This is a genomic window from Bacteroidota bacterium, assembly GCA_038746285.1.
GTDB lineage: Bacteria > Bacteroidota > Rhodothermia > Rhodothermales > JANQRZ01 > JANQRZ01.
This window is the reverse complement of sequence record JBCDKT010000024.1, coordinates 1-56,937: the sequence shown is the minus strand read 5'-3', so window position 1 is coordinate 56,937 and position 56,937 is coordinate 1. Positions and strand designations below refer to the sequence as shown.

Sequence of the window (56,937 nt, the reverse complement as noted above, 5' to 3'; positions counted from 1 at the left end):
CGGCCAGACGTGGGAGAACCGCGGCCTCACCGAGAGCGAGCGCCTCTCGACGATCTGGATCCACCCCGACGACTCGGACGTGGTGCTCGTCGCGGCGCAGGGCCCGCTGTGGAGCCCCGGCGGCGAGCGCGGCCTCTACCGTACGGAGGACGGCGGCGAGACGTGGACGCAGGTGCTGGGCGGCGGCGACTGGACCGGCGCGACCGACCTCGTCGTCGACCCGCGCGATCCCGACGTGATGTACGCCGCCACGTGGGACCGGCACCGGACGGTCGCGGCCTACATGGGCGGCGGCCCGGGGACGGGCCTCCACAAGAGCACCGACGGCGGTCGCACGTGGACCGAACTGACGCAGGGATTGCCGAAGAGCAACATGGGCTAGATCGGCCTCGCCGTCTCGCCCCAGAACCCGGACGTGGTCTACGCCGCCATCGAGACGGACCAGCGCACGGGCGGCGTGTGGATGAGCGCGGACCGCGGCGCGAGTTGGAAGAAGATGTCCGACGCCGTCGCGGGCGGGACCGGCCCGCACTACTACCAGGAGCTCTACGCCTCGCCGCACCACGAGGGCCGCCTCTACCTGATGGACGTGCGCGTGCAGCAGTCGAACGACCACGGCGAGACGTTCTTCGTCCAGAACACCGCCGGCAAGCACGTCGACAACCACGCCCTCGCCTTCCACCCGACCGACCCCGACTACCTGCTCGCAGGCACCGACGGCGGCCTGTACGAGTCGTTCGACGGGGCCGAGAGCTGGCGCTACATCGACAACCTGCCGGTGACGCAGTACTACAAGGTCGCCGTCGACGACGCGGTGCCGTTCTACAACGTCTACGGGGGCACGCAGGACAACGGCTCGCACGGCGGGCCCTCGGCGACGGACACGCGCGAGGGCGCGGGCAACGGCGACTGGTTCCTCACGCTCGGCGGCGACGGGCACCAGTCGGCGACGGAGCCGGGCAACCCGAGCATCACCTACGCGCAGTCGCAGCAGGGCAACCTGCACCGCATCGACCGCGTGACCGGCGAGCCGACGTTCATCCAGCCCCAGCCAGGCGCGGGCGAGGGGCCGGAGCGCTACAACTGGGACGCGCCGATCCTCGTCAGCCCGCACGACCCGGCGACGCTCTACTTCGCCTCGCAGCGCGTCTGGATGTCGACCGACCGAGGCGACAGTTGGACGGCTCTCTCGGGCGACCTGACGCGCGACCAGGAGCGCTTCGAGCTTCCGATCATGGGCCGCACCCAGTCCATCGATAACGCGTGGGACGTCTACGCGATGTCGGTCTACAACACGATCACCTCGGTCGATGTCTCGGCGCAGGACCCGAACCTGATCTACGCCGGGACGGACGACGGGCTGATCCAGATCACCGAGAACGGTGGCGGCTCGTGGCGCGAAGTCGAGGTCGGCTCGATCCGGGGCGTGCCGGAGACGGCATTCGTCAACCACGTCTACGCTGACCTCCACGACGCCAACACCGTCTACGCTGCGCTCGACAACCACAAGGTCGGCGACTTCGCGCCCTACCTCGTCAAGAGCACCGACCGCGGCCGGACGTGGGCGATGGCGACTGACGGCATCCCCGAGCGCACGCTCGTGTGGCGGCTCGTCCAGGACCACGTCCAGCCGAACCTGCTCTTCGCGGCGACGGAGTTCGGCGTCTACTTCTCGCCCGACCGCGGCGGCCAGTGGATCGAACTCGGCGGCGACATGCCGACGATCGGGGTGCGCGACCTCGTGATCCAGCGCCGCGAGCACGACCTCGTCGCAGGGACGTTCGGGCGCGGCTTCCTCGTGCTGGACGACTACAGCCCGCTGCGCGAGGTGACCGACCGCGTGCTGGCGGGCGAGGGCCACCTGTTCGGCCTGCGCGACGCCAAGCGCTTCCGCTACCGCCGGGCGACGAATGGCTCGGTCGGCAACGACGAGTACCGCGCGCCCAACCCCGAGTACGGGGCCGTCTTCACGTACTACCTCCGCGACGGCTACCAGAGCCTCGAAGCCCAGCGCCAGGAGGTCGAGGGCGAGATCGAGGACGGTGACGACATCCCCTTCCCCGGCTGGGACGCCCTCGACGCCGAACGTAGTGAAGAGGCCGACCGCGTCGAGCTACACGTCCGCGACGCCCAGGGCGACGTGGTCGCACGCGTCGAAGGCCGCACGTCGAAGGGCCTGCACCGCGTGGCGTGGGACCTCGAACGCGACGCGCTCGGACCGGTTACGCCGGGCGAGGAGAATCGCGTGAACGGCTTCGAGGTCGAGCCGGGCACCTACTCGGCCACGCTCGTGCGCATCGCCGACGGGGACGCGCGCACGCTCTCCGGGCCGGTCTCGTTCGACGTGGTGCCGCTGCGCGACGGTGCCCTCCGCTCGGCCCCGGTTGCCGACCTAGCCGCGTTCCGCGAGCGCATGGAGCGCCTGATGACCGAGATGACGCTGTTCTCGAACGCCGTGGAGCGCGCCGAGGACCGCACCGAGGCGCTCGAAGCCGCCCACGACCGCGCGCGCCGCCCCGACGACGCCCTCGCCGCGCGCATCGATGCCGTGCAGACGCAGCTTTACGACCTCGACGTGGCGCTCTACGGCTCGCCCACCAAGCGGTCGCTCCGCGAGCGCACCCCGCCGTCGATGCGGTCGCGCATGTTCGTCGGGTACCGCGGCCTGAGCACGCAGTACGGCCCGACGCCGCTGCACCGCGCGTCGGTCGACATCGCCGAGCGCGAGTTGCGGCAGGCGCGCGAAGAGCTCGACGCCATCACAGCCGAGATCGCCCAGATCGCCGACGGGCTACCGGCCACCGGTGCCCCGGTCGTGGACCTGGGCGAGTAGCGCCCGTACCCTGCGTCACGCTCGCAGCGCCCGACCTCCACGTGTGGGTCAGGCGCTGGTGCGATGTGGCGGGCCGCTGGGTTATCTCTTCGACTCTAGCTCCTTTAGAAAGTCCGCGAGCGAGATAGCTCCGCCCTCGGCTTTTGCCTCGTCCGCTGCTCGCGCGTCGGGCGGCATCTTCGAGCGCTTCGAGGTCGTCGAGAGAAGCGAGGGTCGCGATAGGCCGCCTGTTCCGCTCCACGACGATGCGGTCCTCCTTTGCAGTCGCATGGTTGTGGAACGTACCCGCTGCGTTCTTAGCCTCGGTGTCACGCCCCACGTGATGCCTGGTTCGGTGCGCCGCTGTGAAATCGAAAGCTTCCTCTTGGCAACCTACCTTGTCGTGGGGACTATTCAGTCCTTAAAATCAACTACAACCATCATGGGCCACAGTCTAAGGAGTTGAAGTGGTCTCTCAGCGAGGTATCTATAATACGAAATATGCCAGGCCCCTCTCTTTCATTGAACTCTCTACAGCTCTCATACGGAGTGATAAGATCACCTAGAGCCGAGAAACTACACGTACCTTCCCCAATAGTTCGAACCCAGATCTGACTTTCATGCTCTTCTACGGTTCGTGTTACCCTTCCAGGATGGAATATGTGGGAGTTGATAGGACCTAAGGGATCGAGCGTGTAATTTCTTGCCATGTAAGAAGGCGTATTAGAATCGAGACCTGGCGGAATAATATGCATAACCTTATCATCAAACCTGACTTGTGTGACGTACTGCCACCACTCGGGAGGAGCTAGATTAGATATACTGCAGTTGCGCACCCTGAGGTTTGCACCTGTGAGTGGTTGGACTGGAGCCATAAACATTCTCTTCGATAGCATCTCCTTGTACACGTTTTTCTTCGTACAGCAAGGATTAGAGGTTTGACAGATTGGGATGGACCCGGGGTCTCCAGGCGCGAGTTGATACCAATGGTAGTCGCTACCAAAGTCGCGGGCGGGATTGCCCGAAAACAGATACCCATGATCCTCTAAATCAAATCCTTCTATATATGCCCGCACGCTTTCGCAGAGCCTTTCGCTCGGCAGCGATTCGGTACCGAGCCTCTGCGCATTCCGATTTCCGGGGACAGCTACGGTAGCGGGAGGGTCGAACATTACGCGACCTTCGGTTGATGGAGGTACATATACACGTACATTTATATGGGAGTATCTGCTCGGACGGTAGCTGACATAGTACCCGTCGGGGTGGGCGAGCCATGCACCATACGGGACGTCCGGCGCGTCCGGATCCGGCGGGGCATCGCCAGGCTGGACGGCGAGTTGCTCAAAGGCCTCGAAGTCAATTCTATTGGAGGGTAGGTCGAGTGCCGTAGTAGACGCGAGTTGGCGAATGCGAGCCTCTGCGCGAAAGACTTGCTGGAGCGGTTCTGAGAGGGGAGCAAGCTGGCGGTCTACACTCTCGCGGAAGGCGTCGAGGCGCTCGCTGCCGACGAGGCTGAGCGGACCACCGTTCAGCTTGACAAGTTCGCCCGGGGGTAGCAGTCTGCTTGCCGTCTGCTGCATAGTCAGAGGCATATCGTCGTACTCCTTCTGAGCAATGATGGCCCACAAAAGGACCTGCACATCCCGCTGTGAAACCTCACCGTGCCACTGCGCAGCATTGCGCAGGATTGTTTCGATCACGCTCGCCTTCGGACCGGTGAGGGCAGCAGGTAGGTAGCCTCGTCCCCTGCTCTGCCCGTGCGCTCCGGCCTTCAGGCAGTAGCTCCGCGCGTTGTACTCATAAATACCGGAGACCAGGAAGAAGACACCATTTGCGTCTCGGGGCTGTCCTAGGAGCGGGATAGGGTCGCCGGGTATGTCGTTGTCCAACTTGATATCGCCAGAGTATGCCATATCTAGATTGGTCGTGAGCGGCTGTTGGTCAATGTTGGTTACGTAAGTCGAGGCCCACTGAACCACATTGTTTGGTGTGAAGCCACTGATCAGACGCTGCACATCGGGGAGTTCAATCCCGGAGCGGACAGTTTCTGACACATCACCTAGGGAATTAGCCAAGCCTTGGATTTGCCGTTCGGCATCTTCGAGGTTGGTGACGGCGAGGCGTGCTCCCTGAATGATAGCCGGTATCTTAGTGAAGCCTACGTCCCGGAGTTCGGTCGGCGCAGTAATGACATTCGTACCTGATCGAAGGAGGTCGGGTACGGCGGAAACGAGGTCGGGGATTGCTTGGATACCCCACGCTGTCATGTCGCGGAGGAAGAGAGCGTCTCCAGGGGACGAGAACGAGAAGCCGTTCTGGTTGAAGTGGTCGACTGTGTAGCGCAACTGCTGGACAGACGCTGCAACCTCAGCAGACCTCCTGAACAATGTGTCGTAATCTTCAACGCCGATTTGGACGTAGGAAACGCCGTTTGTGAGCGCGTTGTAGCGCGGGGACACTTCGTAGACCTCTAGGTTGTCGCCGAGGTCACGAAGCCGAATGATTTTCGTGTTATCCGGGTTGGATGTCGGGAAGGAAGGGACTTGTACACCTGCGCAACCAAAGAGAGCAATGCTCAACAGAAAGGAGGCAGATAGAGCGATAACGGTCTTCCGCCAAGGGAAGGTGGTGTAGACATTCACAGGGGCCGAGGTTGCGGAGGACGATTGTATCGAGATCAACCACATACCTCCCTCGACTTCTTCTTCCGATAAGCTGGACATGGCACGACGGTTGAAAGACTATATAGCGACCTCAGGAGTGTGAGTGACGACTAACATACGGCGCGCTCGCTTGCGAAACGTACCAATTCGACGGTCGGCGAGCGCAGGCGCTCCACAAGAGGCTACGTGCGCTCCTCACCGGGCATAGCGCCGCGTGGGGTCACGGACGGAAAGACGATGCTATCGTATCATAGCACCGTGCTACCACAATGCGACGATGAGTGACTTCGAGTTCGGTCCCACGAGCGACGACCTATTCCGCGCGATCCTGACGGTGGAGACGGTCGCCGAGTGCGAGGACTTCTTCCGCGACCTCTGCACGCTCAGCGAACTCCACGCGCTGACCGAGCGATGGCAGGTCGTGCGCAAGCTCAAGGAGGGCCTCCCCTACCGCACGATCGCCGAGCAGACCGGCGTCAGCACGGCGACCGTCACGCGCGTCGCGCACTGGCTCCAGCACGGACGCGGCGGCTACGACCGCGCCCTGGAGCGGCTGGGCGAGGGCTGAGGCAGATCGACGGTCCGGCACCACTTTCGATGACTTCCAGCCCCCATCCAGCAGTCACCCCGGACTCCGATCCGGGGCCCACCATCCAGCACGCCTGTGGGTCCCCGCCGGAGCCTGTCCTGAGCGCAGTCGAACGGGCGGGGATGACGTGCATAATGGATCGGAGCTTGAGATCGCACGCGCCAGCGAAAGCTGTCGTGTCCTGCCTGTAAGCCCCTGCTCGACAGGCCTGCCTCTCGGCTTGGGGGTGCCTCGCATCTGGGGTGGGGGCGCGGGGAGGCGTCCGGGGCTGCCGAGGGCGGCGCGCTCGGCGAGCACGCCCTACCTGATAGCCGCAGGGCATCGACCGGCTTCGTGGAGGCTTGACGGACCGGCGGGTTGACGGGAACCTATCGCCTCCGTACGTTTTAACGTGCTAAAACAACATAACACGTTTTGACCCTCCGCCTCGCCGTCCAGAAGTCCGGCCGTCTCGCCGACCAGACCCTCGACTTCCTCCGCGCCTGCGGCCTCTCGTTCCAGACGAGCGCCCACGGCCTCACCGCCACCGGCACGGGCTTCCCGCTCGACCTCCTCTTCCTGCGCAGCAAGGACATCCCCGAGGTCGTCGCCGACGGCGGGGCCGACCTCGGGCTCTGCGGCGAGGACGTGCTCTCGGAGCGCGGGTGCGGGGCGCTGACCGTAATCGAGCGCCTCGGCTTCGGGCGGTGCCGTCTGAGCCTGGCCGCACCGGCTGAGATCGACCTCGGCGGGGCGCGCATCGCGACCTCGTACCCCCGCACGCTCGGGCGCTGGCTGGAAGCACGGGATGTCGAGGCGAAAATCGTCGACCTCAGTGGGTCGGTCGAGATCGCCCCGTCGCTCGGGATTGCGGACGCGGTCTGCGACCTCGTGGCGACCGGCTCGACGCTCGCGCAGAACGGGCTGACGGAGTTCGAGACCGTGCTCCGCTCCGAGGCCGTACTCTTCGGCCGCCCCCTGGACGGGGACGGGCAGGACCTCCTCGACCGGCTTCTCGTCCGCATCCGCTCCCGCCTCGCTGCCGAGCGCACGCGCTACGTCGTGATGAACGCCCCGCGCGAGGCGGTCGAGCGCATCCGCGCCCTCCTCCCCGGCCTCAAGACGCCGACGATCTCGCCGCTGACAAGCGAAGGCTGGGTCAGCATCGCGACGGTCGTCGGCCTCGACGTGTTCTGGGAGACCATGCACGCGCTGAGAGAGGCCGGGGCCGTCGGTATCCTCGTCATGCCCATCGAACAACTGGTCCAATGACCGCGACAAACCGCCTCCAAGTCTACCACCTGACCGACCTCTCGGACGCCGACACTGAGCGGCTGTGCGCCCGGCCGGCCGCGCTCGACGGACGCGTGCTCGATGTTGTGACCGCTATCGAAACGGCCGTGCGCGAGCGCGGCGACGAGGCGCTGCGCGTCTTCAACACGCAGTTCGACACGGCGGTGGACGACCTGCTCGTGCCCGAGGCGAGGCTCGCCGAAGCGTGGGACGCCGCCGCGCCCGAGTTCCGGGCGGCGGTCGAGACGGCCGCGGCGAACCTCCGGGCGTTCCACGCACCCCAGGGCAGCGCAGGCTACGCGGTCGAGACGATGCCGGGCGTGCGGTGCTGGCGCGAGACGCGGCCCATCGAGCGGGTCGGGCTGTACGTGCCGGGCGGGACGGCTCCGCTCGTCAGCACGCTCCTGATGACGGCGATCCCAGCACAAATCGCAGGGTGTGCCCGCATTGTCGTCGCCACGCCGCCGCCGGCCGCCGAGCCGATCCTCGCAGTGGCGGGCTACCTCGGGCTGACGGAGGTCGTGCAGGTCGGCGGCGCGCAGGGCGTGTTTGCGCTCGCGCTCGGGACGGAGAGCGTGCTGCGCGTGGACAAAATCTTCGGGCCGGGCAACGCCTACGTCACCGCCGCCAAGTGGCGGGCGAGCCGGTTCTGCGCCGTCGACATGGTCGCCGGGCCGAGCGAGGTCCTTGTCATCGCAGGCGCGGAGGCAAACCCGGCCTTCGTCGCCGCCGACCTGCTGAGCCAGGCCGAGCACGGCACCGACAGCCAGGTCGTCCTCGTCGCCACCGACGCGGCGCTCGTTGAGGCCGTCGAGCGCGAAGTCGAGGCGCAGCTTGAGACCCTCCCCCGCCGCGAGACGGCCGAAGCCGCCCTCGCCCACAGCTTCGCCGTCGTCACCGGCTCGGTCGAAGCCGCCGTCCGGTTCTCGAACCGGTACGCGCCGGAGCACCTCATCCTCCACCTCGACGACTGGGAGGCGACGGCCCGGGCGATCACGAACGCGGGCTCGGTCTTCTGCGGCCCGCTCACGCCGGAGAGCGTGGGCGACTACGCCTCGGGCACGAACCACACGCTCCCGACGGCCGGCCTCGCCCGGAGCACGAGCGGGCTGAGCGTCGAGGCGTTCCAGCGCACGGTCACGTTCCAGACGCTCGACCGCGCCGGGCTGGGTGCCCTTGCCCCCGCCGTCACAACGCTGGCCCGCGCCGAGGAACTAGAGGCCCACGCCCGCGCCGTCACTGTCCGCCTCGACTCATGAGCCGCCGCATCGCCTTTATCGACCGCGACGGGACCCTCGTCTGGGAGCCGGGGCCGGACCACCCGACGCCCTACCAGGTCGGCGGCCTGGGCGACCTCCGTCTACTCCCGCGCACGATCTCCGGTCTGCGCCGCCTCACGGACGCCGGCTTCGAGCTCGTCATGGTGACGAATCAGGATGGCCTCGGGACGGATGCCAACCCGACCGCGACGTTCGAGGCCGTCAACGCCAAGCTGTTCGAGATTCTGGCGAGCGAGGGGGTCGCCTTCGGGGAGACGCTCGTGTGCTCGCACCACCCGGAGGACGGCTGCGCCTGCCGCAAGCCGCGCACCGGCCTCGTCGAAGGCATCGCCTACAACGCCGAGTCGATCATGGTCGGGGACCGCGAGAGCGACGTGCAGTTCGCCGACGCGCTCGGGCTGCGGGGGTACCGCGTGACCGATTACCCCGACTGGCTCGCCCTCGCCGAGGCCGTCGTGGCCGACGTGCTCGGGCGCTCGGCGTCGGTAGAGCGGGCGACGGCCGAGACGCGCATCCGGCTCTCGCTCCGGCTCGACGGCACCGGGCAGTACGAGGGCGCGGTCCCGAACGGGTTCCTGAACCACATGCTGCACCTCCTCGCCAAGCACAGCCTGACAGACCTCACGGTCGAGGCCGAGGGTGACGACGTGGACGACCACCATCTCGTCGAGGACGTCGGCCTCGTCCTCGGGCAGGCGCTCCGCGACGCGCTCGGCGAGCGGCGCGGCATCCGGCGCTACGGCGACGCCCTCGTGCCGATGGACGAGGTCCTCTGCGCCGCCGCGGTCGACCTCGGCGGGCGCTTCGCGTTCGAGACCGACTACGCGCCCGAGCGCGAGATGGTGGGCGCACTCAGCACCGAGATGGTGCCGCACTTCTTCCAGAGCCTCGCCGTCGAGGCCAAGCTCGCCCTCCACCTCCGGCTGCTGGCACCGGGACGGAACGAGCACCACCGCATCGAAGCCATGACGAAAGCCTTCGCCCGCGCCCTCCGCGCCGCCGCTGAGACCGACCCGCGCGCCGCGTCGTCCATCCCCTCGACGAAAGGCAGCCTGTGACCGCGCTCATCGACTACGGGGCGGGCAACACGCGCTCGGTCGGGAACGCGCTCGACCGGCTCGGCGCGGCGTGGACGCTGACCTCTAGCCCGGCAGAACTGGACCGGGCCGAGCGGGTGATCCTGCCGGGCGTCGGGGCGGCGGCGAGCGCGATGGCGGCACTCCGCGACCGGGGGCTCGTCGACTGGCTGCGGGCGACCGAGCAGCCGCTCCTCGGCGTGTGCCTCGGGCTGCAACTCCTCTACGAGCGCTCCGAGGAGCGCGACGCGTCCGGCAACGACACCGAGTGCCTCGGCCTGCTGCCGGGGACGGTCCGCCGCTTCCCCGACGCGGGCGTGCCCGTCCCGCACATGGGCTGGAATACGCTCCGCCTCACCGCCCCGACGCCGCTCCTCGACGACCTGGTGGACGGCGCGCACCTCTATTTTGTCCACGCCTTCGCCGCGCCCGTCGGCCCCGAGACGCGGGCGACGTGCCACTACGCCGGCGTCGAGTTCAGCGCCGTCGTCGAGCGCGGGCGCGTCGCTGCGACGCAGTTTCACCCGGAGAAGTCGGCCGACGCCGGGGCCGCGATCCTCCGCAACTTCCTCGCCCGCTGACCTATGGCTGCCCGCTTCCAACTCTGGCCTGCCCTCGACCTCCTCGGCGGCCGCGCCGTCCGCCTCCGGCGCGGCGACTACGACGACGTGACGACCTACGACGCCACGCCCGCCTCGGTCCTGGGCGCCGTCGCGCCGTTCGCCGACGGACTGCACCTCGTGGACCTCGACGGCGCGCGCGACGGAAAGCCGACGGCCTCGCCGTTTCTGGATGCGGTGCTGAGCGAGAGCACGATCCCGGTCGAGGTCGGCGGCGGGCTGCGCACCGTCGAGGCGGTCGGCGACGTGCTCGGGCGCGGCGCAGCGCGGGCCATCCTCGGCTCCCGCGTAGCCGCCGACCCGGACTTCGCCCGGCAGTGCATCGAAGCCTTCGGGGCCGGCCGCATCGTCGTCGGCCTCGACGTACGCGACGGGCGGCCTGCCACGCACGGCTGGAAGCGTACCGCCGACGTCGAAGCGGAGATCCTGCTGGAGAGCCTCGCCTACGTCGGCGTCCAGACCGTCATCGTGACGGACATCCAGACCGACGGCATGATGACTGGTCCGAACGCCGCGCTCATCGAACGCCTCGCAGCCGCGTTCCCGGCCTTCTCGGTCATCGCCTCGGGCGGGATTGCCACGGTCGCTCATCTCGAAGCGCTCCGGGACGCCGGAGCCGCCGGGGCCGTTTTTGGGCGGGCCTGGATCGAGGGCGCGCTCGCCCCGGCCGACCTCGCCGCGTTCCGCGCCGGAGGCGTAGCCTGATGCTCGCCCGCCGCCTCATTCCCTGCCTCGACATCCGCGACGGCCGGACCGTCAAAGGGGTCAACTTCGTCGGCCTCCGCGACGCGGGCGACCCGGTCGAACTCGCCGTCCGCTACGCCGCCGAGGGGGCCGACGAAGTGGTTTTCCTCGACATCACGGCGACGGTCGAGAAGCGGCAGACCGTGACCGACCTCGCGCTCCGCGTCGGGCGGGCGCTCGACATCCCGTTCACCGTCGGCGGCGGGATTGCGAGCGTCGAGGACGCGGCGTCGGTGCTCGGAGCCGGGGCCGACAAGGTGGCAGTCAACTCGTCGGCCGTGGCGCGGCCCGCGCTCGTCCGCGAACTGGCCGAGGCGTTCGGGAGCCAGGCCGTCGTGCTGTCGGTCGATGCCAAGCGGACCGGGCACACGGCCTCGGGCTGGACGGTCATGACGCGCGGCGGGCGCACCGACACGGGCCGCGACGCGCTCGCCTGGCTCGCCGAGGCGCAGGACGCGGGCGCGGGCGAAATCCTCCTCACCTCCGTCGACGCCGACGGGACGCAGGCCGGGTTCGACACCGCGCTTCTCGCCGCCGCGCGGCCCCGCGTCCGCGTCCCCCTCATCGCCTCCGGCGGGGCCGGATCGCCGGAGCACTTCGCCGAGGTCTTCGCCGCCGGCCTCGCCGACGCCGCCCTCGCCGCCTCGCTCTTCCACTACGGCACGCTCGCCCTCCCCGACCTCAAAGCCTACCTCGCCGCGCGCGCCATCCCCGTCCGCCCATGCTGACCGCCGCCGACCTCGACCGCCTTGACTTCGCCAAAGGTGACGGCCTCGTCCCCGCGATCGTGCAGGACGCCGCCACGCGGCGCGTGCTGATGCTGGGCTACATGGACCGCACCGCCGCCCAGCAGACGCTCGCGACCGGCCTCGTGACCTTTTGGAGCCGAAGCCGGGAGACGCTCTGGACCAAAGGTGAGACCTCAGGCCACACGCTCCGCCTCCGCAGCCTCCACCTCGACTGCGACAGCGACGCCCTCCTCGCGCTCGCCGAGCCCGCCGGCCCGACCTGCCACACCGGTGCCGTCTCGTGCTTCGACGCCGACCCCGGCCTCGGCCTCCTCGGCGACCTGGAGCGCACGATTGCCGACCGCTTTGCTTCTGGCAGTCCCGGCTCGTACGTTCGGAGCCTCGCCAGCGCCGGCCTCGACCGCTGCGCGCAGAAGGTCGGCGAGGAAGCCGTCGAGGTCGTCATCGCGGCCAAGAACGCGGACGACGACGCGCTCGCCGGCGAGGCCGCCGACCTCGTCTTCCACCTCCTCGTGCTGCTCCGGCAGCGCGGGCTCGGGCTGGGCGACGTGACGGCGGTGCTCGCAAAGCGGCGACGGCCCGACCTCGACCCCGATTCCAGCGATCCGTGACTGACTCTCCGAACCCCGGCCCGTCCGCCGCCGACGTGGCCCGCCTGATCGACGAGGGCTTCGAGGCGTACCACAACCGGTTCCAGGCCCTCACCCGGCGCGCCACCGGCTGCTTCGCGCGCCAGGCCTGGGCCGAGAGCGCGCAGGACGACCGCGAGCGCCTCGCGCTCTACGAGAAGACCGTCCAGCAGACGCTCCGCCGCGTCCGCGGTGTCCTCGGGGCCGAGACCGAGAGCCGCGAGCGCTGGGCCGAGGCGCGGGCCGCCTACGCCGAGCGCCGCCGCGGCGAGCGCAACGCCGAACTGGCCGAGACCTACTACAACTCGATCACCCGCCGCGTCTTCGCAACCGTCGGCGTGGACCCGCTGATCGAGTTCGTGGCCGACGGGCTGACAGTGCCGGAGTCGATGGAGGCCTCGCCGTGCTCCAGCCGCGTCCCGCTCGGGCCGACCACCGCCGGCACGGTCGAGTCGGTGCTCCGGGGCTACGCCCTCGGCGTCCCGTTCGAGGACATCGGGCGCGACGCCCGCCGCGTCGCTGAGCGCATCGAGGCGCGCCTCTCGGAGACCGGAGCCGGCGGCATCGACCGCGTCGAGATGCTGGAGGCCGTGTTCTACCGCAACAAGGCGGCCTACCTCATCGGGCGGATCGTCGCGGCGACGGCCGAGGGCGAGGCGGTCGTCCCGCTCGTCCTGCCGGTGCTCCACGGCGACGGCGAGGGCGTCCGCGTGGACACGGCGCTGCTGACCTCGAACGCCGTCTCGCTCGTCTTCTCGTTCACCCGGTCCTACTTCCACGTCGTCTCCCCGCAGCCGTGGGCGCTCGTCCGCTTTCTCCAGACGATCATGCCGAGGAAGCGGACGGCCGAGCTCTACATCTCGCTCGGCTACACCAAGCACGGCAAGACCGAACTCTACCGCGCCCTCTGCGCCCACCTCGCGGAGACCGACGACTGCTTCGAGACCGCGCGCGGCACGCCGGGGATGGTGATGCGCGTCTTCACGCTCCCCGGCTTCGACGTCGTCTTCAAGATCATCAAGGACCGCTTCGACCCGCCGAAGCAGACCACGCGCGCCGAGGTCATGCGGCAGTACCGGTTCGTGATGCTCCACGACCGCGTCGGCCGCCTAGCCGACGTGCAGGCCTACGAGCACCTCGAGTTCCCCCGCGACCGCTTCGACCCCGACCTCCTCGACGAGCTGCTGGCCGTCGCCGGGCAGACGGTCCACGTCCGGGGCGACGACGTGGTGATCGAGCACCTCTACACCGAGCGCCGCGTGACGCCGCTCAACCTCTACCTCCGCGAGGTCGACGAGGCGGCGCAGCACTCGGCCGTCGTCGACTGCGGGTACGCGATCAAGGACCTCGCGGCGGCCAACATCTTCCCCGGCGACATGCTCGTCAAGAACTTCGGCGTGACGCGGCAGCGGCGGGTGATCTTCTACGACTACGACGAACTCGGGCTGCTCTCTGAGTTCGCCTTCCGCGCCCTCCCCGAAGCCCGCGACGAGGTCGAGCGGATGAGCGCCGAGGCCTGGTTCCACGTCGCGCCGGGCGACGTTTTCCCCGAGGAGATCGGGACCTTCCTCGGGCTACCGGCCCGGCTGCGCCCGCTCTTCCTCCAGCACCACGGGGACCTCCTCGACCCCGCGTTCTGGCACGCGATGCAGGCGTGGCAGCGCGACGACGAGCCTGTCGACATCTTCCCCTACCCCCCGAGCCAGCGCTTCCCGCAGCGCTAGACCAGAAGCGGACCGGCAGCGCGAACGACTTCGGCGGCACGCAGCCCGAACGGGCGCCCGGCCTCGCGGGCGTCGAGCGTGAGCGCAGCGGCAAGCGCCGTCTCGGGGTCGGCCCCCGGCGTCTCGCGGGCGAACTGGAACGGGAGCTGGGTCCGGTAGGCCGCACATGCCTCGACCTTCGCGCCGAGCGTCGCCTCGATGTCGAGAGCCGCAGGCGCACAACCATCGGGCACGCACTCGTCCGCCGGGGCGTCCGGGTGGCGGAGTGCGTAGGGCAGGTCGCGGTACCACGCCACCTGGATTCGGTGTTCGACGGCGAGACCGGCGACAGCGCGGACGACGTGCCGGTGGTCCGCGTGCCCGCCGATCCCCTGCGGCGCGAACACGAGGTCGGGCCGCGCACGGTCGAGCGCGCCGGCGAGGGCGTGGCGGACGGTGTCGGTGTACGGCTCGTCCGAGGTGTGGACGCCAGCGAAGAGCGTCCGGGCATCGGCATAGCCGCGGTGTGGCGCTTCGGGAAGGTCGAGGTGCACCGGCTCGGCTCCGAGTCGGGCGCAGCACGCGATGTCCTCGTCGCGTCGGACCGCCATGTAGTCCACCGAGGCGTCGATCCCCTTGTCGGTCTGGCAGGCAAGCGCGAAGCCGGTCGGGTCGGGGACCGACCGGGTGAAGACGGTGGCGACGACGACGCGCCAGCCGCGCTGGGCGAGGTGCACCGCCGTACCCCCGACGGAGAACGCGGCGTCGTCGAGGTGGGGCGAGACGAAGAGGGCCGTCGGCATCGGAGACGCTGCCGCTAGAGGAGCTGCGGGACCTCGCGGAACCGGCACGGGTCGGGGTCGGAGCCGTCGTAGTGCCAGTCGTCGCTCGGCACCGTCCCGAGGAGCGAGCGGTAGACGCCAGCGATCTGCTCGGCGCGGGCCTGCCAGCTGTAGAGCGTCCGCGCCTCGTCCAGCGCGGTCTCGGCGAGGCGGTGGCGAAGGGCGTGGTCGTCGAGGATGCGCTCGATGGCAGCGGCGAGGTCACCCGGCTGCTTGGGCGGAGTGAGGAGCGCGTCGCGCCCGTCGGCGAGGCAGTCGACGACGCCCACGACCTCGCACGAGACGATCGGCAGCCCGCTCGCCATCGCCTCCAGGATCGTGTTCGAGAAGCCCTCCATCCAGGTCGGCGAGACGAACACGTCGCCTTCGTGGTAGCGGGCGGGGACATCTTCGTACGGCGCGAGGCCCGCGATCTCGACCCGGCCCCCGATCCCGAGCGCGTCGACGCGCTGCTCGACGGCCTCCACGTCCGGCCCGATCCCGGAAACGACGAGCCGGAGCGGGCGGTCCAGGAGCGCAACGGCGTCGAGGAGGTCGAGCGCACCCTTGCGGCGGTCGACGCGGCCGTGGTAGAGCAGCACCGGCGGGTTGGCTACGTCGCCGACAGCGCGGTCGGGGCGCGGCTGGAAGCGCTCGACGTTGACCGCGCCCGGGACGATCGTGAACCGGTCGAGCGGGGTCCCGAGGCGCTCGTGGACCTCCTCGGCGAACGAGCGCGAGCCGATCAGGAGCGCGCCGGCGTGGCCGAGGACGGCCTCCATCGCCTGGCGGTGCGTCCCGCAGCAGCTCCCCACCCAGTGCCCGTCGCCGCCCTGGATCGAGACGACGTTCGGGATCCCGAGCCGGCGGCTCGCTTCGAGGGCGGCGAGGCCCGTCGGGTAGCAGTACTGCGCGTGGACCACGTCGAACGGAGCCTCGGCGTGCTTCGCCTCAATGACGCTCACCATCTCCTCGATGTCCGCCTCGTAGTCGCCCGAGGTCTGCTCGCCGACCGACTCCAGGCCGACGATGTCCACGCCCTCGACCGGCATCGGCGGGCCGTCGCCGTAGACCGTCGCCGCCTCGCCGCCGTAGTACTGCGAGACCATGACCACGTCGTGGCCCTGGCGGACGAGCTGGCGGAGGAGGTTGAGGGCGTAGACGCTCATCCCCGAGATTGTCGGGAAGAAGCGGCGGGAGATGAAGCAGATGCGCATGAAGGTCAGTTCGTGGTTGGCGTGTTTTGCTGAGATGTTCGGCAGAGCGGACGCCTCGGCGAGGCGTCCCTACCCCGCTGTCTCTGGTTGGGCGCGGTCGCCGAGCGCGCCGCTGTGTTCGGCCTCTTTCAGGTAGCGGATGGACTCAGGAATGGCCTCGTGGGCGCGGGGGCTCTCGCGGCTCAGCTCGACGGTGACGAGGCGCTCGAACCCGACCTCGATGAGCGCGGCGAGGACGGCGGGCACGTCCATGTCGCCCGTCCCGAACGGTTTGTGGAGGTGGACGCCGCGGTCCATGTCTTCGACAGCGACCGTCCCGAGTTGGCTGGCCCGAGCGCGGACGGTGTCGGCGGGGTCGGCCTCATTTGTGACGATCAGGTGTCCGGTGTCGAGGGCGAGCCGCAGGCCGGGCGCGGCGCGGCGGAGCTGGTCGTAGCCCGCGAGCGTGTCGACGAGGTGGCCCGGCTCGGGCTCGAACGAGGCGTCGACCCCGCGCTCGGCGGCGCGCTCTGCGACGGCTGCGACCCCTTCTTCGAGCCAGCCCCACGCCCTGTCCTCGTCCATCCCATCGGGAAGCGGGCCGGACCAGAACGAGACCGTCTCGCCGCCGCACGCGGCGCACACGTCGAGCGCCCGGGTCAGAAAGTCGAGGCGGCGCGTGCGGCCCGCCGGGTCGGGGTCGAGCAGCGTCGGGCGGTGCTTGTGGCGGAAGTCGAGGAGGAACCGCGCCCCGGTCTCGACGACGAGGCCGAGGCCGAGCTCGCGGAGCCGCCGGTCGAGGTGCGCCGCCCGGCGGTCGAGGTCGGGCGCGAACGGGTCGAGGTGGTGGTGGTCGAGCGTGAGGGCGACGCCGTTGTAGCCGCACTCGGCGATGAGCGCGAGCGCGTCGTCCAGCCGGTGGTTGGCCGCGCCGTTCGTGTTGTAGGCGTAGCGGAGCATCACGCAGCCTCCGCCCCAGCGCCTTCGGCGCGAAGGCCGACGACGTGCTCGGCCGGCTCGCGGTACATCGCGTAGATCGGCCCGGCGGCCTCTTCCATCAGGTCGAGGTGGACCCATGCGGAGCCGCCGAGCGCAGCCTCGCCTTCGGGCGCAAGCGGAACTGGTTGCGCCTCGGCCGGCGGCCGCCCGATCCCGACGAGGTCGGGATGGACGACCGCGTCGCCGGCCTCGATTCGTCCGAGCAGGCGGCGCACGTTGCGCGGCCCGATCCGGCCGTAGGTCACCGTCTCGACCTCCAGCCCCGGCACGATCGTCTTGACGACCGACACGTCGGCGTCCGGCGGCGAGAGTGCGACGGAATAGGCTTCGAGTCCAGCGTCGGCGCAGCGGCGGGCGACGTCGGCGGCGAGGGCCTCGGGCGTCTCCAGGCTGCGGTCGGTCGGGAGGTCGGCGAAGGCGAGGCGCTCGGCCTCGCGGAACCAGCGGTTCTCGAGCCGGCGAAGCTGCTCACGCCCGTCCAGCCCGGCCCACTCGGCGACGGCGTCGGTGGCGCGGCCTTCTTCGCCCTCGACGCCCATCTCGCGTACGCGGCGGAGGTAGGCGTCGGGAACGCGGCCTTCGAGGTCGGCCACCGGGCCGTGGGCGAAGCGCTTGCGGACGCGGCTCGCGCCGTACTCGAGGACGGCTTTTTGGAGCGCCCGCTCGCGGTCGGGGTGGGCACCCTCGCCGCAGCCCGTCAGCACGAGCGGGTGCGGCATCGCGCCCAGGTCGCGCTCGCGCCCGACGACGTAGATCACGGGGATCCCGAGCGGCGTTCCGGCGAGCTTCGCCATGAGTGTGATCCCGGCGTCCTCGATCTGCTCGATCCACCGCCGCGTCTCCGGGTCGGGCACGCCGCCGAGGTCGAGCACGAGGCCGCGGTCGAAGGCGCGGTAGCCGGTCGAGGAGGCGTCGCGCTGGACGAGTTCGAGGAGACCGTGCGCGAGGGCGCGCGCCGGCGTGTCGCCCGCGCCGAGGCCGTTCGTGATCGGGGTGTAGAGCGGGGTGTAGTCCGGCGGGAGGTTATAGGTGTGCGCCGCCGCCTCATCGAGAAGCATCCAGGCTGATTCCTCGTCGGCACTCGTGCCTGGGACGAACCGCGTCGCCTCGACCCAGAGCCGCTCGGTGTCCTCGGTGTAGTCCGTCCCGACCGGGAGGCGGAGCCGGAGCGGGTCGACGGCGCGCGCGCCGGCCTCCGCGAGGTCGCGGTAGCTCCCGCGCTGCGTCGCCATCTCCCGGAGCCGGTGGACGAAGACGCCCTCGGCCAACTCGCCCCACGCGCCGATGCGGGCGCGGTCGTCGGTGGTACCGTAGCCGATCCCGCTCGTGAACTCGCCGTCGAGCCAGGTCGCGACGGTCCAGACGGGGATGCCGGTTACGTCGAGCGGCGTGAGGGCGAACTCGTAGACCTCGTCGAGGTTGAGGGCGGCGCGGTAGCGGGCGACGGTGGGCGGGTCGGGCGGCACCCTAAAGTCAGGCGCGGGCGGGAAGTCAGACATGGGCGGGGTCGAAGTGGTCGTCGGGGACGAAGGTGTGGGTGTCGGCGGCGAACCAGTCGGCCGACGGGCGGCGGGCGGCTTGCGCGTCGAGCATGGCGAGCGCGAGCGGCAGCCCGCCCTCGGGGACGACCTCCCACGGCGTAACGACCATCTCGACATCGAGACCAGCGAAGAGGTCGCGGTAGCGCCGCATGTCGTCGTGCGTGAGGGGGATGTGGGCGTCGTAGGCCTTGTGAGTCGAGACGGCGAGCGGGCGACCGACGGGCGCGGCGTCGAGCTTGTACTTCAGCGCGTCGCCGCAGAAGAGCATCCGGCGGTCGGCGAGGTAGAGCACGGAGTGACCGGGCGTGTGGCCGCCGGTGTGGAGGAGCGCGGCTCCGTCGCCGAGGTCGGCGCGGTCGTCGAAGGGCCAGGCGACGGGGAGCGCCTGCGCCGTCGGAAGCTGCTCGGTGTGGCAGACGACTTCGGGCCGGAACCGCTCGGCGAGGCGCCAGAGCGCGCCCTGGACGTGGGCGTGCGAGTACGCCAGCCACCGCACCCCGCCGAGCGATTCGACCTGGTCGAGCGCCGCGTCCGAGTACCACCCGCAGCCCTCGAAGACGATGTTGCCCTCCTCGCGGACGACGAGAAACCCGCACGAGCCGATCCCGATGCCGGGGGTCGCGGTGAACATCCAGAGGTCGGGCAGCACCTCGCACCACGTCACCTCGACGCGGCGGTCGACCTCGTCGGCGGTCCAGAAACTCCACCCGTCGGCCGGCAGCGGGTGGCGGTAGTCGGTGCAGACGGGACAGTCGGGCGGCACGTCGAAGTAGCGCTGCCAGAAGCCGCAGTTCGTGCAGCAGAACGCGGGGAGGTCCAGGGTCGAGCCGGGCATAGCTAGGCGGTGACAGGTTCGGGGTCGACGCGGACGGGGCGGCTCTGGACGGCGGCGTCGAGGAGGCGCATCGTGTGGAGGTCGCGCTCGGGGCCGTACGGGAACGGCTCGCCCGACCGCACGGCATGTACGAACGCAGCAGCCTGTGCCTCGAACGGCGAGCGCTCGGCGTCGAACGGGACGGCCTCCTCCCGGCCGTCGGCGTGCGTGAGCGTGAGCGTCCCGCCGGGCGTCTGCCCCATGGTGTTGACGGCAAGCGCCCGCGCCTCCGTCCCGATCACTTCGAGCCGGCGGCGTGGGAACGCGTCGGGGCAGTTGTAGGCGACCGTGTGGCTGAGGAGCGCGCCCGACGCCGTCCGCCCGACGAGCACCGCGCCGTCGTCGACCGGGTAGTCGAACACCCGCTCCTGCGTGAGCGCGGCGACCTCGACAATCGGCTCGCCGAGGAGAAGCTGGGTGAGGTCGAGCCCGTGCGGGGCGAGGTCGATGAGGGCGCCGCCGCCGGCCCGCTCGGGGTCGACGCGCCAGTTGTCGCGGTAGAGCGCGTCGGGGGCCCAGTCGGCCGGGGTCCAGCAGGCGTAGTGGATGCGGACGCAGGTGACCGTCCCGAGCGCGCCGTGCGCGACGAGCCGGCGGAGCGCGACGTGCGCCGGGTGGAACCGCTGGTCGAACGCAGTCGCGTACGGCACCCCGGCCCGGTGAACCGCCTCGATCATGGTTTCGGCTTCGACCGCTGTCCGCGCCATCGGCTTCTCGCAGAGGACGGGCAATCCCGCCTCGGCAACGGCGGCGACGTGCGCAGCGTGGAGGTGATTCGGCGTGGCCACGTAGACGGCGTCGAGGCCGGGGTGACGGAGGAAGGCGTCGAGGTCGGCGTAGTGCGCGGCACCGGGCGCGGTCGCGGCGAGGGCCTCGGCGTCGGGGTCGCAGAGCGCGGCGACGGTGCCGGTGGCGGCGAGGGCTGGGGCGACGTAGTCCCGCACCACCCAGCCGCAGCCGACGATGCCCCACGCGAATGGTTGGTCAGCACTGCTCATCGCAGTCCCTCCGGCGGCCACAGCCCGGCCGCGTGCAGCACCTCGCGCTGGAAGTCCTGCTCGAACCCGGCATGGACGATGTTGCGCTGCCCCGCCTCGGTATCTGTCCCCAGCGCGTCGGCGAGCCGGAACCGCGCCGAGCGGGCGTGCCTCTCCATTTCGAGCACGCGGTCGAGCACGTCGGCGGCGTGGAAGGTGCGCGCGGCGGGCGTGTCGAACTGCGCCTCGCGCGTGGCAGCAAGCGCCGCCTTCGTCTCCTCACGCAGGTCACCGGGCAGCGCCACGAGGGCACGCTCGAACGCGGCCGCTGTCATCCGGTCCGCCGCGTCGCCCAGGAGCTGGTCCCCCGCAAAGCCGGCGTCGGGCAGGGTGACGTTGAAGAGGTGGTGGGCGAGGCCGGTCAAGAACGAACGCGCCGGGTCGGCCCCGAAGGTCGGGGCGAGGAGGACGGAGAGAAGCGCGACGCTCGCGCAGTGGTCGGCGTGGCTCTCGGCCGGGTCGAGCACGAGGCGCGGGACGCCGGGGTGCGTCGCCCCGGCGCGCGGCTGTCGGACGAGCACCTCGACGAAGCCTGGCTCGTCGCCGAGCGGGACAACGCGGGCCGGGTCCTGCGCGAGCGCCTCGCGCAGCCGGTCGCGCAGGGCACCGTCGAGCGGTCCAGCTACGTCGTCGAAGGCTTGGACGAGCGCGGCTGCGGCCTCGGCGTCGGTCAGCCCGTGGTCGCGCATCACGGCGCGGTCGATCCCGGCAAGGCGGACGGCGGCGAGCGCCTGCGCCGTCTCGCCGAGCGCAACCGCACCCAACGCATCGCCGCGCACGAGCCGCGTCCACGACCGGGCGAACAGCCACTCGGCCAGCGACCGCGGCGAGCGCGCGTCGCGCATCCGCTTGAGGTCCACGACCTCGCGGGCGAGGCCGGCGAGCGCGCCGACCCCCGCGAGATTTTCGGTTGCTGCGGCGGTCACGACGCCGAGGGCTCGACTGTCGGCACGGCGGCGAGGGCGGCCCCATCGCCTTCGGACGGCGCGCGGCGCGCGGCGCGGGCTTCGAGCCAGCCGAGGAGCGCCGCCTGCTGCTCGTGGAGCGCGTGCTCGGGCTCGCGCCCGTCGGCCGTCATCGGGCCCTTGAAGAACGTCCCCATCCACTCCATCACGCCGCCCTCGCCGTCGCGCTGAGCCGCGTCGAGGAGGCGGGCGATCTCGATCACGAGCGGGGCTGCGAGGATCGAGTCCTTGCAGAGGAAGTTGATCTTGAGTTGCATCTGCTCGCCGAGGAAGCCGACGAGGTCGACGTTGTCCCACGCCTCTTTGGCGTCGCCGCGCGGGCGGTAGTAGTTGATCTTGACGACGTGGTCCTCGACCTCGTAGCCGAGGATCTGGTCGAGGACGGAGCCTTTGGTCCCGATCTTCGAGGCGAGCGAGTCGGCCTCGCGGAGCGCCTCGCCGTCGCGGTTGCCGAGGATGTTAGTCGAGAACCAGCCCTCGACGCCGAGCGCGCGGGCGCGGAGGCCGGGGGCGACGAGCGTCTTGACGAACGTCTGCCCGGTCTTGCCGTCCTTGCCGGCGAGCGGGACGCCGTGGCGCTCCGCGAGTTCGATGAGCGCGGGCACATCAGCGCCGGTCGAGGGCGTGAAGTTGCCGTAGGGGACGCCTTCGAGGATCGCGGCGTAGGCGTAGAGCATCGCCGGCGGGATCCGGTCGTCGCCCGCCTCGACGGCCGCCTCGAACGCGTCGGCCGACTGGAAGAGGGCCGCGTCGCGCTCGGGCGTGGCCTCGGTCGAGGCGAGATTGATCATCACGACGCCGTCGAGGCCTTCGTCGTCGCGGAAGCGGCGGAGGTCGGCGCGGACGGCGTCGACGGCCACGGACGGGCTGTCGCAGTTTGCGACGTGGGCACCGGTGACGCCGCGGCAGAAGCGCTCGTCGCCGACAGCCGGCCACGGCGTGACAGCCGCGAGGGCGTCTTCGGCGGCACCGTACTGCTGAAGCGAGAGCACGTCGTGCCCACGCGCCGCAGCCGCTAGGTCGTCGCCGCTCACGTCCCACCCACCGATGACGAGGTCACCGTAGGGTGCGAGGTCGCAGATGAGGTCGGTGTCGAGCGAGGCGAGCGGGAGGCCGTGAGGTTCGGTGCGTCCCTGCCGGAGCAGTTCGACGCCGGCTGCGGCGGTCGTGCTGACGGCTCCGCCGACACCGACGATAGCGAGGCCGAGGCGGCGGGAGGGAGACGATGAGGGATCGGGGGGAAAAGGGCGTACGTCCAGAGAAGGAGGGCATTGCGGGAGGCGGGGAGAGAGAGTTGGAGATGCGCGAGGCCAGCTACAGGGCCTTTCCGCCCGTGTTCCCTTTCGGCGCATCACATAGGTTAGACCTACGCAATAACATCGGGTATCCATCCTCTAACCCGACGGCGTCCTACTCTCCGGTGCCCGACGTATGGTCCATCATGCAGCCGCAGCGTGCGTCTTGCTGCACCTTGCTCGAAACGCTACAGCACGACCTCGACCTCCTCGCCGAAGGTGTCGCTGGCCGCCGCGCGGTACTCGGGGACGGACTCGGCCAGGAGCAGCTCGAACCAGAACCGGGTGCCGCGCCCGGCGGTGCTCTCGACGTGGATCTGCTCGCCGTGGGCCTGGAGGATCTGCTTGGTGATGGCCAGGCCGAGGCCGGTCCCGCCCTGCGCCCGGCTGCGGGCGTTGTCGACGCGGTAGAACCGCTCGAAGATGCGTTCGAGGTGATCCTCGGCGATGCCGCGCCCGGTGTCGACGACCTCGATGCGGACCTTGTCCAGGTGGCGGCGCATCCGGCACTTCACGGTGCCGGCGTCGGAGTACGAGATCGCGTTGTCGATGAGGTTGGTGAGTACCTGCCGGATGCGGCTGCGGTCGGCCCAGACCTCGACGGGCTGGTTTTGGTAGACGAGGGCGAGCCCTTTGTCCTCGGCCTTCGGCTCTAGCATCTCGGCCACCTCCCCGAGGAGCCCCTGGAGGTCGAAGACCTCGGGCCGGATGAGGTCTTCGCGGTACTCCAGCTTGGCGATCTCGATGAGGTCGCCGAAGAGGTTGTTGAGCCGCTGGAGGTTCAGCAGCCCCTTGGCGACATACTTCTGCCGCTGCGCGTCCGAGAGCCCCGCCGCGTCAAGCGCTTCGAGGTAGCCGCCGACGGCGAAGATAGGGTTCTTGACCTCGTGGCTGACGTTGCCGATGAACTCGTTCTGGACGCGCGCCACACGCTGGAGCTCGTAGATGTCCTCGCGGAAGCGCTCGGCCATGGAGTTCAGGCTGCTGGCGAGGTCCTGCACCTCGGCCGCCCGCGTGCGCACCACGATCTCGCGGTCGAGGTCGCCCTCGTTGACGCGGCGGGCGCTCTTCGAGATCGCCTTGAGCGGGCGCGTCACCTGGAGCGCCGCGATCCACGCCCCGATGAGCGCCAGCACGAGCGCGAGCGCCATCCCGATGATGAGCGTCGCCTGCATCTTCTGGACGAGGGTCAGCAGCGGCGGGGCCGGCTGCCCGATGCGGACAACGTAGTCCGAGACGGGGCTGTAGTGGGCCACGTAGAGCACGGGCCCGAGGCTGCCCGTCCGCTCGTCGTAGCCGAAGCCGGTGCGGACAGCCTGCTCGACCTCAGGCTGGTCGAGAAACGTCCGGTCGGTGAGGATGCGCCCGTCGACCATCTCCCACACGAGGGAGTCCTTCTTGGCGACCCCGATCCGGTAGGGCGTCGCGGTGCTCGTTCGCTGGATTGTCTCGAAGAGCACCTCCGGGTCCTCGACCGTTTCTAGCTGGGCTGAGAGGTAGCGGGCCTGGACGCGGAGCGTCTCGCGCGCGGCGTCCTCCACCTGGCCGCGCAGCACGAGGAAGGCGTAGAGCCCCACGATCGCCACCGCCGCCCCGACGAAGAGGGCGAACGTCAGCATCATCCACGTCTGCGTCGAGGCGCGGCGCGGGAGGAGCAGGCTCTGGAGGTCTTTGAGACGGCTCATGGGTCAGAGGGCAGACGGCAGAAGGCAGCGTAGCAGGTCTGCCGTCTGTACGCTGCTCGCCGCCTTCTGGATCACGCTTCTTCCTCCTCCGGTTCTTCCTCGACGAAGCGGTAGCCGACCCCGCGCACGGTCTGGATGTGCTTGGCGAAGTCGCTGAGCTTCTCGCGGAGGTTCTTGATGTGGGCGTCGACGGTGCGCTCGGTGACCATCATCGCGTCCTTCCAGATCGTCTCCAGGAGCTGCTGCCGGGTGAACGCCTTGCGCGGGTGCCGGACGAGGTAGCGCAGCAGCTCGAACTCCGTCAGTGTCAGGCCGAGGTCCTCGCCGCCGAGCGTGGCGCGGTACTCGTCCTCGTAGATCATCAGGTCGTTGACGGTGAGGATATGGCTCTCCTCAGTACCCGTCCGGCGGAGGACGGCGCGGGCGTTGGCGAGGACTACCGACGGGCTGACGGGCTTGGTGAGGTAGGCGTCGCCCCCGGCCATAAGCCCTTCGATCTGGTCAGACTCCTCGACCTTCGCAGTGAGGAAGAGGATCGGGATCATCTCGGTCTCGACGCGGCCCCGCAGCCGCCGCGCCACCTCGAACCCGTCGAGGCCGGGCAGCATCACGTCGAGCACGACGAGGTCGACGCTCTGGGTCGCCTGTTCGAGGGCCGCTTCGCCGTCGTACGCCGTGAGCACGTTGAAGCCTTCCTGGCGCAGAAAGTGACTGATGATCTCGACGACGTCTTCCTCGTCGTCCACGACGAGGATGGTCATTTCGGAGGGCGTGAGCGTGGCCATGGCAGCAAGAGATGGGTGTAAGACGGGCGAATAGAGAAATGATACGCTCTAGCAGACTTCCCGTTCGGCCTAAATTCACGAGACACTGCCGGGCGAACGGCACCGCTACCGGATCACGCGCAACTCGACCCGCTCAGCGGCCCCGCGGTCCTGCCCGAGCGCGTCGGCCGCCGCCTCGGAGAGTTCGACGAGGAACCCCTCGCTGACCGGCCCCCGGTCGTTGACGCGGACGAGGACGGCGCGCTCACGGGCGGGCAGCAGGACGTGGACGACGGTCCCGAACGGGAGCGTCCGGTGGCTCGCCGTGAGCGCCTCCGGGTCGTAAGCCTCGCCGCTGATGGTCTCGCGGCCCCGGTAGGAGTCGGGGTAGACGAGCGCGAGGCCGGCCTCGTCGGGCGGCGGGATCGGAGCCGGGGCGCGGTAGTAGCGCTCGGCGGACGAGTCGGGCAGCGCCAGGACAGACCCGGCCGGGAGCGGGGCCGTGGTGAGGGTGTTGAGCGCGAGCAGGTCCGCGACTGTCGTGCCGTAGCGGGCCGCGACGGCGTAGAGCGTTTCGCCTCGGCGGGTGACGTGGACCCGGTCGTCGGGGACGGTGCTCTCGGTTAGGTCGTAGGGCGTGCTCGGCAGCGGGGCCGCCGCGGCGGGCGGCGGGGCCGCCTCGCCGGAGACGATCAGCTCCTGCCCGACCGACAGCAGGTTCGTCTCCAGCGCGTTGCGCGCCTTGAGGCCGTCGACGGTCATGCCGTAGCGCCGCGAGATCAGGTAGAGCGTCTCCCCCGCCTGCACGACGTGCACCGCCAGCGCACCGCCCGAGGCCGAAAGCGGCGGCGCGGTGACCTCGCCGCGCGCGCCTCGGCCGATGCGGACGCGCGCCATCGCCGCCGGAGGGGGCGGAGGCGGAGGCGGACCGGCCGGGATCGGGGCCGGCGTTTCGAGCACGACGGGTCGGTCCTCCAGCGGTTCGATCTCCGACAGCGGGAGAGCGTCGGGTGGCTCCGGTATGACCGGATCGGCAGTGCCGGGTAGTTCGGCTACTTCTTCGCCCTCCCAGCCGATGCGTCCCCCGTCAGTCGCCGCCACGCGGAGCGGCTGCCCGATGCTGATGATGTTCGAGGTGAGCCCGTTGTACGCCTTGAGCTGGTCCACGGTCAGCCCGTGCGTCTGGGCGATCTTGAAGAGGGTATCCCCGGACTGCACCACGTAGACTGCCTCGCTCTGCGCAAGCGCAGGCACCGAAGCCAGCACGAGGCCCGCCGCGAGGGCAGCGCGCCGGAGCACGCGCGGAACGGTCTGCAAAAGCATTCGCATTGTCGTGGCTAGTCGAACCCGATGCCTTGCGCTTCGAGCAGGGCGCTCTGAAGCTCGGCGCGGGCGTGGGGGTCGGACGCCGCTACCCCAATCCCGGCCTGGTAGGTGCGGACTGCGTCGTCTTTCCGGTGCAAGTCCTCGTAGAGCTTGCCGAGGTGGTAGTAGGTGCCCACATAGTCCGGCTGGTCGGCGACGAGCCCTTCGAAGTAGGCCAGCGCCTGCTCGGTCTCGCCGAGCCGGAGGTACTCCTGCGCGAGGGCGTAGCGGACGAAGGCGTCGTCCGGGTCCTGGCGGTGGAAGTCGAGGAGCTGCTCGAACCGGCTCATGGGGGATCTCGGAAATCAGCGCGGCGGTCTGGCGTCGGGGCGTGCAAAACTACCACGGACGAACCGTGCAAACGCGCGAGGCGCATCAGAATTACCACCCGCCTCCGGCTCCGCCACCACCAAAGCCGCCGCCGCCAAAGCCTCCGAACCCGCCCCCGAACCCGCCCCCGCCAAAGCCTCCTCCGAAGCCGCCGCTGCTGCGCCCGCCGCCGAAGCCGCCGGGAAACACGATCACCGGCGGCAGCCCCGAGCGCCGCCGCCGCTGGCCACCACCGCCCGACTCGCTCCGCCCGGACGACAGGAGCGCGATCACGATGATAGCGAGGATCACGAGGAGCGCGAACGGCACCCCGTCGCCGGGGCCACCCGGCGATGGCTCGGCGGTGTACTCTCCCTCGGCGGCGGCCACGAGCGCGTCCACGGCGCGCGAGATGCCGGCGTAGAACTGCCCCTGCCGGAAGCTCGGCACGACGACCGAGCGCACGATCCGCCCGGCAACCACGTCGGGGATGGCTCCCTCCAGCCCGTAGCCCGTTGCGATGAACACCTCGCGGTCGCCCGTCGAGACGAGGAAGACGACGCCGTTGTCCTTGCCGCCCTGGCCGACGCCCCACTGCTGCCCGAGTTCGGTGGCGAACGGCCCCGGCTCGGCCCCGCCGAGCGTCGGGAGGATGACGACGACGATCTGGTTCGAGGTCGAGTCGTCGAAGGCGACGAGGCGCTGGTTGAGCGCCTGGCGCTCGGAGCGCGAGAGGAGGTCCGCCCGGTCGATCACGAGCCCCTCGGCCGGCGACGGGCGCGGCGGGATGCGCTGCGCCTCGGCCGGCCCGCCGGCGGCGAGCGCGAGAGCGGCAAACCAGAGGCGGAAGCGCATGAGAGACCCGTGGGGGCGCGGCGCGCCCTGGCGGCTAGCTGCTGAAGTCTACGGTCGGTGCCTGCTCGGCCCCGGCCTCGGCCTCGAACGGGACGCGGCGGTCGAAGCCGAAGAGCCCGGCCCAGAGCGAGGTCGGGAAGCGCCGCACCGAGGTGTTGTAGTCCCGCACCTGCTCGTTGTAGCGCGTCCGCGCCGTGTTGATGCGGTTCTCCGTCCCTTCGAGCTGGACCTGGAGGTCGCGGAACGCCTCGGTGGCGCGGAGTTCGGGGTAGTCCTCGCGGACGGCGTTGATGAGCGCGCCCGTGGCGGCTCCGAGCTGCGACTGCGCCTCCTGGAAGCGCTGGAGGGCCTCCGGGTTGTCGAGGTCCTCGGCCGAGAGGGTCACGTTGACGGCGCGGGTGCGGGCCTCGGTGACCTCCTGGAGCGTGCTGCTCTCGAACTCCGCCGCGCCCTGCACGGTGCCGACGAGGTTCGGGATGAGGTCGGCGCGGCGCTGGTAGGCCGTCTCAACATTGGCCCACGCCGCCTCGACGGTCTCGTCGGCCGAGACGAGCGCGTTGTAGGTCCCGCACCCGGAGCAGCCGGCGAAGCCAACTACGAGCGCGATGACAAGGATGACGATGGCCCCGGTGCTTCGCATGACAGTGGAGAGTTGGTCTGAAAGAGAGAGGAGCGGCACGCCGGAGGTCACCGCCGCTGCAACATACTACCCACGACGCGTTCGGTGCCCGAGCGGGTTAGGGTCGGTTCGGCGTGGAGGGCTAGGAGGGGTGGTCCGGCGGGGAGGCATGCCAGGAATCGGAGGAATGGCTGGAGTGGGAAGAAGTATGGGTCGGCGCGGAGCGCAAGGGTCTTCGTAACTTTTATGCCTTTTCTTGACTCTCCCACTCTCCCACTCTCCCACTCTCCCACTCTCCCACTCTCCCACTCTCCCACTCTGGCCATGCCCCTGCTTCTCCTCCTCGTCGCCGTGAGCCTGCTCGCCCCCAGTGCCCTCGCCCAGCGTGGCCTGCTCGACCGGGGCACGGTGCAGCTCGGCGGGACCGTCGGCTTCGCCCGGCTCGGGGGCGACCTCCAGGCCAACGCCGACGGCAGCCGCACGAGCGCCGTCGTCCTCGACCCCCGCTTCGGCTTCTTCCTCGCCGACCGCCTCGCGCTCGGCACCACGCTCGCCTACGAGACCACGTCGAGCAACGTCACCGACACGTCGATCCTGACCGTCGGCCCGAACCTGAGCTACTACTTCGGGCGACCGCCGCGGCCGTTCTACCCGTTCGTCACCGCGCTCGTGGGCTACTCGCGCGCCAGCACGGACTTCGCTACGCCCGCAGGTGACCCGCCGCTCGCGTTCCGCGCCTCAGGCTTCGCACTTGGGGCAGGGCTCGGCGTGCTCTACCTGGTGTCTTCCCGCGTCGGCGTGACCGGCGAGGGGTTCTTCCAGTCCGCCTTCTACGGCTCCGCCGAGGGCGTGGACACCCCGACGGCCAACCGCTTCGGCCTCCGCCTCGGCGCGGCGGTGTTTCTGCGCTGACCCAGTCTTGCAGTGACGAAAGGCGTGGGCAGAGCTAGCTGGTGCTCACCGGCAAGAGCAAGCAGCCTGGCTTCGAGGGGTGGTCTTTGACGAGGCGGCCGCTCGGGACGCCGCGCAGGAGCCACAGGATGAGCGCATCGCCCCCGGCTGCGAGCGTAAAGAAGGTCCCGAACCAGAACACGGCCCCCATCCCGAAGGCGAGCCCGACGAGCGCCGGGACGAGCCCGAGCACGACGCCCGGTGCCGCCGCACCGGTGCGGTAGGCGTGCGCCGGCAGCGCCGCCGAGCAGTGCGCGTAGGGCGTCAGCGTCTTGACCTGGAAGCCGAAGCTCACCGTCCCCGCCGGGGCTCCGGCAAGCCGCCATGCGATCCCGTGCAGCGCCTCGTGCACCACGATGCCCGCGGCGAAGATCAGCAGAAACCGCCACAGCGGCGTGACGAGCGCGTTGAACCCGTCGCCCAGCACACTCCAGCCCCAGAGGAGCCCGTACCCGCCCACGAGCAGGACGAGCACGGGGAGGATGAACCCGAGCGCGTAAGCATTCGCCGCCGCGACAGACGCCGTGCGGTCCTCGCTGCCGTCAGGAATATCGTACGCCTCCATCTGAAATCGTAGGGGCGCGGCGGTGCTGCGCCCTCGACCGCGTGGTGATTCTGGGCACGATACTGCTATGCCCTTACGGGTGGCGTATAGAATATCGTCCATTCTCTCGATCCCTCAATCCCCGAGCCCTCCGATGGCTCAGACCTCGATCTCGACGCCCTGCTGCGGCAGGATGACTTCGGTGCCGGGGTAGAGCCGCTGGATCGTGTCCCGCATCCACCGCTTCGCCTCGGTCTCGCCGTGGACGAGGACGATCTTCTTAGGGCGGAGCCGGCCGACGAGTTCGATGAGGTCCTGCCGGTGCGAGTGTCCGCTGAACCGAAAGCGGCCGACCTCGGCGCGGACGGGCTGCGGGGCTCGGCCGTTCCCCTCGTCGAGCACGACCTCGGTGCCCTCGGCGGCGGCGCGCTGGAGCCGGTCGCCAGGCGAACCCTCTTTCGAGAAGCCGACGAAGAAGATGCCGTGCCGCTCGTCCTCGACGAGGCGCTGGGCGAGCTTGTTCGAGAGCGTGCGCTCGAAGAGCATGCCGCTGGAGGTGACGTGGATGCTCGGCTCGCCGATGGCCTGCCGGGCGCGCTCGTCGCTGCGCGGGAAGCGCTGCTGGTCCACGCCGAAGACCTCGAAGTCCGGGTTCAGCCGGGGCGAGGCGAGGCGCGTGCGGTCGTAGAGGTCGGCCACGGCGCGCATCTGGCCGTTGGTGTAGACCGGCGTCCTGTCGGGGACGATGCCGCGCCGCTTGTAGCGGTCGATGAGCGCGAGGATCTCCTGCGCCCGGCCGAGCGCGAAGACCGGCACGAGGACCGTCCCGCCGCGCGCGAGCGTCCGGGCGATGGCCTCGCCGAAGAGTTTCTCCTGCTCGCGGCGCGTGGTCTGCTCGGCCTCCTCGTCGGCCCCCATCGTAGACTCCAAGAGGAGGACGTCGACAGGCTCCTCCGGGTACTCGCCGCCAGGGATGATCGTCTGCGAGCGGAGGTGGGTGTCGCTCGTGTAGAAGAGGCGGCGTCGCTGCTCGCCGTCCCCGACGCGGAGCAGCACGCCCGCCGCGCCGAGAACGTGCCCAGCGTGGTAGAACCGGCCCCTGACCGGCTCCCCTCCTCGCCGCCCCGTGAGGTCGAACGTCGCGTCCAGGTTATGGCCCTCGTAGATGTACCCGAGTGCCTCAACCGTGTCGGCGTCGAAGAGCGGGCGCGCCGTCGTGGAGCCTTCCATCAGGCGGCGGCGCTGGAGCCGGGCCGACGACGGGAGCAGCACCTCGGCCAGCATCTGGGTCGGCTTGGTCATGTGGACGCCGACAGTCGGGAAGTGCTGGACCAGTACGGGGAGGGCACCGAGGTGGTCGTGGTGGGCGTGGGTGACGAGGACATGGTCCACCGGGCGTTCCATCCGGTCCCGGATCAGCGCGAGGTCGGGCAGACTGTCTACGCCGTCTTCTTCGGGGTCCACGCCCGCGTCGAGCACGAGGCCCGTGCCCGCGAGGTTGAGGTAGTGGCAGCTCGCTCCGATGTCGTCCGTGCTCCCCAGCGCGAGGTAGTGCATCTGCAAGTCGTTCGGTCCGTGAGGTCAGCGCGCTTCAATCCCCCGGCGCGTTGCAGGTTCTCCCGTGCCGCCGCGCCCGGCCGGCCTGCCCCAATCTTCACGCCCACGCCGCAGGGTCCGCTACCGGACGACGACGACCGGCACAGTACTCACCTTCGCCCCTGCCTGAGCGCGGACGAAGTAGGCTCCGCTCGATGCCTCGCGCGCGTCCCACCGCAGGCGGTGGAGGCCCGCCGCCCGCTCCCCGTCGGCGAGCACGGCCACGCGGCGACCGAGTGCGTCGTAGACCTCGACGGTGACCGAGCCGGCCTCGGGCAGCACCAATTCGACCGTCGTCTGCTCTGCGAAGGGGTTGGGGTAGCCCCGGCGAAGCGCGAACGCCTGGCGAGCCGCGCCGTCCTCCTGCGCAACCGGCATCGGAATGATGAGCCGGACCGGCAGGTCGAAGGCGAGGCCTTCCGGCCCGAGGTCCGTGTCCACGGAGAAGGAATCTTCGTACGTGCTCGGCGCCAGCCCGGTCGCGTCGAAGTCCACCACCACTTCGGCCGACCCGTTCGCCGGAATCGTGTCCTGGGCCGGGGTGAAGCCTACCACAAAACCGCCGCTGGTCTCGGGGAATGAAAAAGCGACGGACTGGTCGGTGTCGTTCATCAGGATGACGGTCTCTGAACCGAACGAATCAGGCCCAAAGGAGAGCGTGTCCGTCAGCACCGCCGGGTCGAACCGGACGAACGCATCGCTGGCCCGGCCGCTGAGCCGGAACGAGGCGTCCATCCCGCCGCCTACGCAGTTGGTCGTGAGCGGCTGCCACCCCGTGCACCCCGTTCTAAAGCCGTCGCGCGGGTTGCGCCAGTGCATTTCGAACCCGATGGGCTCGGCCGTGTCCTGCCTGTTCCAGCGCCACTGCCCCGAGAGCGATGGCGGCACGTCCACCACGAGGCTAGCCCAGTACGTCCCCTCCGTGAGAATCACCGAAGGCGACAGGGCCGCTGCCAGGTCGCCGTCCCCGATGCTGTCGACCGGCACGTTGAGGCGGCGCTCTATGAGCGAGTCTGGCCGCCCGTCCACATTCGCGTAGAAGTAGATGTCCGCAATCTCAATAGGAGTGGCATTCTCGACATAAGCCCCGAGCACGGCGAGTTCGGTGATGCTCCACGCCACAGTGTCCGGCACCACGAAGTCGTCCGCGCCCTGCGCGTCATACTGGACCTCGCTCCCCCCAGCTTGCTGCGAGGGGAAGTTGTTTTCGCTGGGAGCGCCCGTCTGGTCGTAGAGCACCTCGGCTCCGCCGCGCGGTACCTCCAGGACGGACGGCTGCGCAGGGATGCTGAAGGGTTGGGTGTGCTGGGCTGCGAGGCCGGTGGCCGTCAGGGCTATGGCGGTGAGTAGCGTGTAGCGGAGCATGTGGTGGAGGATTGGAGGTGTGTCTGGGATCGAGAGGTGCGCTGTCTCATCGCGAGGACAAGGCCCGGTTGGAGACCAGTGCGAATCTGTGTGAGGTTTGTACCCCTACACCGAAAAAGAGGGATACGAGGTGACATCGCAACTTCTATAATACACATATCAATACCCATACCATAAAAAGAGGGAGCCCCCACGCCTGCGGGAGCTCCCTACTGCGCGACTGTCTCTGCCGCGCGACTGTCTCTGCGCTGCCGGGCTAGGCAGGCTGTCCGTCCTTCTGCTCCTGGAGCTTCTCCCAGTCCGCGAGGACTTTCTCGAGCCCCCGGTCGGTCAGCGGGTGCTTGATGAGCTTGTCGAGCGTGTCGAACGGCATCGTCGCCACGTCCGCGCCGAGCTCGGCGGCGTCGACGACGTGCATGGGGTGGCGGATGCTGGCCGCGAGGATCTGCGTGTCGTAGGCGTAGTTGTCGAAGATGGTACGGATCGAGGCGATGAGGTCCATCCCGTTGGAGGAGATGTCGTCGAGGCGTCCGATGAAGGGACTCACGTACGTCGCCCCAGCCTTCGCCGCGACGAGCGCCTGGGTCGGCGAGAAGATGAGGGTGCAGTTGATGCGGATGCCCTCGTTGGAGAGCGTCTCGATGGCCTTGACGCCCTCGCGGATCATGGGGACTTTGACGGTGACGTGCTCGTGGATCTGGGCCAGCTTGCGGCCTTCCTCCACCATCGCCCCGTACTCGGTCGCCACGACCTCGGCGGAGACGTCGGAGGCGAGTTCGCAGATTTTGTAGATGTGCTCCTCGAAGTTCGAGGCCCCCGCCTTCATGGCGAGCGATGGGTTCGTGGTGACGCCGTCGAGGACGCCCATGTCGGCGGCTTCGCGGATCTCGTCGAGGTCGGCGGTGTCGATGAAGAATTTCATGGCGGTGTTGAGCTAGAAAGGGAGGCAGCGGAGGTCTCTATACGCAGACCTGGTATCGTCGTTCGCGCGGGACCTTCCATTTTTGCGCACGCTGCGCCGGGCCGGTCGCTCGGCGTACGCCACCGCGCCGTACACCGGTGGCGTAGTTTGGGGCGCTCCCCTCCCCGACCACGGCCTCTCCATGCCCCACCTCTGCCTGTTCGAAGACGCGACGGTCCACCACCTCGCTCCGCTGGCCTCCACCCGCGCCGCAGGCGACCTGCGCGTCGGTATCCAGACCCTGAGCGAGCGTCAGCGGCGCGCCTTTCCGCACGACGGTTTCGTCCTCCACACGCGGGCGCTGGTCGCAGGCGCGGCGGCCCAGGACCACGCTGGAGCTTCCTTCAACGCGCTGCCCAATGAGCACCGCGGCGTCCTCTTCGTCAATCAGCGGTGGCTCGTTCAGCCGGGCGACCTGCTGGAGCGCGTGCGCGCTGCCGCTGCGCCGGGCGAACCGGCCCGCGTCTTTCTCCAGGGCGACACGCTCCTCGCCGCGTGGCACCCGGCCCCGCAGGCCGGGCTGCTGGGGGCCGACGCGCTCGGCCCGTCTCACTTCGAGGGTACCGCCGAGGAACAGGTCGACGGCGCGACGCTCATCAGCCGCCTGTGGCACCTCCTCGACGATGTGCGCGAGCGCATCGCAGATGACTTTGCCGCCCTCGACCGCCACGGCCGCGAGGGCGCGACGGTACACGAAAGTGCGATCCTGCTGGAGCCCGGCAACATCTACCTCGCTCCTGGTGCCGAAGTCCGGCCAGGGGCCATCCTCAACGCCGAGGGCGGGCCGATCTACCTCGACGAGGGTGCGGCCATCGGCGAAGGTGCCATCGTCTTCGGGCCGCTCTACCTCGGGCCGAACGCCAGCATGCGGGCCGGAGCCCGGGTCGATGGCGTCGCGGCAGGCACCCACGCCGAAATCGGCGGCGAGGTCAAGGCGAGCATCGTGCAGTCCTACTCGAACAAGGTCCACGACGGCTACATGGGCAACTCCTACATCGGCCGCTGGTGCAACCTCGGGGCCGACACCAACACGTCGAACCTCAAGAACGACTACGGCGAGGTGAACATGTGGGACTGCGTCGCCGAGGCGTTCGTCGGCACCGAGCGCGGGCGGCTCGGCCTCATCATGGGCGACCACTCGAAGTGCTCGATCAACACCATGTTCAACACCGGCACCGTCGTCGGGGTCTTCTGCAACCTCTTCGGCGGGGGCTTTCCGCCGCGCTACATCCCGGATTTCTCGTGGGGCGGGGCCGACGGCTTCGTGAACTACCGGCTGGAGAAGGCACTCCGCGTGGCCGAGGCTGTGACGGCCCGCCGCGGCATGCCCCTCACCGACACCGACCGTACGCTGCTGACGGTCATCGCCGAGGCGGCCTACGCGCGCCGGAAGGGGCAGGCCGCCTGACGCGCAGGGCCGGCTCGCAGGCCGGTAAGTCGGATGGGGACTATTCGGATGGGGACTATGATGAAAGAGGCATAGGGGTTGCCCCCAGCGGGAATATGCCGTAGCATTGGGCAGCCCGTGCCTAACCCGTCCGCCTTTGATGCGCCGCTGCCTCCTTGTGCTCGCTGCTCTGCTCACGGTCCCTGCCGCCGCGCAGGACCCCGAAGCCCTTCCGTTCTCACTCGAACTCGTCGAGGTCGACGTGACGGGGATGCCGGGCCTCCACTCCTTCGCGTGGGCCGAGCACGGCGGGCGGTGGCTGTTCATCACCGGCCGCGTGGACGGCCTCCACGGCATCATCGAGTCCGGTGCCTTCGCTGCCGAGCAGGCCAACGGCTCCCTCTGGGTCGTGGACCTCGCCGGTGACCAGGTGTGGTCGCGCTCGCTCAGCGAACTGGGCGACGCTGTCGCCGACCCGCTGAAGGTGTCGAACCCGCAGTACCACCAGGAGGGCGAGACGCTCTACGTCGTCGGCGGCTACGGCACCGACTCTTCGACTGGCGACAAGATCACGTTCCCGACGCTGACGGCGCTCGACGTACCAGGACTGATCGGCGCGGTGGTCAACGGGGGCGCGCTCGCGCCGCACATCCGGCAGTCGGCCGACGAGCGCCTCGCCGTGACCGGCGGCGAACTCCGCACTCTCGAGGGCCGCTACCTCCTCCTCGGCGGACACCGCTTCGACGGCGCGTATTCTCCCGGCGGTGGCAGCTTCACGCAGGCCTACACCAACCAGATCGCCTCGTTTCTCCTTATCGACCAGGGGGGCACGCTCGGCATCGACGACGTGCAGACCGTGACCGACGAGGACGCGCTGCACCGGCGCGACCTGACCGTGGCCCCGAGCTTCGTCCGAGGGCAGTGCGACGGTGCGCCCTGCATCACCCAGGCCCACACGATGTACGCCGGGGTCTTCCAGCCGAGCAACCTCCCGTACCGGACGCAGATCCACGCCACGCTCTCGGACGGGCTCGCGTTTCAGGAGAGCAGCTTCGAGCAGCGATTCTCGCACTACACCGCCCCGGCGCTCCCGCTCTGGGACGAGGTGACCGAGACGATGCACACCGCGTTCTTCGGCGGGATGGCGCAGTTCTATTTCGACGAGGACGCGGGGGAGGTCGTCGAGGACCGCTTCATCCCCTTCACCGACGACATCGTGACGCTGACGCACGAGGTGGCCGAGGGCGGCACCACGTACGAGACGGTAATGCCGGTTCAGATGCCGGGCCTGCTCGGCACAAACGCGGCGCTCATTCCGGCCTCTGTCCCCCGCTCCGACCTCGAGATCGTCCGGCTGCGCGACCTCGACGAGCGCACCCTGATGGGCTACATCGTCGGCGGCATCCTATCGACGATGCCGAACCCCGGCTGGATGGGCATGACGGCTGCCGAGACGAGCGCGAGCGACCGCATCTTCGCCGTCTACCTCACGCCGGAGTTCACCTCCAGCACCGAGCCGGCGGCCGAGTACGCCAGCCTCCGGCTCGAAGCTCCCTACCCCAACCCGTTCCGGACCCGGGCCACGGTCGCGCTCGTGCTCGACCGGCCCGCGCCGGTAGTCGTCGAGGTGTTCGACGTGCTCGGCCGGCGGGTGGCCGGGCTGCACGACGGACCGCTCGCGGCTGGCCGGCACACGTTCGCGCTTCAGGAGCGCGACCTCGCGCCGGGAGTCTACGTCGTCCACGCCTCCGGCGACGGCGTCAGCGCCACGCGCTCCGTCGTGCGGGTGCGGTAGTGGCACGCGTTCGGTAGCACCGCAGACGGCTCGGCGAGCCGTCCCTACCTCCTCAGGTTCTGGCCCGAAAGGACTTTTGCCTAGCACCAGACGGGTAGAGTACCAAACGGGTAGGGCGCGGTCAGCGCCACGCGCTCCGTCGTCCGGGTGCGCTAGCGCGGTTAGCGCAGAACCGTCACCCCGCGCGTCGCGCCAAAGTCCTCGCCCTCGACGCGGACGAAGTAAACCCCCCGCGCCAGGCCACGGGCGTTCAGGGTTGCCGTAGCGGGTCCAGGTACGCCCTCCAGCAGCGTGGCGACGAGCCGGCCACGCACATCGTAGACCCTGACGCTCACGTCTTGGACCTCGCGGACATCCACCTGCACCGTCGCTTCGCCGACGATGGGGTTGGGAAAGACCGCCAGGGCATTGCCTGCGCCGAAGACCTGGACAGGGGCGGCGTTGAGGACGACCTCGGTGCCGTCTTCGCCCAGCAGGCGGAGGCGGAACGTGAAGGTGCCGGGGCCGAGGCCGGGCACGCGCACGGTGTAGGTCGCCGCCTCCTCAGGGTCGATGGCCGGCACCGAGGCCGCGACGGGCTCGAACTGCCCGTCGACCTCGCGCTCGACCGTGCCGGAGACGAACCCGGACTCGCTCGGCAAGAAGAAGGTCAGCACGACATCTCGCCCGTCCACGCCGGCCGAGAAGGCAATAGCCTCGCACGCCGGGCGGAGCGTCCAGCCCACGTCGCGCAGCATGCCGCAGGTGATCGGGCCGGGGTCGTGGATGGCCTCACCGCGGGCGAAGCTCGGCGTCATGAGCGCGTTGATCGAGCCCGAGGGGTAGAGCTGCTCGTCGAGGTGGGAGAACGAGGAGCCGGGCTGCCACACGAGCGGCGCGAAAATCTCCGGCAGGTCCGTGCCCTGTGCGCGCGCCGTCGGGCCGTCGAAAAAAACGGACCCGCTCGTGAGCGCGTCTGCGAGCGGGGCGGAGAAGTTCTCGAGGCTCAGCAGGGGCGTGCCGTCGCCGCGCTCGGCGAAGCGCTCGTAAACCACCGGGAAACGTTGCCCTTCGGTCGTCTCGATCCCCCAGCTCCCGACCTCGCCCGCCACGTCCATCGAACCAATGAAGCCCAGCCCGTGCCCGAGTTCGTGGAGGACGACCGTCGTGAGGTCGAACTCGTTGTCGGGCGGGTCCGCGTCGAGGCCGAAGTACCAGCTTGGGAACTCGCTGTTGAAGGTGGCGCGGATGTCAGGGGTGGAGCCGCTCAGGTTTCGTCCCGCCAGGGCTTCGGCAAGGGCTGACGCATACCAGGTGTCGGCCTGCGGTGCCCCGCCAAAGTTGGCGATGATGCGGGGCGAGGCGGTACCGAGGATGCTAGCCTCCTCGGCAGGCTCCCACTGCGCAAGAATGCGGATCGGCACCGACGACTCGACGCGCTCGCTCCAGATGTCTACGGCAAGCTGGAACGCCGCCTGCGCCTCCGCCGGGAAGTTCTCGTACTCGACCTCGAACGTGGCGCGCGCCTCCGAGCGCTGCGGCTCACGCACGGTCTCTCGCGCACGCCCGTGTCCGTGCCCGTGAACGACGGGAGCCTCGAAGTCGGCGCGGATCGTATCGGCCGGTGCCCAGCCGAACACGATGCCTCCCTGCGCGAGCGCGGGCTGGGCGAGTGAGAGGGAAGCGAGGCCGCAAACGAGCAGGCCAAGAAGACGAGCGGAACCGTGCATGGATTAGAGGCGGTCGAGGGCGGCTTTGGCGCGCTGTTCGAGCGCCTTGTGATAGGCGAAAGGGTCGTCGTTGGCGAGGGCGCGCTCGTAGGCAGCGCGGGCGCGGGCGTGCTCCCCCTGCGCCTCGTGCACCTCGCCGGTGTAGTACTGCGACCAGGGGCCCCACTTCGCGAGCGGGTCTCCGGGGTTGCTGACGGCGAAGCCGTAGTGCCGGAGCGCCTCGCGCCATGTGCCGAGAAGCTGGTACGCCCGCCCGCTGCGGTAGGCAGCCTCGGCCCGCTCGACCTCCGACGCCTCGCGGTCGCCGAAGACAGGCTGCAGCGTCTGCACGGCCTCCGCGTAGCGGCCCCCGTCGAAGGCGGTGCCGCCGAGCAGGAGCGTCCGCTCCCGGTCCGAGAGCGGCGCGGCGAGGCGGGCCTCGGCCTCGCGCCGCGCGGCGGCGTCGCTGTCGAAGTTCTCCCGGACCCGGACGCGCTCGTAGTACGGCACCGCCTCGGCGCGCCGGCCGGAGAGTTCGAGGGCGAGCCCGGCGTGGAGGTTCGCCTGCGCCAGGAGCGCCTCGCCGGGGAACGTCCGCACGTAGCGCTGGAAGTAGCCCGCGGCCTCCGCGAACGCGTCCTGCCGGAACAGCGCCTGGCCGAGCGAGAAGTCCACGTACGGCATCGGGAAGACACCGGGGGGCTGGAGCAGGCGCTCGGCGCGGCGCAACTCACGCTCGGCCTCGGCGGCGCGGCGCTGGTTGATCAGCGAGTAGCCCACGATGTAGCTCACGACCGGGCTCTCCGGGTAGCGCGCGGCGACCTCCCGGAGCATCGCCAGCCCGCCGCGCTTGGACTCGTTCACGAGCTGGTCGGTGAGGGCGAAGAAGGCCGCAGCCTCGTCGCGGTAGTAGACGCTCTGCCGGGCCGAGACCGCCATCCCGTCGAGCCCCTGCTGCACGGTCCCGCGGAAGCCCATCATCTTGACCACCCAGCGAAACGACTTCGGCACCAGCCCGATCGTCGCGTGGCACAGCCCCATGCCCCATGCCGACTCGTAGAAGGCCGGGTGCTCCTTGGCGTTCTTCTCGAAGTGGTTGTAGGCCTGCCGGAGCGCGAGCGCGGCGCGGGCGTACTGCGTTTTCTTGGCGTGGATCACGGCCCGGTGCAGTTCGGTCTCGGCCCGGAAGTGGGTCCGCCACGGCGAGTCGGGCGTCTCCTTGAGCACGTCGAGCAGCGCGTCGCTCCGGTCGAAGAAGGCGTCGTACAGGTCGTCCTGCTCCAGAATCATCGCCCGCCAGAGGGCGATCTTGGCGAGGTGCAGCCGCGCCGCCGGCCGCGCTGTCTCCACCGCGTCGAGCCGCTCGAAGGTCGTCTCGGCGTCGTCGAGGCGGAAGGTGACCATCTGGCTGCGCCCTTCTTCGAGAAGAGCCACGCTCTCGGGGCGCTCGACCAGCATCGGGCCCGGATCGGCCTGGTCCGGGAGCGGCCGCGCTTCGGCGAGGGGCGCAGCGAGAACGAGGGCGAGCAGGAAGATCAGAGGAGGCATACGAAGACCGGGCTGGGGATAGGCGTCTCGGTCTGCAAGTTTCAGTCCGTGCGCGGGGTCCAGGCTTTACCCTTCGGCAACCACGCGCACGCGGTCAGCCGCCGGGTCGGTATCGGGGACGCCGAGCTGGCCCTCGCTGGCCGCGATGACGGTCGCCACGGTCGCGTCGCCGGTAACGTTCGTGACCGTGCGCAGCATGTCGAGGATGCGGTCCACGCCGAGGACGAGGGCGATCCCGGCCGACGGCACGCCGACGGCTTCGAGGATGATGACGAGCATGATGATCCCCGCCCCCGGCACCGCCGCCGTCCCAATCGAGGCGAGGACGGCCGTGAGGACAATCGTGAGCTGGGCCGCGAGGCCGAGCTCCATCCCGAGCGCCTGCGCGATGAAGACCGCCGCCACGGCCTGGTAGAGCGCCGTGCCGTCCATGTTGATCGTCGCCCCAAGCGGGAGCACGAACGACGAGACCTCTTCGCTGACGCCGAGCTTCTCCTCGCACCGCTCCATCGTCACCGGCAGCGTCGCCCCGCTCGACGAGGTCGAGAACGCGACGAGCTGGGCCGGGCCGATCCCGCTGTAGAACGTCCGCAGCGACATCGGCGAGAGGCTCTTGAGCAGCACCGCGTAGGTGATCAGCATGTGGAGCCCGAGGCCGAGCACGACCGCGAAGCAGTAGTACCCGAGCGCGCCGAGGAGTTCGATGATCCGGTTCACATCGTCGCCCGCCACCTGGGTAATCGTCCCGGCCAGGAGCGCGAAGACGCCGACCGGAGCCATGAGCATGATCACGTCCACGAGCCGGATGATGAGGTCGTTCAGGCCCTCCACGACAGCGAGCACCGGCTCCGCCTTCTCGCGCGGAATCTGGATCAGCCCGATCCCGATGAAGAGCGCGACGAAGACCACCTGGAGCATGTTGCTGTTGTTCGAGATGGCCGTGAACAGGTTGCCCGGCACGATGTCCACGAGGAACTGGAGGGGCCCGCGCTGCGCGGCGGCCGCGGCAGCCTCCGAGCGCATCGCCGCATCACCCGCGTAGGCCGCGCCGAGTTCTGCCTGGAGCGCCTCGGGCACGGCGCTGCCCGGCTCCAGGAGGTTGACGATCACGAGCCCGAGCGTGACGGCGACGGCCGTCGTGCCGAGGTAGATGCCAATCGTCTTGCCGCCGATCCGGGAGAGCTTGCGTAGGTCGCTCAGCGAGGCCACGCCCAGGATGAGCGACGCGAGGACGAGCGGCACGGCGATCAGTTTGAGCGCGTTCAGGAAGATGGTCCCGAACGGCGCGATCCAGTCGGCCGTGAAGGCCCCCCACCCCTGCGCTGCTGCGATGACGCCGTAGATCAGTCCCAGAACGAGGCCGATGATGATCTGCCAGTGGAGCTTTTTGTACCAGGGCATACGTCTGAGGCTGAAGGTCGAGAACCAGAAAGTACGGAAGACGACGGGCGGGGGACAGAGGACGGTGGACGGAAGACAGAGGACAGATCGTGCCCCTGTCGATCGTGCCCCTGTCGTAGGGGCGAACGGCGTTCGCCCTGCCGGTGGCACCCGTCGCCGGACTTCATCCGAACAACGCAGCACCCGAGGCCGCCAGTGCGCCACCGGCGAGCGTGCAGGCGAGATTGACCCGGTCGTTCGTGATCCAGCGCCAGCCGCGCACGAGGCCGTTCCCCTGCGCCCGCTCGGTGAGACTGCCGTCGGGGGCGCGGTAGAGCGCCTGCACCGTTGCCCCGATGAGGCTGTCCACGAGCGACGCCGCGAGGCCACCCCCGACCACGACCGCCGCCGCCGCGCCGGTGCCGACGGTGGCGAGGTAGGCCCCCGCCACCGGCACCGCGCTGAGGAACACGACCCCAGCGCCGGCGAGCGCCCCGAGCGTGCCGGCGACCGAGACGCCGCCCGACCGGCCCGGCGGCACCCGCTGCCCGCTCCACAGGAGCCGCGTCGGACCGCCGACGAACGTGCCGATCTCGGTCCCCCATGTGTCGGCGGCGGCGGCGGCGAAGGCCCCGACGTAGCCCCAGTAGAGCGCGTCACTCGGCGCGAAGACGTGGGCCACGAGCAGCGCCCACGCGACCCCGCCGTTGGCGTAGACCTGTCCAGCGTCGCGGCGGCTGCCCTTGTCGTCGCCCGCCGCCGCGAGCGCCTTGCGCCGCCGGCCGAGCTTGGAGAGCAGGCTGGAGAGCACGAAGAACGTAGCCCCCGGCACCACCCACGCCGGGCCGAGCGCGAGCACCGAGACCGCGAGCCCCGTCGCCGCGAGCGCCCCGGACCCGTCGAGGAACCGCACGGCGAACGCCGCGCTCCCGAACCCGGCCGCGACCAGCAGCACGAGCGCCAACTGCGCCGCTGCACCGGGATCGCCGTGCAGCACGGTGAGCGCGACCACGACCGCGACGACGATGAAGAAGTTGTCCCACCCGCGCGTCGCCAGCAGCTCGGCCCCCGTCGCCAGCGCGGCGGCGACGAGGGCACCGGTGAGCAGCGAGACCGGCTCGGCACCGGGTCCGACGAGAGTGAGCGACCCTACTGTTGCTCCAAATGCTGTGACGAAGAACGCAGCGGACCCGGCCACCGATTTCGCGTTCTCCCCGATCCGAAACCGCCCTGGCCGCGCCAGGCGTGTCACGACGAGCGAGGCCACGGGGTCGGCAACCGCGAGGACGAAGAAGGCCGCCTGGAGGATGTAGATCCGCGAGGCGTCGAGCGTCCAGCAGGTCCACAGCGCGAAGAGGAGCGCGAGCGGAAACGTGACCGTCCCCCAGCTTCGGCGCTGGATGGCGTGCATCCCTGGAAACACGCGGCGCGGCACGGCCCATAGGTTAACGAGCACGAACGAGCCCGCGAGCACGTACACCCACGCCGGCTCCGCGAACCACCCCGGGCTCAGCCCGACCAGCACGCCCGTTGCTGCGTGCACGACGCGGCGCGACGACTCCGCAGGCCACCCGGCCTTCGCCCGAAGCGCCTCCCCCACCCCGACCGTCGCCAGCAGCCCCAGCCCGAAGAGCACGAACGCGGTGAAGTCGGCCATGGAAAACGTGGAACGTGGTGCGTGCTTCGCGGAGTGCTGCGCGGTCGTCCGCTCGCGGACAAGGTCGGACAGCGAGAGCATAAAAAGCGAGGGTGCCAGCAGCGTCGCCGCCGGCACCCTCGCACGTCACACTTCAAGCGTCGGCCGCTACCGCAGCACGTTGAGCAGGAGCGAGAACCGCAGCGTGTTCGCCAGCGGCGACTCCTCCTCGATCGGGTAGATGTAGGAGAAGTCCACGCCGATCAGGTTGTACCGGATGCCGGCCCCGAAGGTGAGGAACTTGCGGTTCCCGTTGGACGGGTCCTCGTAGAAGAAGCCCGTCCGAAAGGCGACGAGGTCGTTGTACCAGTATTCTAGTCCTGTCCCGACGGTGATCTGGCGCAGCACGCCCACGTCCTCGATGTCGCCGTTCGTGTCGCGCACCGGCACGGACTTCCAAGACGAGAAGATGGCCTCGTAGAACGGCTTCGCCCGGGCAGCGAGCTCGGGGTTGCCGTTCTCGTCAAACACGGGCTCGTCGTTCTCGTCGAGGACCTGAAACTGCTCGTAGTCGACGAGGGTCTTGTTGAAGTCGATGGCGAGGTTCAGCTTGTTGAACTCGTCGAGTTGGGCGCTGAAGGCACCGCCGAAGCGGAGGTTGGTCGGGAGCGGGTCGCCGCAGCTTTCGCCCGTGCGCTCGTTGCACTCGTTGGTGGTGTACTTCACCTTCGGCCCCATGTTGGCGAGGTTGAAGCCGAGGTTAGTCGTGACCGGGATGCTGCCGAGTTCGAACGGCTTGAACGTGTAGAGCGCCGCGAGGTCGAGGCCGACGGAGACGCCGGCTTTGGTCTGGGTCTCCCCCGGCTGGCCCTGCCCGAGCGTGACGCCGCCGGCGAGGTTGGAGTAGATCAGGCGCAGGCCCGTGCCGAGGGCGAGGCCGCGCGTCACCTGCCGGGCGTACGAGAGGCCGGTGTTCAGCTCGTACGAGCGGAAGGTCCCGAGGTCCTCGTTGTTCGGTCCCCGGAACTCCTGCTCGCCGAGGTTGAAGAAGGTGATGTTACCCCCGAACGTCCCAATGCCCTCGAGGTGGTACTTGCCGGCGAGGTACTCGTAGAAGAGGTCCGACGTGATGGCCGGGAGCCAGTTCGAGTGCGTGATCGACACCTCGGCCCCGCGCTGCCGGGCCAGACCGGCCGGGTTCCAGAAGACGGCGCTCGCGTTGTCGGCGAGGCCGACGCCGGCGTTGCCCATGCCGGCCGCCCGGCTGTCCGGCTCGATCATGAGGAAGGGCACGGCCGTCGTGTAGACGATGTTGCTTCCCTGGCCGATGGAGTTGTTTCCGTCGTCCTGTGCCTGGACGCCGGACCCGAAGATCAGGGCAGGCAGGAGCGCGAGCAGGACGCGGCGCGCCGTGCGGAAGGATAGCGTGGTCATAGGTTCTGGTTTCGGACGAGAGAAGGAAACGGCGTGCCGGGGCACGCGGGCGCGCAGTGGGCGGGCTCTAGGGTACGGAGGGCGCGACGGGGAGGCCATGTGTTCTACGTTTTTGCACACTCGGGCGGGCCGCCCAGGTCAAACGGGCGAGGCCGGGGTCATCGTATCACCGCGAGGCGCTCGATGCGCTCGGAGACCTGCGTCTCGCCGTCCGGGCGTTCCACCTCCACGCGGACCCGGTAGAGGTAGATGCCGGTGGCGAGCGTGTCGAAGTCCTCGTCGCGCCCGTCCCAGGGAATCTGTACGACGGAGCCGCTCAGCACGCCGGTGGCGAGCGTCTCCTGGGCGTCGAGCGTGCGGACCGGCCGGCCGGACAGGGTGTAGATGCGAAGCTGGATGCGGGCCACCGTCCCCGGCGGCTGGTTGTGCTCGAAGACGAAGCGCGTCGGCCCGTTCGTCGGGTTGGGGTAGTTGTAGACGTTGCGGAGCACGAGCTCGCCGTCGGCCTCGACGAAGTAGTCGAGGCTGACCGTGGCGGAGTTGTTGGCCACGTCCCAGGCGCGGAGCGTGAGCGTGTGCGGCCCTGGGGCCTGCTCGGGCAGCTCGAACTCGACGGTGCCGCTTTGGAAGGAGTCGAGGTCGCCGCGGTAGAAGCGGCCGATGTCGACGGCGTCCTGCTCGGCCCCGTCGATCGTCAGCAGGAGGTCGTGGCCGACGCCGGCCCCGACGGTGTTGATCCCGTTCTGGTCGAACAGCTTGGCGATCAGCACCGGCGTCGTCCCGACGAGGCCGCCGGGCACGAACGTCGTGTCGTTCATGAACAGGTCGACGCGCGGCGGCTCGTTGTCCTGGATCGGGTTGGCGGCCGTCCCGCCAACGACGAAGCCTTCGCTGGCTCCGAAGCCGTCGCGGCCCGAGCCGTCGGTGGCGTAGACTGAGATGCGGCCCGGCGCGTCGGAGTACGAGATGTCGCGGGGGACGACGAAGCGGATAGTCCACGCCCCGTCGCGGACCGTCGCCCGGCCCCGGTAGATGAGGTCGCTCCGGACCTGCACGGTTCCGCTGGGGATGTAGTTGACCGCGTCCTCCGGCAGCGCCACCGTCCGCTCGGCGTCGAAGACGGCGACCTCGACCTCGCCGTTGTAGCCCGTATCGCGGGTGCCGTCGAAGCCCAGCACTTCGCCCGTGACCTCGGCCTCTTCGAGGGCGCGCAGTTCGGGGAGCCCACCCCGCGCGAGGGTGGCAGGTGCCGCGTCGCCGGCCGTCGCCAGGGTGGGCGCGCCGGCCGGTGCTGCGGAAGGCGCGACGGTGTCCCGCGGCCCGCGCTCACCGACGGGCTGCCCGTTGACGGTCGTGACGCTGATGGGGCGCTCCGGCAGTTGGACTCGCATCGCCGGATCGCCGAGGAAAACGAACTTGCGGCTGTTGACGGTCGCCCCAGGGTTGGTGCGCTTGGTCAGGCGATAGACATCGCCCAGCCGCCGCGGGGTGCCGTCCTCCTCCCGGCTCAGCATGAACTCCAGCAGCACGCGGTTGAGCCCGAGGTTGTTGTTGTTGGGGTCACTGCCCGTAAAGACGAGACGCGTCGTCGTGAGCACGGCCGCCGCGCCGCCGCCAGCGTTCAGGAGGAGTTCCTCACCCCCGCTCTGGTCGCTGATCACGTCGTAGCGCCCGAACGAGCACGTCGCGGTCACGGCAATTGGGAGTCGGTCGGCGTTGTCTAGCTCGATGATTTCTTCTTTGGTGAGCAGCTTCTCGTCGGCCAGGGCGCCGGAGCCGCCGTGCCCGCTGTAGTTCCAGACGAGCGTACCCTCGTCGAAGCTGCGCCGGATGTCGGCCTGCGCCTCGGGGTAGCGCGCGCCGAGAGCCGTCTGCACGCGCGGGTAGGTCATCGCATAGATTTTCTGGACGTTCAGGTCCGGCGCGACGGCGTTGACCGTGTCCGCCAGGAGCTCGCCGTTCTGGACGTGGAGGTCGTCGTCCCAGTCGTTCGGCTCCTGGTCGTCGGCCACGAAGGTGACGCGGGTGCGCCACGCGCCGCGCGTCGCCGGGTCCTCGTAGCGCTTGACCTTTTCCACCATCTGCATCGCCGCCGTCGCCGTGCGCACAGGAAAGCGCCCGATCCCGATGTCCAGCCGCTCGCTCGTCGAGCTCCAGAGGCCCTCCTCGGCGTCGAGGAGGCCGAAGTAGTCGTCGCTGGTGTACGACCGGATGCGGTCGAACGAGTTCTCGGTCTGGTAGGTCAGGACCCAGTTGTTCTGGTCGCCGCCGGGCCGGATGCCGCGGAAGTCGAAGTGCCCGTCGCCCAAGAGGAGCACGTAGCGGAGAAGCTGTTCGTCGGTCTCGGCGCGGTCGTAGAGGAAGCGGAAGTAGTCCCGCATCGCCCGCATGTCCTGGAGCCCGCCGGAGAACTCGTTGTAGATCTGCGCGACGTCCACGACGAGGGGGCGCAGCCCGTCCTGGGCCCGGTACGCTGCAATCTCGTCGGCGGCCTCCCGGAACGCGGTCGGCGCGACGATCACGTAGTCGGGGAAGCCGCCGACGGCGTGGAGGTTCTGGTTCGGCACGGCCTCGGGCGAGGCCAGGGTGCGGACCGCCGCGCTCGCGGTCGTGAAGGCGACGAGTTCGCGCGGGCGCTCGGAGTCGGTAGCCTCGACCTGCACGCGGTAGCTCCCGCCGTCGGAGCGCACGCCGAGGCGGCGGACGGCCTCGGGGTCGGTGACGTCCCAGACCTGGGGTTCGGCGGAGAACCCGGCCAGGACGAACTCGAACACCCCGGCCTGACCGCCCGGCGTGTGGAAGCGGAGGTAGTCGCGCTCGGCCCGGAGCGCCTTCGGGTAGAAGGCCTCGACGTAGTCGATCCAGCCCTGCGTGCTGCTCGCGCCGAGCCGCATCTCCAGCCGCAGCCGCGCGCCCTCGGCCACCACCTGCTCGAAGGTCCGGGTCCGGCTGCCGGCCAGGAGGCCGATGCTGTTGGCGGTGATCGTGCCCAGCTCTTGGCCGCCGCTCTGGAAGACGAGCGAGGACGAGCGGCTGCTCGTGGCGACGCGCGTCCGGTACGCCACCGTGCCCGCCGCGATGCCCGCCGGTAGCGTGTCGAGCACGACCGTCGAGGGCCGCGCCGAGGCCACCTCCGCGCCCAGCCAGTCCAGGCCGGAGCCGCCGCCGTCGCGGTCGATCATGCCGTCGGGCAGGTCGCGCTCCTCGAAGGTGCGCCCCGTGATCTGGCTGAGCACCGTCGCGCCCGCGAGCCCAGCGAACCCAGGGTTGCCGACCCGCTGCCCGCCACCGTCGACGCGGATGAAATAGGCGTTTTCGTTCGAGAAGAGGTTGATCCAGTGCTCCCAGCCGAGGCCGTCGCGGTCCGCCGCCGTCTGGTTCCAGCGCCAGCCGTTCGGGGCGGCCCCGTAGAAGTACACCCCGTCGCCGCTATCGAACCGCCCGTCGCCTCCGCCGACGACGAACGAGGCGTTCTCGGCGAGGTCGGCGATGCGCGCGGCGCTGTTGAGGGCCGGCACAGGCGCGCCGCCGTTGCCGAAGACCGCCACGTTGTTCGGGTCGATGGCGTCGGGCGAGAGCCCGGCCTCGCTGAGCAAGGCCCGGTCGATCCGGTAGATGCCTTCCTGCGTCACCGGCACCTTGATCCACGTCCCCGACGCCAGCGCGCTCTGGCCCACGTTGAGGTGCGGGTTGTCTACCGGGCTAAGCCGGCTGGCCGCTGCGAACGGACGCGCTGAGCGCGCCGCCGGGAAGCGCACCGCCGCCCGGATCCGCCGGTAGCGGCGTAGCGTGCCGCGCTCCGGGTCGTAGCGCAGGAGGCGGGCGACAAACGTCCCGGCCGGCCGCCGCCGTTCCATCCCGAGCGCCGTCACCTCCGCCACCGGCCCGACGAGCCCGTCGAGCGCCGCATCGTCGCTTGGCGCAGCGTAGGTCACCTCGTCGTAGTCTGCCGCGAGCACCTCGACGGCCGGTTGGGCGAGCGACGGCAGGCTCAGGAACGCGGAGACGCTTCCGTCCCCTCGGGCGGCACGGAGCCGGGCGCTCGCCAGATCGTCCGAGGCGCGCACGGCGTCGGCCAGCGGCTCCGGCCAGTCCACGCGCACCTCGTACACGATGCGCTGATCGGTCTGCTCCACCACGCGGAGCGCAGGCGTCTGCTCGGGCTGCGACGCGCTGCCAAGCTGCGGCGCAAAGGCTACCTGTGCCTGCACCGGAGGCACGCCCGCCCCCACCGCGCCGCTGAAGAGGGCGATCCAGAGCGAGAGCGCCAGCAAGCCTGGCCTATCGGAAAAGCAGGAAAGTCGCACGGTGCTAACCTACAAGGGTAGAAAGAGCGTCAGCAGGAGACAACCAGCGCGTGCCGGTTACCGGGAGTAGCACCTTGCTTCGATAGGCAGGTCTCGGGTCGGGGTCCGGAGGAAAGGTGAGCGGACGTTTCCGTTGCGGGCTGCAAATATAGGGCTAGTGCGAGGTGGGCACAAGGGCAGACCGGCTCCCCCAGTGTTCACGTTTTGCTCACGCGAGGGTTAACCAAAACGGAGCCGCCCCCGAGGGAGCGACTCCGCTGCGGAGGCGCGGCGTCTCGGCTAGCTGTTGATGTTCCGGTGGATCGCCTGCCGCGTCAGCCCGATCCGCTCCCCGAGCTGCGAGCGGTTGTCGATGCCGGGGATCCCGACGAAGCCGTTGACGAGACTCGTGAGGTACTCCTGGCGCAGCTTCGTGATCGGCACCGGACCGAGGATCTTCGCTATGTCGAGCTCTTCCAGTTCGGTCTGGCAGGCGTGCGTCTCGCGCTCCAGGCCCTCAGTGATCGAGTTCCACACGGGGATCGAGGCGAAGATGACGCGGGCCTGCTCGTAGTACTCCAGCGCGAGGCCGTAGAACTTGAACTCGCGGTGGTAGACGTTGGCCAGGGCGCGGAGCACAAGGCCCTGCTCGCCGACGAGCTTGTTGCGGCACGCGAGCTCGTAGGCCTTCTGGAGGTCCTCCTCGCCCTCGGCGCGCTGCCCGTTCTTGATCTGGATCACGCCCTTGCCGAGCAGCGCCTTCGGGATGTACTCGACGTAGCCGTTGCGGCGGCTGAGGTTGTAGACGCGGTTGTACGCCTCGACGGCGTCCTCCACGGCGTCCTCCTCGGCTGCGGCGTCCGCCTTCTGCAGCAGCACCGCGATCTCCCAGGACCGGACGCCGAGGCGGCGGGCCTCCTCCTTGACGCGGTCGAAGTACTGTTCCGCCGCAGCGGGGGAGCCCAGCCGGTGGCGCATCAGCCAGCCGAGCCGGTAGTCCAGCACGACGGTCTGGTAGGCGCTGTGGGGCTCGATGAAAGCGAGCTCGGTCTTGACGCGCTCGATCGGCGCGTCGCGGAGGCACCGGACGGCCTGGAGCTGGACGTGCGTGCGGCCCACGGCGTCGAGGTCGGCTTCCTTTAGGAGTTCGTTGAACTCGAGAAAGGCATCATATACCCGCGCCTCCTCCATTGCTCGAACAGCACGATTCCATCGGTCCTGGTAGGCGTCCGAGAGGTGCGCACCGAGATATTCACCGGCTATCTCGATGTGCTCGCGCTCGTGCGCGGGGACCATGGGTACAGAGGGCATATCAGTTAGGGATTGCTTGGGGATGGGACGGCAAGCAACCCTCGAACGTGCGGCGAGTGCGCAATCCTGCCTGCGCCACGCGCGAGGGAATACACCCTAATTATCGGATTTCCGCTGCGGCCCCTTAAACAGGTTGCCGTAAAAATCCAGCGCCAAAGCCGGCTCGTTTGTACCGGCGGCAGCCTCCTTTCTACATCCCGTCTCCGCTCACGTTGCGGGGGCGGATTTCGCCCCGCACGTCCCGCAGCCGGTCCAGTTCGGACGCCAGGCGCTGGCTGGCTTCTTCGATGTTCTGAAGATACCCCACGACCTCCGAGTCGAGCCCTTTGGACTCGGCCAGTTCCACCAGCAACTGCGCGTGGCCCGAGACAACCGCGAGCGGGTTGTTGATCCCGTGCACGACCTGGGACAGGTTCGTCACCAGGTTCTCGTAGAGCGCGTCCCGGTTGTCTACCATGCGGTTGTCTACCATGAGGTGGAGAGGACCAGGAGCGAGGGAATCCGCCGACGTGTTCGAATGCGGGGTGCGCGGGTGTAGCCGCGAGGTGGGGTCGGTCATAGAGAGATGCAGAGAGAAGTGGTGGGTCGGGAGAAGAGGCCCCCGGTGAGCCCGTGGAGGCAGACGGCTTTACGACCCTGTGAGCCAGTCGCAAATGTAAGGGCTTTCAGGTTACCATGCATATCGGCGAGGGGATTTTTTCCGAACACGGACAGAGGACCCCACGCACGGCCCGCTGCATGCACCGTGCGATGGTGCTCGAGCCCAGGATCAAAGGCTGTGCCAGCCCCCGCGGCCTGCGCGCCGCCGGTGGCTCCCTGAGCCCGACTGCACCTCTGTCCCGCCGGAACGTCACCCTGCAAGCGCGCCCGACGCACCTATTGCCTCGAAGCCGCGCGCTCCCTTCTGGACGCGTGCCGTGGCGATTTCGGTGTCGTGCTCGAAGAAGAGAAGCCACTCTTCCTGAGCGGCCTGCTCCAGCAGCGAGGTCTTTTCGGCAAGGGTGTCGAGCGGGGCGATGTCGTAGGCCATCACCCAGAGCGGCGGAAGATGCGCCGCTGTCGGGATGAGGTCGGCCACGAAAACGAGCGTCTGCTCGGCGTCGCTGAGCTTGAGCAGTTGCTGTCCCCGGGTGTGCCCGTTGACCACGAGCGCGTCGATGCCGGGGACCACCGGGCCCGGTCCGTCAGCAAGCCGGAGTTGGCCGGAGGCCTCCAGCGGGTCGAGGTTCTCGGGGAGAAACGAGGCTCCTTCGCGCGGGCTGCGGTGGGCCCAGTCCCAGTGGTCACGCTGGACGTGAAACGTGGCATTCGGAAACGCCACGCGGAGCGAGCCGCTAGCGTCGCGGACCGTCGAGCCGCCGCAGTGGTCGAAGTGGAGGTGGGTCAGGATGACGTCGGTGACCTCGTCCGCGCCGAACCCGGCAGCCGCGAGCGAGCCGTGCAGCTCCGACGATTCGCGGTCCACGGCGTAGATGTCGCCGAACTTGGCGTCGTATTTATCGCCGACCCCGTTGTCGATGAGGACGAGCCGGCCGTCGCCTTCGAGGAGGAGGCACCGCATGGCGAGCGGGATCCGGTTGCGGCCGTCGGCCGGGATGCGGCGCTCCCAGAGCGGCTTCGGCACGATGCCGAACATCGCCCCGCCGTCGAGGCCGAGCCGGCCGGCGTGGATTTCGTGCAGCGTGTAGTCGCCGATTTTCATAGCGGAAGACAGTGGACGGTGAGACGGTGGACGGTGAGACGGAGGCGCGTTGTGCGGCAGCCTCGGTAGCTTTGTGGGTTTTGCTTGCGACAGCCGACAGCCGACTCACCCGTTGACTGTGATGCGGAGCGGAGCCAGGCCGCTACTCGTCGCCTCCAGCACGTCGCCGGGAGCGACGGGGCCGACGCCTTCGGGAGTGCCGGTGTAGACCACGTCGCCGGGTTCCAGGGTGAAGATGCGCGAGAGGTAGGCCACGAGGACGCGGACGGGAAAGATCATGTCTGACGCCCGGCCGCTCTGCCGGACCTCTCCGTTGAGGGTGAGCTGGAGGTCGAGCGCCTGCGGGTCCGGGACCTCGGACGCGGCCGTGAGCGGACCGAGCGGAGCGAACGTGTCGAAGCCCTTCGCTACGGCCCAGGGCTTGTTGGCCGCCTTCGCCAGGCGCTGCAGGTCGCGCGCCGTCATGTCGAGCCCGAGCGCGTAGGCCCCGACGTGGCCGAGCGCCTTCTCCTCCGGGATGTTCTTCCCGCCCCGCCCGATCACCGCCACGAGTTCGACCTCGTGGTGCACCTCGTCCGACTGCGGAGGGATGCAGACCGTGCCGCCGGAGGCGACGAGCGCCGTGGACGGTTTCAGGAACACCACCGGCTCGGCCGGTGGGTCGGGCGCGTAGCCCATCTCGCGGGCGTGCTCGGCGTAGTTACGGCCGACGCAGAGCACCTTGCCGGGGGTGAGCGTGGGGCCCGAGGGCGGCAAGCTGAGCATGAACATCGGCAGCGCGGGAAGGCGGGAGAGGCAGCAAGGCCAGAGTACGCCGGGCCGCGATTCCGAATCGGGCCGGCCTGCGTCAAGCCTGTTTGAATTCCCCCATGCCCGGAGGGTCTGCGCAACGTCGGACTCGCCAGGCGGTACGCTCGTGCCGTAGTTTAGCTAGTCTTTGCCACCCGCGCCCCTCGGACGGCCTGCCGCACCTGGCCCGCCGCGCCGAGGGCTCCCAAGCCCGCACTCCCATGTACGCCATCGTTGACATCTCCGGCAAGCAGTTCAAGGTCCAGGAGAACACCACGCTCTACGCCCCGCGCCAGAAGGCCGCCGTCGGCGACACCCTTACCCTCGACCGGGTCCTCCTCGTCTCCGGAGACGACGTCCACATCGGTGCCCCGACCGTCGCCGGTGCCTCCGTCACGGCGACCGTCCTCGACCACGTCAAGGGCGACAAGGTGATCGTCTTCAAGAAAAAGCGCCGCAAGGGCTACCGCGTCAAGAACGGCCACCGCCAGCCCTACACGAAGCTCTCGATCGACGCCCTCAACCTCGACAGCAACAACTAGTCCGACCGACTCCAGACCCTCAGACTCATGGCACATAAGAAAGGCGTAGGCTCCTCCAAGAACGGCCGCGACTCGAACCCGCAGATGCTCGGCGTGAAGGTCTACGGCAGCCAGGCCATCACCGCCGGCTCGATCATCGTCCGCCAGCGCGGGACCAAGTTCCACCCCGGCCTCAACGTCGGGCGCGGCAACGACGACACGCTCTTTGCGAAGGTCAACGGCACCGTCCGCTTTGCCCGGGGTCGCCAGGACCGCAAGGTGGTCCACGTCGATCCGGCCTAGCTCGACCATCCGAGCGCACACTCAGAAGCCGCCCCAGGGTATCCGGGGCGGCTTTTTCTGTTTGACCCCGGTAGCAGCGCCAGTCACTAAGCGGTTCTGGAGTGAACCCGGTACGGTGGACGATCTTCCAGTCGTCCCCAGACCCGAGGTTCCATGCCCCGACACCGCCCCGCCTACCCGCCTGAGTTCCGCGAGCAGATCGTCGAGCTCCACCGCGCCGGACGCTCCCCGGCAGAGCTCGCCCGCGAGTTCGAGCCGACTCAGCAGACCATCCGTGTCTGGATCAAGCAGGCCGACCCGTCCGCACGGGCTTCTGCCGCTGAGACCGAGGAGCTGAAGCAGCTCCGCAAGGAGGTACGTAGACGCCAGCAAGAACGCGACATCCTGGCAAAAGCCGCGGCTTGGTTCGCTCGGGAGACCGACTCCGTGCCCAGAGAGCCTTCGAGTTCATGAGAGCGCATCAAGCCCACTTTCCTATCGCCGTCATGTGCCACGTCCTCGGGGTCTCCAGGGCGGGGTACTACGCATGGCTGACGCGCCCACCGTCAGCGCGGGCCGAGCGCGACGCCGAACTCACCAAGGCAATCCGGGCCTCTCACGCAGCCTCCGACGGCATCTACGGCGCTCCGCGTGTGCATGCCGACCTCCAAGCCGACGGCGTCCGCGTGGGCAAGAAGCGGGTGGCGCGGCTGATGCGAGAGGCCCGTCTCGTCGGGGTCAGCCGCCGACGAGGGCCGACGACGACCGTCCGCAGTAAACGCGCTCGCCATGCCCCCGGTCTCGTTGAGCGCGACTTCACGGCCGAAGGTCCCGACGCGCTCTGGGTGGCCGACATCACCTATGTGCCTACGGGGTCGGGCTTCCTCTACCTCGCTGTCGTACTCGACGCCTTCAGCCGCCGGGTCGTGGGTTGGGCGATGGCCGGACACCTCCGCACGGAGTTGGTGCTGGCCGCGCTCGACATGGCCGTGGCCCAGCGGCAGCCCGCCAGCGTCGTGCATCACTCGGATCACGGAAGTCAGTATGACCTGACCCCGGTAGCGCGGACACTCGGTGCCCGGTGCAAGGAGGCTGGGGTGCGCCCCTCGCTTGGCTCAGTCGGTGACTGCTACGACAACGCGCTGTGCGAGAGCTTCTTCGCCACGCTGGAATGCGAGCTGATCGAGCGTCGCCGGTTCACCACGAAAGCAGAGGTGCGGATGGCCGTGTTCCGCTTCATCGAGGGGTGATACAACCTCCGGTGCCGCCACTCCGCGCTCGGCTACGACTCACCCGTCACGCACGAGCAAAAGCACCACGAGGCGCTCGCCGCCTTATACTCCTGAACTGTCTACCAAAGCGGGTTCACTCCAAGCTCAGCACCAGAGCTAGAAGCCGATGCCGGTACCGAAGGTGACGAACGTGCCGTCGAGGTCGTCGCTCACGTCCTCGGTGCCGAGCGTGTCGGTCGCCCGAACGATGGAGAATGTCCCGATGAGGTTGATACCCCCAACGGGGAAGTAGGCGTCGGTGCGGAGCTTGGTGATCCGTCCGGTCAGGCCGCCCTCGCCGGTCGCGTAGCCGTAGCCGACGCCGTATGTCCCGAGGGCCAGCACCGTCACGGGACCGAACTGCGCGCCATAGGCCCCCTGAAGCCCGGCCATGCCGTAGCCAAAGGTGTCGGCCCCGCCTGTGATGCCGACGGAGCCCGCCGCGACGCCCCCGCCGAGGCTGCCGACAGGTGTGTTGAACATCACGCCGCCCTCAGCCGACGGAATCAAGACCCCTTCGAGGTAGACCCAACCGTCGCTGCCGGTCTCGACGCCGCTACGCTCCTCGGTCAGCCCGGAGCAGGCGTACACGAGGCAGGCAACGACCGCCATACCGCCCGATGCGTCCAGCCGCAGGTACCGGGCGCGGTTGCCGCTCCGCGAGATCGAGTCGAACGAGAAGCCGGGGACGATGGACGAGGAGCCGCCCGCCGTCACGTCCGGGCCGTACTCAACGGAGCCGGTCTGGATGACGAACGGGATGGAAACGGTCTTGACAGCGCTGGGCGGTGCGATCTGGGCCGCGGCCGGGGCTGCGACGAGCACGAGCGTGAGCAGGAATGCGCGGAGCATAGACGTAGTGGAAGGTGAACTGGAGAGAACAGGCCCAGAATAGCCGCTCGCGGGGAGGCCGCGCCATCGCCGGTTCGGGGGATTTTGCGGCTCCCACTACCCGGTTCCGGGTAGGCCGGCGCGCTCCGCGCGACGGGTGCTCGCTGCCCGTGCGCCGTGACGGACGCGCGTGGTACCTTGTCGCCGCTTTCGTCCCGCTCTCTTATCTCTTCATCCCATGGCCACGCCTCACCCTACCCCCTCCGAGCACCACCTCCCCGTCCGCGCCGACCACCACCGCCGTAAGTGGCAGTGGATGGCCCCCGCCGGGCTCCTCGGCGTCGGGCTCGGCGCCAGCGCCGTGGCCCGGGCTACGGTAAAGTGGGCCGACGGGCGACCCTACTTCTGGCACGGGACGTTCGCACTCTTCTGCCTCAACGCGAGCCTGAGCGTCTTCGCCGACGCGGTCAAGCACCGGGCGCTCTACGAGATGAAGACCGAGCGCTGAGCCACCGGCCCGCCTGCGCCGATCCGATGCTCAAGACCGAGAACTTCGAGCAGGTGCCCGTCGCCTCCGCGGACGACCTGCGGGCGTGGCTGGAGGTGCACCACGGGCAGCCCGACTCGGTCTGGATCGTGACGTTCAAGAAGCACGTCGGGGCGGCGTACGTCTCGCGCGAGGCTGTCCTCAACGAGTTGCTGTGCTTCGGCTGGGTCGACGGCATCCGCCGCAAGCTGGACGCGGACCGGACGATGCAGCTCGCCTCGCCGCGCCAGGCGCAGCACTGGGCCAAGAGCTACAAGGACCGTGCGGCTCGCCTCATCGCCGAGGGCCGGATGCGCCCGCCGGGCCTGGCCGCCATCGAAGCCTCGAAGGCGAGCGGTCTCTGGACCTTCATGGACGACGTCGACGCCCTCGTCAAGCCGGACGACCTGGAGGCGGCGCTGGCGACCCACTCCGAGGCGGCGAGGCACTTCGACGGCTTCCCGGCGTCGAGTCAGCGCTTCGTGCTCCGGTGGATCAAGCTCGCCAAGAAGCCCGAGACGCGCCGCAAGCGGATTGAGCGCGTCGCTGCCCTCGCCGCGCGCGGCGAGCGCCTGCCGGGCAGTTGAGCGGGTCTGCGCCGGGCTTCTCCCGTGAGAGAGGGTGCGCTTGCGGCGCGGAATGGGAGGAGCGGGAGGAAAGGAAGGGTTCGG

The 56,937-nt window shown here is 69.4% G+C and carries 48 protein-coding genes and 1 pseudogene; 19 read left to right on the top strand and 30 right to left on the bottom strand.

What is annotated here, in order from left to right; genetic code table 11:
* Together AAGI91_09595 and AAGI91_09590 are read left to right on the top strand one after the other, a co-directional pair.
* A partial coding sequence (locus AAGI91_09595) for a glycosyl hydrolase (GenBank protein ID MEM1042871.1) occupies positions 1-382 on the top strand: 382 nt, incomplete at its 5' end.
* Between the two features lie 33 nt (positions 383-415).
* Entirely contained in the window at positions 416-2,833 is a 2,418-nt protein-coding gene (locus tag AAGI91_09590) for a glycosyl hydrolase (protein ID MEM1042870.1), read from the top strand.
* A 419-nt stretch (positions 2,834-3,252) separates the two neighbouring features.
* Here the strand turns inward: AAGI91_09590 and AAGI91_09585 are convergent, their stop codons facing one another.
* Positions 3,253-5,535, bottom strand: coding sequence for a hypothetical protein (locus AAGI91_09585; protein MEM1042869.1), 2,283 nt, complete (start codon positions 5,533-5,535; stop codon positions 3,253-3,255).
* 217 nt (positions 5,536-5,752) lie between these two features.
* Here AAGI91_09585 and AAGI91_09580 point away from each other — a divergent pair, with 217 nt between their 5' ends.
* The 9 genes from AAGI91_09580 to aceK all read left to right on the top strand — a co-directional run bounded on the left by AAGI91_09580 (position 5,753) and on the right by aceK (position 14,158).
* Positions 5,753-6,043 carry a YerC/YecD family TrpR-related protein gene (locus tag AAGI91_09580; protein ID MEM1042868.1) on the top strand — a complete coding sequence of 97 codons (291 nt, stop codon included), beginning with the start codon at positions 5,753-5,755 and terminating at the stop codon, positions 6,041-6,043.
* Between the two features lie 435 nt (positions 6,044-6,478).
* Positions 6,479-7,315: an ATP phosphoribosyltransferase gene (hisG, locus tag AAGI91_09575; protein ID MEM1042867.1), complete on the top strand. Its 837-nt coding sequence runs from the start codon at positions 6,479-6,481 to the stop codon at positions 7,313-7,315.
* Positions 7,312-8,595, top strand: a complete 1,284-nt coding sequence (hisD, locus tag AAGI91_09570) for a histidinol dehydrogenase (GenBank protein MEM1042866.1) — start codon at positions 7,312-7,314, stop codon at positions 8,593-8,595. Before hisG ends, hisD begins: the two co-directional genes overlap by 4 nt.
* A complete protein-coding gene (gene hisB, locus AAGI91_09565; protein ID MEM1042865.1) occupies positions 8,592-9,674 on the top strand; it encodes a histidinol-phosphatase in 1,083 nt (360 codons plus the stop codon). The genes hisD and hisB overlap by 4 nt, the downstream gene beginning before the upstream one ends.
* A complete protein-coding gene (hisH, locus tag AAGI91_09560) occupies positions 9,671-10,273 on the top strand; it encodes an imidazole glycerol phosphate synthase subunit HisH (GenBank protein ID MEM1042864.1) in 603 nt (200 codons plus the stop codon). Before hisB ends, hisH begins: the two co-directional genes overlap by 4 nt.
* A 3-nt stretch (positions 10,274-10,276) precedes the next feature.
* Positions 10,277-11,017, top strand: a complete 741-nt coding sequence (locus tag AAGI91_09555; GenBank protein MEM1042863.1) for a HisA/HisF-related TIM barrel protein — start codon at positions 10,277-10,279, stop codon at positions 11,015-11,017.
* Positions 11,017-11,784: an imidazole glycerol phosphate synthase subunit HisF gene (gene hisF, locus AAGI91_09550; GenBank protein ID MEM1042862.1), complete on the top strand. Its 768-nt coding sequence runs from the start codon at positions 11,017-11,019 to the stop codon at positions 11,782-11,784. Before AAGI91_09555 ends, hisF begins: the two co-directional genes overlap by 1 nt.
* Positions 11,778-12,416 carry a bifunctional phosphoribosyl-AMP cyclohydrolase/phosphoribosyl-ATP diphosphatase HisIE gene (gene hisIE / locus AAGI91_09545; GenBank protein ID MEM1042861.1) on the top strand — a complete coding sequence of 213 codons (639 nt, stop codon included), beginning with the start codon at positions 11,778-11,780 and terminating at the stop codon, positions 12,414-12,416. The genes hisF and hisIE overlap by 7 nt, the downstream gene beginning before the upstream one ends.
* The gene (aceK, locus tag AAGI91_09540; GenBank protein MEM1042860.1) at positions 12,413-14,158 is read left to right on the top strand and encodes a bifunctional isocitrate dehydrogenase kinase/phosphatase; all 1,746 of its coding nucleotides are present in this window, start codon (positions 12,413-12,415) and stop codon (positions 14,156-14,158) included. Before hisIE ends, aceK begins: the two co-directional genes overlap by 4 nt.
* Here the strand turns inward: aceK and AAGI91_09535 are convergent.
* The 14 genes from AAGI91_09535 to AAGI91_09470 all read right to left on the bottom strand — a co-directional run bounded on the left by AAGI91_09535 (position 14,155) and on the right by AAGI91_09470 (position 28,483).
* Complete coding sequence (locus AAGI91_09535; protein ID MEM1042859.1) at positions 14,155-14,940, bottom strand: PIG-L family deacetylase; 786 nt, start codon at positions 14,938-14,940, stop codon at positions 14,155-14,157. The two genes, aceK and AAGI91_09535, sit on opposite strands and share 4 nt — an antisense overlap.
* A gap of 14 nt (positions 14,941-14,954) precedes the next feature.
* On the bottom strand, positions 14,955-16,175 hold the full coding sequence (locus AAGI91_09530) for a glycosyltransferase family 4 protein (GenBank protein MEM1042858.1): 1,221 nt from the start codon (positions 16,173-16,175) through the stop codon (positions 14,955-14,957).
* A 69-nt stretch (positions 16,176-16,244) separates the two neighbouring features.
* The gene (locus AAGI91_09525) at positions 16,245-17,114 is read right to left on the bottom strand and encodes a sugar phosphate isomerase/epimerase family protein (GenBank protein MEM1042857.1); all 870 of its coding nucleotides are present in this window, start codon (positions 17,112-17,114) and stop codon (positions 16,245-16,247) included.
* Positions 17,114-18,652: a YcaO-like family protein gene (locus AAGI91_09520; protein MEM1042856.1), complete on the bottom strand. Its 1,539-nt coding sequence runs from the start codon at positions 18,650-18,652 to the stop codon at positions 17,114-17,116. The genes AAGI91_09525 and AAGI91_09520 overlap by 1 nt, the downstream gene beginning before the upstream one ends.
* A complete protein-coding gene (locus AAGI91_09515) occupies positions 18,645-19,529 on the bottom strand; it encodes an MBL fold metallo-hydrolase (GenBank protein MEM1042855.1) in 885 nt (294 codons plus the stop codon). The genes AAGI91_09520 and AAGI91_09515 overlap by 8 nt, the downstream gene beginning before the upstream one ends.
* A gap of 2 nt (positions 19,530-19,531) precedes the next feature.
* Complete coding sequence (locus AAGI91_09510) at positions 19,532-20,566, bottom strand: Gfo/Idh/MocA family oxidoreductase (protein ID MEM1042854.1); 1,035 nt, start codon at positions 20,564-20,566, stop codon at positions 19,532-19,534.
* Positions 20,563-21,531 carry a hypothetical protein gene (locus AAGI91_09505; protein MEM1042853.1) on the bottom strand — a complete coding sequence of 323 codons (969 nt, stop codon included), beginning with the start codon at positions 21,529-21,531 and terminating at the stop codon, positions 20,563-20,565. Before AAGI91_09505 ends, AAGI91_09510 begins: the two co-directional genes overlap by 4 nt.
* Positions 21,528-22,829 (bottom strand): inositol-3-phosphate synthase, encoded by a 1,302-nt coding sequence (locus AAGI91_09500; GenBank protein MEM1042852.1) that lies wholly within the window; start codon positions 22,827-22,829, stop codon positions 21,528-21,530. Before AAGI91_09500 ends, AAGI91_09505 begins: the two co-directional genes overlap by 4 nt.
* Before the next feature lie 224 nt (positions 22,830-23,053).
* Positions 23,054-24,550, bottom strand: a complete 1,497-nt coding sequence (locus AAGI91_09495) for a HAMP domain-containing sensor histidine kinase (GenBank protein MEM1042851.1) — start codon at positions 24,548-24,550, stop codon at positions 23,054-23,056.
* A gap of 71 nt (positions 24,551-24,621) precedes the next feature.
* Positions 24,622-25,335, bottom strand: coding sequence for a response regulator transcription factor (locus tag AAGI91_09490; protein MEM1042850.1), 714 nt, complete (start codon positions 25,333-25,335; stop codon positions 24,622-24,624).
* Between the two features lie 105 nt (positions 25,336-25,440).
* On the bottom strand, positions 25,441-26,637 hold the full coding sequence (locus AAGI91_09485; protein MEM1042849.1) for a LysM peptidoglycan-binding domain-containing protein: 1,197 nt from the start codon (positions 26,635-26,637) through the stop codon (positions 25,441-25,443).
* A 14-nt stretch (positions 26,638-26,651) separates the two neighbouring features.
* Positions 26,652-26,969, bottom strand: coding sequence for a tetratricopeptide repeat protein (locus tag AAGI91_09480; GenBank protein ID MEM1042848.1), 318 nt, complete (start codon positions 26,967-26,969; stop codon positions 26,652-26,654).
* A 91-nt stretch (positions 26,970-27,060) separates the two neighbouring features.
* Positions 27,061-27,843 (bottom strand): TPM domain-containing protein, encoded by a 783-nt coding sequence (locus tag AAGI91_09475; protein MEM1042847.1) that lies wholly within the window; start codon positions 27,841-27,843, stop codon positions 27,061-27,063.
* A 34-nt stretch (positions 27,844-27,877) separates the two neighbouring features.
* Positions 27,878-28,483, bottom strand: coding sequence for a LemA family protein (locus AAGI91_09470; protein ID MEM1042846.1), 606 nt, complete (start codon positions 28,481-28,483; stop codon positions 27,878-27,880).
* Positions 28,484-28,786: 303 nt separating this feature from the next.
* Between AAGI91_09470 and AAGI91_09465 the strand changes: the two genes are divergently transcribed.
* Positions 28,787-29,374, top strand: a complete 588-nt coding sequence (locus AAGI91_09465; GenBank protein MEM1042845.1) for a hypothetical protein — start codon at positions 28,787-28,789, stop codon at positions 29,372-29,374.
* Between the two features lie 34 nt (positions 29,375-29,408).
* Here AAGI91_09465 and AAGI91_09460 read toward each other — a convergent pair whose 3' ends face one another.
* From AAGI91_09460 to fsa, 4 genes are all read right to left on the bottom strand, one after another.
* On the bottom strand, positions 29,409-29,978 hold the full coding sequence (locus AAGI91_09460) for a DUF3267 domain-containing protein (protein ID MEM1042844.1): 570 nt from the start codon (positions 29,976-29,978) through the stop codon (positions 29,409-29,411).
* A gap of 138 nt (positions 29,979-30,116) precedes the next feature.
* Positions 30,117-31,514: an MBL fold metallo-hydrolase gene (locus tag AAGI91_09455; protein MEM1042843.1), complete on the bottom strand. Its 1,398-nt coding sequence runs from the start codon at positions 31,512-31,514 to the stop codon at positions 30,117-30,119.
* Between the two features lie 120 nt (positions 31,515-31,634).
* The gene (locus AAGI91_09450; protein MEM1042842.1) at positions 31,635-32,918 is read right to left on the bottom strand and encodes a T9SS type A sorting domain-containing protein; all 1,284 of its coding nucleotides are present in this window, start codon (positions 32,916-32,918) and stop codon (positions 31,635-31,637) included.
* 256 nt (positions 32,919-33,174) lie between these two features.
* Positions 33,175-33,840, bottom strand: coding sequence for a fructose-6-phosphate aldolase (fsa, locus tag AAGI91_09445; GenBank protein MEM1042841.1), 666 nt, complete (start codon positions 33,838-33,840; stop codon positions 33,175-33,177).
* Between the two features lie 181 nt (positions 33,841-34,021).
* On the opposite strand from fsa, the gene AAGI91_09440 reads away from it, so the two are divergent.
* Together AAGI91_09440 and AAGI91_09435 are read left to right on the top strand one after the other, a co-directional pair.
* Positions 34,022-35,287, top strand: coding sequence for a putative sugar nucleotidyl transferase (locus AAGI91_09440; protein ID MEM1042840.1), 1,266 nt, complete (start codon positions 34,022-34,024; stop codon positions 35,285-35,287).
* A gap of 139 nt (positions 35,288-35,426) precedes the next feature.
* A complete protein-coding gene (locus AAGI91_09435) occupies positions 35,427-37,061 on the top strand; it encodes a T9SS type A sorting domain-containing protein (protein ID MEM1042839.1) in 1,635 nt (544 codons plus the stop codon).
* A 161-nt stretch (positions 37,062-37,222) separates the two neighbouring features.
* Here the strand turns inward: AAGI91_09435 and AAGI91_09430 are convergent, their stop codons facing one another.
* The 10 genes from AAGI91_09430 to AAGI91_09385 form a co-directional block, all read right to left on the bottom strand.
* Positions 37,223-38,770 carry a T9SS type A sorting domain-containing protein gene (locus AAGI91_09430; protein MEM1042838.1) on the bottom strand — a complete coding sequence of 516 codons (1,548 nt, stop codon included), beginning with the start codon at positions 38,768-38,770 and terminating at the stop codon, positions 37,223-37,225.
* Between the two features lie 3 nt (positions 38,771-38,773).
* Entirely contained in the window at positions 38,774-40,297 is a 1,524-nt protein-coding gene (locus AAGI91_09425; GenBank protein ID MEM1042837.1) for a tetratricopeptide repeat protein, read from the bottom strand.
* Positions 40,298-40,363: 66 nt separating this feature from the next.
* Complete coding sequence (locus tag AAGI91_09420) at positions 40,364-41,698, bottom strand: dicarboxylate/amino acid:cation symporter (GenBank protein ID MEM1042836.1); 1,335 nt, start codon at positions 41,696-41,698, stop codon at positions 40,364-40,366.
* 163 nt (positions 41,699-41,861) lie between these two features.
* Complete coding sequence (locus AAGI91_09415; GenBank protein MEM1042835.1) at positions 41,862-43,334, bottom strand: DUF92 domain-containing protein; 1,473 nt, start codon at positions 43,332-43,334, stop codon at positions 41,862-41,864.
* A gap of 147 nt (positions 43,335-43,481) precedes the next feature.
* A complete protein-coding gene (porV, locus tag AAGI91_09410) occupies positions 43,482-44,747 on the bottom strand; it encodes a type IX secretion system outer membrane channel protein PorV (GenBank protein MEM1042834.1) in 1,266 nt (421 codons plus the stop codon).
* 158 nt (positions 44,748-44,905) lie between these two features.
* Entirely contained in the window at positions 44,906-49,021 is a 4,116-nt protein-coding gene (porU, locus tag AAGI91_09405) for a type IX secretion system sortase PorU (protein MEM1042833.1), read from the bottom strand.
* A gap of 312 nt (positions 49,022-49,333) precedes the next feature.
* Entirely contained in the window at positions 49,334-50,344 is a 1,011-nt protein-coding gene (locus tag AAGI91_09400; protein MEM1042832.1) for a hypothetical protein, read from the bottom strand.
* A gap of 190 nt (positions 50,345-50,534) precedes the next feature.
* Positions 50,535-50,816 (bottom strand): histidine kinase dimerization/phospho-acceptor domain-containing protein, encoded by a 282-nt coding sequence (locus AAGI91_09395; GenBank protein ID MEM1042831.1) that lies wholly within the window; start codon positions 50,814-50,816, stop codon positions 50,535-50,537.
* 378 nt (positions 50,817-51,194) lie between these two features.
* Positions 51,195-52,046: an MBL fold metallo-hydrolase gene (locus AAGI91_09390; protein ID MEM1042830.1), complete on the bottom strand. Its 852-nt coding sequence runs from the start codon at positions 52,044-52,046 to the stop codon at positions 51,195-51,197.
* 105 nt (positions 52,047-52,151) lie between these two features.
* The gene (locus tag AAGI91_09385; GenBank protein MEM1042829.1) at positions 52,152-52,817 is read right to left on the bottom strand and encodes a fumarylacetoacetate hydrolase family protein; all 666 of its coding nucleotides are present in this window, start codon (positions 52,815-52,817) and stop codon (positions 52,152-52,154) included.
* A gap of 239 nt (positions 52,818-53,056) precedes the next feature.
* Here AAGI91_09385 and rplU point away from each other — a divergent pair, with 239 nt between their 5' ends.
* From rplU to AAGI91_09370, 3 genes and pseudogenes are all read left to right on the top strand, one after another.
* Positions 53,057-53,377, top strand: a complete 321-nt coding sequence (gene rplU / locus AAGI91_09380) for a 50S ribosomal protein L21 (GenBank protein ID MEM1042828.1) — start codon at positions 53,057-53,059, stop codon at positions 53,375-53,377.
* A 27-nt stretch (positions 53,378-53,404) separates the two neighbouring features.
* Positions 53,405-53,659, top strand: coding sequence for a 50S ribosomal protein L27 (rpmA, locus tag AAGI91_09375; GenBank protein MEM1042827.1), 255 nt, complete (start codon positions 53,405-53,407; stop codon positions 53,657-53,659).
* A gap of 153 nt (positions 53,660-53,812) precedes the next feature.
* A pseudogene (locus AAGI91_09370) lies at positions 53,813-54,984 on the top strand (IS3 family transposase).
* A gap of 42 nt (positions 54,985-55,026) precedes the next feature.
* Here the strand turns inward: AAGI91_09370 and AAGI91_09365 are convergent.
* Entirely contained in the window at positions 55,027-55,761 is a 735-nt protein-coding gene (locus tag AAGI91_09365; protein ID MEM1042826.1) for a hypothetical protein, read from the bottom strand.
* 217 nt (positions 55,762-55,978) lie between these two features.
* On the opposite strand from AAGI91_09365, the gene AAGI91_09360 reads away from it, so the two are divergent.
* Both AAGI91_09360 and AAGI91_09355 read left to right on the top strand, forming a co-directional pair.
* Positions 55,979-56,248, top strand: coding sequence for a hypothetical protein (locus AAGI91_09360; protein MEM1042825.1), 270 nt, complete (start codon positions 55,979-55,981; stop codon positions 56,246-56,248).
* A 26-nt stretch (positions 56,249-56,274) separates the two neighbouring features.
* A complete protein-coding gene (locus tag AAGI91_09355) occupies positions 56,275-56,853 on the top strand; it encodes a YdeI/OmpD-associated family protein (GenBank protein ID MEM1042824.1) in 579 nt (192 codons plus the stop codon).
* The last annotated feature ends 84 nt before the right edge of the window (positions 56,854-56,937 follow it).

Excerpts from the sequence above, each read along its gene's own strand:
- AAGI91_09485 (MEM1042849.1), bottom strand. The coding sequence starts at position 26,637 with ATGCTTTTGCAGACCGTTCCGCGCGTGCTCCGGCGCGCTGCCCTCGCG.
- AAGI91_09475 (MEM1042847.1), bottom strand. The coding sequence starts at position 27,843 with ATGCGCTTCCGCCTCTGGTTTGCCGCTCTCGCGCTCGCCGCCGGCGGG.
- AAGI91_09535 (MEM1042859.1), bottom strand. The coding sequence starts at position 14,940 with ATGCCGACGGCCCTCTTCGTCTCGCCCCACCTCGACGACGCCGCGTTC.
- AAGI91_09425 (MEM1042837.1), bottom strand. The coding sequence starts at position 40,297 with ATGCCTCCTCTGATCTTCCTGCTCGCCCTCGTTCTCGCTGCGCCCCTC.
- AAGI91_09580 (MEM1042868.1), top strand. The coding sequence starts at position 5,753 with ATGAGTGACTTCGAGTTCGGTCCCACGAGCGACGACCTATTCCGCGCG.
- AAGI91_09515 (MEM1042855.1), bottom strand. The coding sequence starts at position 19,529 with ATGCCCGGCTCGACCCTGGACCTCCCCGCGTTCTGCTGCACGAACTGC.
- AAGI91_09360 (MEM1042825.1), top strand. The coding sequence starts at position 55,979 with ATGGCCACGCCTCACCCTACCCCCTCCGAGCACCACCTCCCCGTCCGC.
- AAGI91_09520 (MEM1042856.1), bottom strand. The coding sequence starts at position 18,652 with ATGTCTGACTTCCCGCCCGCGCCTGACTTTAGGGTGCCGCCCGACCCG.
- AAGI91_09440 (MEM1042840.1), top strand. The coding sequence starts at position 34,022 with ATGCCCCACCTCTGCCTGTTCGAAGACGCGACGGTCCACCACCTCGCT.
- porV (MEM1042834.1), bottom strand. The coding sequence starts at position 44,747 with ATGACCACGCTATCCTTCCGCACGGCGCGCCGCGTCCTGCTCGCGCTC.
- AAGI91_09490 (MEM1042850.1), bottom strand. The coding sequence starts at position 25,335 with ATGGCCACGCTCACGCCCTCCGAAATGACCATCCTCGTCGTGGACGAC.
- AAGI91_09530 (MEM1042858.1), bottom strand. The coding sequence starts at position 16,175 with ATGCGCATCTGCTTCATCTCCCGCCGCTTCTTCCCGACAATCTCGGGG.
- hisIE (MEM1042861.1), top strand. The coding sequence starts at position 11,778 with ATGCTGACCGCCGCCGACCTCGACCGCCTTGACTTCGCCAAAGGTGAC.
- AAGI91_09400 (MEM1042832.1), bottom strand. The coding sequence starts at position 50,344 with ATGCCCTCTGTACCCATGGTCCCCGCGCACGAGCGCGAGCACATCGAG.
- AAGI91_09460 (MEM1042844.1), bottom strand. The coding sequence starts at position 29,978 with ATGGAGGCGTACGATATTCCTGACGGCAGCGAGGACCGCACGGCGTCT.
- AAGI91_09585 (MEM1042869.1), bottom strand. The coding sequence starts at position 5,535 with ATGTCCAGCTTATCGGAAGAAGAAGTCGAGGGAGGTATGTGGTTGATC.
- rplU (MEM1042828.1), top strand. The coding sequence starts at position 53,057 with ATGTACGCCATCGTTGACATCTCCGGCAAGCAGTTCAAGGTCCAGGAG.
- AAGI91_09390 (MEM1042830.1), bottom strand. The coding sequence starts at position 52,046 with ATGAAAATCGGCGACTACACGCTGCACGAAATCCACGCCGGCCGGCTC.
- AAGI91_09420 (MEM1042836.1), bottom strand. The coding sequence starts at position 41,698 with ATGCCCTGGTACAAAAAGCTCCACTGGCAGATCATCATCGGCCTCGTT.
- AAGI91_09395 (MEM1042831.1), bottom strand. The coding sequence starts at position 50,816 with ATGGTAGACAACCGCATGGTAGACAACCGGGACGCGCTCTACGAGAAC.
- AAGI91_09510 (MEM1042854.1), bottom strand. The coding sequence starts at position 20,566 with ATGAGCAGTGCTGACCAACCATTCGCGTGGGGCATCGTCGGCTGCGGC.
- AAGI91_09385 (MEM1042829.1), bottom strand. The coding sequence starts at position 52,817 with ATGTTCATGCTCAGCTTGCCGCCCTCGGGCCCCACGCTCACCCCCGGC.
- rpmA (MEM1042827.1), top strand. The coding sequence starts at position 53,405 with ATGGCACATAAGAAAGGCGTAGGCTCCTCCAAGAACGGCCGCGACTCG.
- AAGI91_09415 (MEM1042835.1), bottom strand. The coding sequence starts at position 43,334 with ATGGCCGACTTCACCGCGTTCGTGCTCTTCGGGCTGGGGCTGCTGGCG.
- AAGI91_09355 (MEM1042824.1), top strand. The coding sequence starts at position 56,275 with ATGCTCAAGACCGAGAACTTCGAGCAGGTGCCCGTCGCCTCCGCGGAC.
- AAGI91_09365 (MEM1042826.1), bottom strand. The coding sequence starts at position 55,761 with ATGCTCCGCGCATTCCTGCTCACGCTCGTGCTCGTCGCAGCCCCGGCC.
- AAGI91_09480 (MEM1042848.1), bottom strand. The coding sequence starts at position 26,969 with ATGAGCCGGTTCGAGCAGCTCCTCGACTTCCACCGCCAGGACCCGGAC.
- hisF (MEM1042862.1), top strand. The coding sequence starts at position 11,017 with ATGCTCGCCCGCCGCCTCATTCCCTGCCTCGACATCCGCGACGGCCGG.
- AAGI91_09450 (MEM1042842.1), bottom strand. The coding sequence starts at position 32,918 with ATGCTCCGCTACACGCTACTCACCGCCATAGCCCTGACGGCCACCGGC.
- hisD (MEM1042866.1), top strand. The coding sequence starts at position 7,312 with ATGACCGCGACAAACCGCCTCCAAGTCTACCACCTGACCGACCTCTCG.
- AAGI91_09495 (MEM1042851.1), bottom strand. The coding sequence starts at position 24,550 with ATGAGCCGTCTCAAAGACCTCCAGAGCCTGCTCCTCCCGCGCCGCGCC.
- AAGI91_09525 (MEM1042857.1), bottom strand. The coding sequence starts at position 17,114 with ATGCTCCGCTACGCCTACAACACGAACGGCGCGGCCAACCACCGGCTG.
- AAGI91_09465 (MEM1042845.1), top strand. The coding sequence starts at position 28,787 with ATGCCCCTGCTTCTCCTCCTCGTCGCCGTGAGCCTGCTCGCCCCCAGT.
- AAGI91_09435 (MEM1042839.1), top strand. The coding sequence starts at position 35,427 with ATGCGCCGCTGCCTCCTTGTGCTCGCTGCTCTGCTCACGGTCCCTGCC.
- AAGI91_09430 (MEM1042838.1), bottom strand. The coding sequence starts at position 38,770 with ATGCACGGTTCCGCTCGTCTTCTTGGCCTGCTCGTTTGCGGCCTCGCT.
- fsa (MEM1042841.1), bottom strand. The coding sequence starts at position 33,840 with ATGAAATTCTTCATCGACACCGCCGACCTCGACGAGATCCGCGAAGCC.
- AAGI91_09470 (MEM1042846.1), bottom strand. The coding sequence starts at position 28,483 with ATGCGAAGCACCGGGGCCATCGTCATCCTTGTCATCGCGCTCGTAGTT.
- AAGI91_09555 (MEM1042863.1), top strand. The coding sequence starts at position 10,277 with ATGGCTGCCCGCTTCCAACTCTGGCCTGCCCTCGACCTCCTCGGCGGC.
- AAGI91_09455 (MEM1042843.1), bottom strand. The coding sequence starts at position 31,514 with ATGCACTACCTCGCGCTGGGGAGCACGGACGACATCGGAGCGAGCTGC.
- hisB (MEM1042865.1), top strand. The coding sequence starts at position 8,592 with ATGAGCCGCCGCATCGCCTTTATCGACCGCGACGGGACCCTCGTCTGG.